This window comes from Acidovorax sp. M2(2025) (assembly GCF_049330835.1).
Taxonomy (GTDB): Bacteria; Pseudomonadota; Gammaproteobacteria; order Burkholderiales; family Burkholderiaceae_C; genus Acidovorax.
This window is the reverse complement of the sequence record NZ_CP186262.1, coordinates 2,126,238-2,182,600: the sequence shown is the minus strand read 5'-3', so window position 1 is coordinate 2,182,600 and position 56,363 is coordinate 2,126,238. Positions and strand designations below refer to the sequence as shown.

Genomic DNA, 56,363 nt, shown 5'->3' with positions numbered 1-56,363 from the left:
CCACGCCCACGAGCATCTTCATCAGCAGGATGCGGGCCCATCCGCCGAGCACCCTGCCGAACCGCTGGCCGCTGCCCACGGGTGCACGGACCAAGGCGGTGCCAGCAGCTGCCCCGTGCACGACCACCAGTCCAGCACCTGCTCGGCCTGCGAGATCTGCCACGCGGCCATGCTGGGCACCGTGGCGGCGACGGTGGGAGCGCAAAGCCTGCCGTCCTGCGAGCTGCCCGCGGCACGTGCGCGGTTTGACAGCGCCCCCTCCGCCCAGGCCATCAAACCTCCCATCGGCTGATTCCGCAGCCCGTCCCCGGTCCCTGGCGGACCGCCTGGGCACGGTGCGGCCACCTGCGGGCGTTGCAAGACGCCCCTGGGCCAACCGCCCACGCCCCGCGCATTCCCTGGACCGATCGGGTAACGGGCCGCTGAGCGCCTGCGCCCCGCAGGCCCAGCACCGGATCTGGCGCGCACTGCGCCGGCAACGGTGCCCCTTGATGCCACGCCGCGCTGCGCCGTGCCCCGCGACCCGCGGAGCCGGCCCGGCACCCGCCCTCCATCCGATCCCTGGAGATTCACACCATGCGCACCCGCGCCCCCCAAAATCCGTCGGCCGTCCGCGCCGCAGCCCTGCTGTGGAGCGGATGGCTGGCCTGGGCCGCCCCGCTGCCGGCCGCGGCCCAGCCGAGCGAACCTCCGTCGCACGGCCTGGCCGCCCCTGCCGCCGTGGCCAGCGCGCCCACCGCCCCGCTGGCGTATGCCGCGCCAGCGGCCCTTCTTCCGACGCCCACCACGCCCGGCACGCCCGGCACGCCGAGCGCTCCGCAAGCCTGGCGCGCGGCCAACAGCGCAGTGGCCGAGTTCCCCCGCGGCCATGCCGACATCCTGGCCTGGGAGCAATCGCACACCGGCAACCCGGACGCCCCCGCCCCCAAAGCCGCGGCGCCCGGCCACGCAGGGCACCGTGCTGGTCACCACCCTCCAGCCCACCCGCCCGGCGGCGCACACCGCCCCATGGCGCCAGGAGCACGGCCATGAGCGGCGCTTTGCGATACCGCGCGGCCGGCCTGGCCGCTGCCGCAAGCCTGCTGGCCGGCTGCGCCAGCGTGGCGCCGGACGGGCTGCGCGGCGATGTGGCCCACCTTGCCGCCGGGCGCACCGGCGGCGTGACGGCGGTGCTGCCCGGCACCGGCGCGGCGGCGGCCGCTGCGGAGCAGGAATCCCTGCAGCGCTGGCTGGCCGAGCCCCTGACGCAAGACTCGGCCGTGCGCATTGCGCTCCTGAACAACCCGGGCCTGCGCGCCCGGCTGGCGGCCCTGGGCATTGCAGACGCCGACCGCGTGCAGGCCCTGACCCTGCCCAACCCCCACCTGACCCTGGGCCGCTTTGCCAGCGCGCACGAGCGGGAAATCGAACGCAGCCTGGCTTTCGGCCTGCTCGACCTGATCACCCTGCCGTGGCGCACCGACCGCGAGGCCGAGCGCCTGCAGGTTGCCACCCTGCAGGCCGCGCAGGACGTGGTAGCGCTTGCCGCCGAGGCACGCCGCGCCTGGCTGCGCGCCGTGGCGGCCGAGCAGGTGGCGGCCGCGAACGACCGCATGGTGGAGGCCGCGCAAGCCGGCGCCGAACTCGCCCGCCGCATGGTCGGCGTGGGCAACTGGAGCCGCCTGCAGTGGGCCCGGGAACAGACGGTGCTGCAGGACGCCCGCGCCCAGCAGGCGCGCGCCCGGCTGGCTGCCGCCACCGCACGCGAGGCGCTGTACCGCCAACTGGGCCTGTGGGGCACGCAGACACAGGTCCGCTTGGCGCTGCAACTGCCGCCGTTGCCGGGCGAGCCGCTGCCGGCCGACGGCCTGGAAGCCACCGCCTTGCGCGAACGGCTGGACGTGCAGGCAGCCCGCCGCCAGCTCGACACCCAGGCGGCCCGCCAGGGCTGGAGCGGCGCCGGCGCCGTGTTCGGCGACATCGGCCTGGCGTACAGCCGCAACACCACCACCGACCGGGACAGCGGCCAGCGCGACATCCGGCGCGGCTGGGAACTGGAGCTGCCCCTGCCCCTGTTCGACTGGGGCGGCGCGGCGCGCACCCGCGCCCAGGCCCAGGTGGAGCAGGCCGCAGCCCAACTGCAGGACACCGCCGTGCGGGCCCGCAGCGAAGTGCGTGCCGCCTGGTTCACCTACCGCACGGCGCTGGACCTGGCGCGCCAGCAGCAGGCCGAGGTGGTGCCGTTGCGCCGCCTCATCAGCGAGGAAACCACCTGGCGCTACAACGGCATGCTTGCCAGCGTGTGGGAGCTGCTGGCCGAAGCACGCAACAGCACCCAGGCCGTAGCCGGCGCCATCGAGGCGCAGCGCGACTTCTGGCTGGCCGAGACCGACCTGCAGCTCGCGCTCACCGGCACCTCGCCCGGCAGCCTGCAAGGCATCGCCCCCCGCACCTCCGCCGCCACCCCTGAGCAAGGCCACTGACATGAACCGCCGCAATTTCTTCTCTGGCGCCGCCACGGCCGTGGCCGCCGCATCCGTCGGCCGCGCAGCCCTGGCCGCGCTCCCCGAACCGGCCTCCCACGCCAGCGCCGACACCGCGCCGCCGCTGCACCCGCCCACCGGGCGCCCCTACACGCCGGTGGTCACCCTGAATGGCTGGACCACCCCCTGGCGCATGAACGCCGGAGTGAAGGAGTTCCACCTGGTGGCCGAGCCCGTGGTGCGGGAGGTGGCCCCCGGGTTTTTCGTCAACCTGTGGGGCTACAACGGCCAAAGCCCCGGCCCGACCATCGAGGTGGTGGAAGGTGACCGCGTGCGCATCTTCGTCACCAACCGGCTGCCCGAGCACACCACCATCCACTGGCACGGCCAGCGCCTGCCCAACGGCATGGACGGCGTCGGCGGCCTCACCCAGCCCGCCATCCAGCCGGGCAAGACCTATGTGTACGAGTTCGTGGCGCGCCGGCCGGGCACCTTCATGTACCACCCGCATGCGGACGAAATGGTGCAGATGGCCATGGGCATGATGGGCCTGTGGATCACCCACCCCAAGGGCCAGCATCCGCACATCGCCAAGGTGCAGCGCGACTATGCCTTCCTCATCAATGCCTTTGACGTGGAGCCCGGCAGCATGACGCCCAAGGTCAACACCATGCTGGACCACAACATCTGGTGCTGGAACAGCCGCGTCTTTCCCGCCATCAGCCCGCTGGTGGCACGGCGCGGCGAGCGCGTGCGCATCCGCATGGGCAACCTCACCATGACCAACCACCCCATCCACATCCACGGGCACGAATTTCAGGTGACCGGCACCGACGGCGGCCCCGTGCCCCCGAGCGCCCGCTGGCCCGAGGTGACCACCGACGTGGCCGTGGGCCAGATGCGGCAGATCGAGTTCGTTGCCGACGAGCTGGGCGACTGGGCGCTGCACTGCCACAAGAGCCACCACACCATGGGCGCCATGGGCCACAACGTGCCCACCATGATCGGCGTGGACCACCGGGGCCTGGTGGGCAAGATCCAGAAGATCGTGCCCGACTACATGGTGATGGGCGAGCGGGGCATGGCCGACATGGGCGCCATGGAAATGCCCCTGCCCGAGAACACCTTCCCCATGATGACGGGCACGGGGCCGTTCGGCCCGCTGGAGATGGGTGGCATGTTCACCACGCTCAAGGTGCGCGCAGACCTGGCCGCCGGGGACTACCGCGATCCCGGCGACTTCCGCCACCCACCGGGCACCCTGGCCTACGAATGGGAAGGCCCTGCAGCCAGCACACCCCGCCCCGCGCGCACCGACACGCCCGGCACCGCCCCGGCAGCGCCCAGCGCGCGCAAGCCGGCCGACGGCGGCGGCCACCAGCATTGACAAGGAGAGGTTCTTGAAAACTATCAAATTGATAGCTGCTTGCGCTTTATTGATAAGCGCTGGAGGCACTTTTGGCCATGAAAATGCACCGTATTCCGGCCACCACGCCGCCGCCGTGAAGGAGCAAAAGGCCTGGGGCATTGCGGGCGACGCCCCCGCTGTAACCCGCACCATCACCGTCCGCATGACCGACGACATGCGCTTTGCCCCCCGCCACATCGAGGTGCGGGAAGGCGAAACGGTGCGCCTGCGGGCAGAAAACCGGGGCCAGATGCTGCACGAGATCGTCATCGGCACCCCGGACGAGCTGGACCAGCATGCCGAGATGATGCTAAAGCACCCCGGCATGGAGCACGACGAGCCCTACATGGCCCATGTCCCGCCCGGCCAGCGCGGCGAGATCGTTTGGCAATTCAACCGCCCTGGCACCTTCCGCTTTGCGTGCCTGGTGGCCGGCCACTACCAGGCGGGCATGTCCGGCACCCTCACCGTGCACCCCCGCAAGCCGTAACCCCCCATTCAGGAGCAACACCATGACAGCAACCCACTCCCCCCTGCGCCGCCGCCAATGGCTGGCCACCACCCTGCCCCTGCTGGGCGCCGGCCTTGCCGCCGCGCTGGCCCCGCGCCTGCCTCGGGCCGCCACGCCCACCGCCGCGCCGGTGGAGGTCTGGAAAGACCCCAGCTGCGGCTGCTGCAAGGACTGGGTGGACCACATGGAGGCCCACGGCTTCCAGGTGACCGTTCACGCCACGGGCAACAACGCCGTACGGACCCGCCTGGGCCTGCCCCAGAAGCTCGGGTCCTGCCACACCGCGCTGGTGGGCGGCTACGTGGTGGAAGGCCACGTCCCCGCCAGCGACGTGCGCGCCCTGCTGCAGCAAAAGCCCAAGGCCCTGGGCCTGGCAGTGCCCGGCATGCCGGTGGGCTCCCCCGGCATGGACGGCCCCGTGTACGGCGGCCGCCGCGACCCGTACGACGTACTGCTCGTCGCGCACGACGGCAGCACCCGCGTGTTCAAGCGCTACAACCACACCAAGGCCTCCGCATGAAAAATCCCCTGCACCCCCTCGTTGCCGCCTGCCTGCTTGCCGGCGTGCTCCCCGCCTTTGCCCAGGCCCCCGCCACGGCCGCCGACACCCATGCCGACCACCACACCGCCGCCCCGGGCGAGGCCGCGTCCGAGCTGAGCGAGGGCGAGATCACCCGCCTCGACGCCAAAGCACTCAAGCTGACCCTGCGCCATGGCGAGCTGAAGAACCTGAACATGCCCCCCATGACCATGGTGTTCCGCGTGCAGGACGCCGCGCTGCTGGCCGCGTTCAACGTGGGCGACCGGGTGCGCTTTCGGGCCGAGCAGATCCAGGGCGGGTACTACGTGACCCGGATCGAGAAAGCTCCCTGAGCCGCCCCGGGCCGTGCGGGCAGCCGCCGATAATGGGCGCCCATGAACGTCCCCCATTCCTCCCTTGCCGCCGACGCCGGCAGCATCACCCGCGTGGCCGGCATTGAAGTGGGCCACTTCACCGACACGCGCCGGCCCACCGGCTGCACCGTGGTCCTGGTCCGCGACGGCGCCGTGGCCGGCGTGGACGTGCGCGGCGCGGCGCCCGGCACCCGCGAGACCGACCTGCTGCACCCCTCCAACCTGGTGGAGCAGGTGCACGCCGTGATGCTGGCCGGCGGCAGCGCCTGGGGCCTGGAGGCGGCCACCGGCGCGGTTCGCTGGCTGGAGGAGCGGGACGTCGGATTCGACGTGGCCGTGGGCCGCCTGCCCATCGTGCCGGCGGCCGTCCTGTTCGACCTGCTGGTGGGGGATATGCGCATCCGCCCCGACGCAGCCGCCGGCTATGCGGCCTGCGAGGCCGCCTCCACCGCCGACCCGGCCGAGGGCAACGTGGGCGCGGGCACGGGCGCGGCGCTGGGCAAGATCTTCGGCATCCAGCGCGCGATGAAGGGCGGCATCGGCACCGCCTCCGTCACGGTGGCCGGCGTCACCGTGGGCGCGCTGATTGCCTGCAACGCCCTGGGCGACGTCATCGACCCCGACACCGCCCAGGTGATTGCCGGCGCCCGCACGGACGACGGCCTGCACCTGCGCGACACCCGCCGCGCCCTGCTGCGCGGCGACGCGCCCCAGCCCCTGCTCGCCGGAACCAACACCACCATCGGCGTGGTGGCGACGGACGCCACCATCACCAAGGCGCAGGCCCACCGCCTGGCCATCGCGGCGCACGACGGGCTGGCGCGCAGCATCAACCCGGTCCACACCCAGTCCGACGGCGACACCCTGTTCAGCCTGGGCACCGGCCGTGCCGGCCACAACCCCGGCATGATGGTGCTGGCCACCATGGCCGCCGAGGCCGTGGCCCGGGCCACGGCACGCGCTGCGCTGGCCGCACGCGCCCTCACCACGGCGGAGGGCCTTTACCTGCCGGGCGCACTGGATCTGCGGGCCGGCGCCGTCCGCGCGGGCTGACCCGCCCTCCCGCAGGCGACCCAGCCCAGCCGGGCCCAGCCGCGCCGCGCCCCGGCCTGCCCCTGGCGCCGGAGCCTCTTCTGTGACAGCTACCATCCCCCCATGCCCCAGGCTTTTCGCAACACCCTGCTCACCCTGCGCGACCTGATCGTTTCGGCCGGCCCCCTCGCCTTTCTGGGCGTGGGCCTGCTGCTGCTCGCCTACTGGTGGCTGAACCCGACCCCGCCTGCCACCGTCACGCTGGCCACGGGCCCCGCGCAAAGCGCCTACGAGGAATTCGGCAAGCGCTACCAGAGCGCCCTGGCCGTGGACGGCATCCAGGTGCGGCTGCTGCCCAGCGAAGGCTCGTCCCACAACCTGCAGCTGCTGCGCGACGGCCAGGCCGACGTGGCCTTTGTTCAGGGCGGCACGGCCGAGCTGCAACCCGACGACGCGGACACGCTCGTGTCCCTGGGCAGCCTGTTTGTCGAACCCGTGTGGCTGTTCTACCGCACAGAGACGGCCCAGCGCCTGGCCAAAGCCCCGCGCATCGACAGCCTGCGCCAGCTGCGGGGCTGGCGGGTCAACGTGGGCTCGGACGGCAGCGGCGTGCCCAAGCTCATGGAACGCCTGCTCGACGCCAACAAGGTGCCGCCGGGCGCAGTCAAGATGTCCCGCCTGGAGCAGACACCCGCCACCGTGGAGTTCCTGGCGGGCCGGCTGGACGCGCTGGTGTTCGCCTCGGCCCCCGAGTCGCTGATGGTGCAGATGCTGCTGCAGACGCCGGGCGTTCAGCTGCTGGACTTTGCCCAGCACGAAGCCTATGCGCGGCGCTTCCCCTTCCTGAGCCCGGTGACGCTGCCGCGTGGCGTGGTGGACCTGGCCAGCAACGTGCCCCAGCGCGATGTGCGCCTGGTCGCGTCGACCACGTCCCTGCTGGCCCGCGACGGCACCCACCCCGCCTTGCTCACGCTGTTTGCGCAGAACGCGCAAAAGATGCACGGCGGCGCGGGCTGGTTCAACCGCGCCCGGGAGTTTCCCAACTCGCGCAACAGCGAACTGCCCATTGCCAAGGAAGGCGACCGCGCCATGAACGAGCCGGTGCCCATGCTGCAGCGCTACCTGCCGTTCTGGCTGGCCAACCTGATCGAACGCATGTGGCTGGTGCTGGGCATCTTGCTGGCGGTCATGCTGCCGCTGTCGCGCGTGGTCCCGCCGCTCTACCAGTTCCGCGTGCGCTCGCGGGTCTTCCGCTGGTACGGGCGCCTGCGCGAGATCGAGAACGCGGTGGAAGCCGGCAAGGCCGACACGGACGCAACGGTCCAGGCGCTCAACGCGCTGGAAGCCCAGGTGGAAAAGGTGAGCGTGCCCCTGTCCTACGCCGACGAGCTCTACGCGCTGCGCAACCACATCCACCTGGTGCGCAAGAAGCTGCTGCGCACCTGACCGCCCGGGCCCATCGCTGCCCGGATCGCTCCGGCGCGCGAAGGCGGCGCCAACCGCTCAGCGGGCCTTGGAGGAACGGGCGGTGGACGCCGGTTTCCGGGCGGATGACCGGCGCGAGGGGTCCGCTGCCGACGCACTCCCGGCGCCGGAGGCCAGGGCTTCGGGCGGAACCACGCGCAGGGAGCCTTCTGCCGCCAGCTTGTCGCGCATGCGCCGGGTCATGGACTGCGTGCTCGCATCGGCGGCCGTGAAGAGAAACAGCGTGCCGTGCGGGCTGGCCCAGGTCAGCTGCGTGCGCACCACCCGGCCATTGGTGACGAGCTCCACCCACGCACCGATGACGAAATCCGCAAACGGGTCGGGGACCTCTTCCACCGCCCCGGCCACCGACGGGCCCGCGTCCACAGGCACCAGCTCCGACGAGGCCGCAGGCGCCTCATCAGGCTCCGCGCTCGGTACGGGCGCGGCTTCGGCCTCCACCACCGGCTCAGGCTTTGGCGCCGCCGCGGGGGCCGGCTTCTCGAAGGCCGCCTGGTGCAAGCCCACCAGCCGCTGCAGGAAGGCGCTGGTCTGCACCGGGGGGTAGTCAATCGTCTTGAGCCCCTTGCGCAATTTGGCCAGCAGGCCGGGAATGGCTTCGTTCAGGCGGTCGGGTTCCTGCCGCGTGAGTTCAGGCTGGGCACTCCACAGGAGCACGGGCACCAGCGCCAGGTAGCCGCCCGGGTCCTCGTTCTGGCCGTCGCCGCCCTTGAGCACCTGCGCCAGGGCGATCACATCCGACCACGGACCGGCTGCAAAATCCAGCACGTCGGCCGGCACGTTCTCCACGTCCGGCAGCCGCCGGATGTCTGCCGCGGTCTTCTCCGCCAGCATCAGCCGCTGCTCTGCCTGCAACGCGGCCTGCTGCTGCGCCTGCTGGTGGGCCTTGATTTTTTGCTCCTGGGTTTCCCAGGCGGCCATCAGGGCCTTGAGGACCATGTTGAACGGCGCGGCGTCCTTGATCTCGTGGGTGGTCAGGTGCTCGACGGCGCCCTGCACCAGCCGCATGAAGCTGCCAAACCCCGGCGCGGACTCTTCGGTGAAGACCAGCGCACGCTGGGTCAGCTCGTCCAGCAGCCGGCGCGCGGGGTGGTTGGCGTCGGTAAAGAACCGCCCATCGTTCACCACCAGCTGCTTGAGCGGCGGCTCCAGGCGCCGCAGGGCCTGCTGCACCGGCGGCAGCAGACGGGTGTCCTGGGCAATGTTGTCCATCATGCGGCCGACCACCTCGACCGCCATCGCCGTCGACTGCGCGGCCGCCTCCATGGGCATGGCGGCATACACCACGGGCGTCACGCCCGGGCCGCGCCAGCCCGACAGCGGCGCCTGCAGCGAAGCCGTGGTGGACACGCTGCCCGCAAGGCGCCCCACCAGGCGCTCCAGCTGCGCCATGTCTTCCAGCGCCTCCGCGGCCGCACCGGCGGGATAGTAGGTGCCCGCGGGCACCGCCGCCGGCACGGCGCCCACGGCTGCGGCAGCGCCCGGCTGTCCGCCGCTCCACCCCGGCGGCAGCGCCACGGGTTGCGACGGCACGGCGCCATACGGCCGGGGGTCGAAGGGATCCCCGCCCGCCAGCATCTGGCGCAGGATGCCCACCGTCAGCAGCGCCTCTTCGGCATCGGGTGCGATGCCGGGCTGCAGGGATTCGCCGCTCCACCCCGTGGCGGGGCCGGTGGGGCGGCCGTAGCCCGCGGGGCCGTAGTCGCTTCCCATCGGGGCGCTCAGGGAGTGTCCGTAGCCGGAATATCCGCCGCCGTAACCCGTGCCCATGCCCATGCCCATGCCCGTGTGCGGGCCCGCGCCGCCATAGCCGCCCGTGCCGCGCCCGGAATTTCCGGAAGGCGTTCCCAACACCGCATAGCCGACCGGCTGCACCCCGTGCTCGCGCAGGCTGTCCGCCGCCTTCTTGTATTCGGCCACCAGCAGCTTGCCCAGCAGGTCGCGCATGTGCTGCATCCACAGCTGCCGCACCTCGGCCGGCACGCCGGTATCTGCCACCACCTGCTGGAGCGCTCGGATGTAGCTCTCCGGCCGCAGGGGGTTGCGCTCGGGCTGCACGCTGCGCAGCCCCTGGGCGGAACTGACCAGGGTGTTGAGCTCCGCCAGGACGGCATCGGTGGCATGCAGTGCCGACTGCTGGGCCTTGGACAGCTCCACCTGCGCCTGCATCTCGTTGTCGTCCATGAGCGAGAGCTCGCCAAAGTCCATGCCGGTTTCCTCGGCGGGACTGCGGCCGCGGGCGGCGGACGGACCCTCGGCAAAGATCTCCAGCAGGGCCATGGAATAGCCCTTGACGAGCGCGGCCTCGTGCTGGTTGAGCAGCCGCAGGCCGTCGCTGACCAGATTGCGCTGCTGGATGTTGCGCACGACCGACTCCTCCTCCGTCAAGGCCGACTGCGTGACCTTGACGAGTTCCTGCATCAGCGCTTCGCCGCCACGCACCGCATTGACGACGCAGGCGCGAAAAACTGTTCGCGAACGGGACGCGGGCGAATGCATGGTGGGGAGGAGACGGTCGAGCGAATTACTTCCGGTTGCAATCGTACTGGACTCGGCCCCTTATTTGAGGGCCTTGTAGCGCATGCGCTTGGGCTTGGCACCCTCTTCGCCCAGGCGCTTTTTCTTGTCGGCTTCGTATTCCTGGTAATTGCCGTCAAAAAACGTCCATTGGCTATCACCTTCGGCCGCAAGGATGTGCGTGGCGATCCGGTCGAGGAACCAGCGGTCGTGGCTGATAACCAACACCGTGCCCGCATATTCCAGCAGCGCGTCTTCCAGGGCACGCAGGGTTTCCACGTCCAGGTCGTTGGAAGGCTCGTCCAGCAGCAGCACGTTGCCGCCCTGGATCAGTGTCTTGGCCAGGTGCAGGCGGCCGCGTTCACCGCCCGAGAGCATGCCCACCTTTTTCTGCTGGTCGCCGCCGTTGAAGTTGAAGCGCCCCGCGTAGGCCCGGCTGGCCATGGTGAACTTGCCGATGTTGATCATGTCCAGGCCGCCCGAGATGTCTTCCCACACGGTCTTTTCGTCGGACAGGGCATCGCGGTGCTGGTCCACGAAGGCCATCTTCACGGTGGAGCCGATCACCACCTCGCCGCTGTCGGGCTGCTCGCGGCCCGCAATCAGCTTGAACAGCGTGGACTTGCCGGCGCCGTTGGGGCCGATGATCCCCACGATGGCGCCCGCGGGCACGTTGAAGCTCAGGTTGTCGATCAGCACGCGGTCGCCAAACGACTTGGTGACGTTCTTGAACTCGATGACCTGGGTGCCCAGACGCTCGGCCACAGGGATGAAGATTTCCTGCGTTTCGTTGCGGCGCTGGTATTCGTAGTCGCTCAGTTCCTCGAATCGGGCAATACGCGCCTTGCTCTTGGCCTGGCGGCCCTTGGCGTTCTGGCGCACCCACTCCAGTTCCTTCTTCAGGGCCTTGGCACGGGCTTCCTCGCCCTTTTGCTCGGCCTCCAGGCGGTTTTGCTTTTGCAGCAGCCACTCGGAATAGTTGCCCTTGTACGGAATGCCGTGGCCGCGGTCCAGTTCCAGAATCCACTCGGCCGCGTTGTCCAGGAAGTAGCGGTCGTGGGTGATGGCCACCACGGTGCCAGGGAAGCGGTGCAGGAACTGCTCCAGCCAATCCACGGACTCGGCGTCCAGGTGGTTGGTCGGCTCGTCCAGCAACAGCATGTCGGGCTTGGACAGCAGCAGGCGGCACAGCGCAATACGGCGCTTCTCACCGCCGGAGAGCACGCCGATCTTGGCGTCCCAGGGGGGCAGGCGCAGTGCGTCGGCGGCGATCTCCAGCTGGTGCTCGGAATCGGTGCCCGCGGTGGCGATGATGGCTTCCAGCCGCGCCTGTTCGGCGGCCAGGGCGTCAAAGTCGGCATCGGGCTCGGCATAGGCGGCATACACCTCTTCGAGCTTGGCCTTGGCGGCAAACACCTCGCCCATGGCCTCCTCGACGCTCTCGCGCACGGTGTGCTCGGGGTTGAGCTGCGGCTCCTGCGGCAGGTAGCCGATCTTGATGCCCGGCATGGGGATGGCTTCGCCCTCGATCTCCTTGTCCACCCCGGCCATGATCTTGAGCAAGGTGGACTTGCCCGAGCCGTTCAGGCCCAGCACGCCGATCTTGGCGCCGGGGAAGAAACTCAGGGAGATGTCCTTCAAGATCTGCCGCTTGGGCGGCACGGTCTTGGAGACACGGTTCATCGAATAAACGTATTGGGCCATTGGTGTCGTTTCTAGGAAAAAGAAGCGCGGAATTTCCGCCAGCAAACCGCAATTATCGGGGCATGCGACAATAATCGGCGCTGCGGACTCCAGTTGCCCGCCGCATCAGCACTCTGCTGGGGACGACGGAAGCCACGCTTCCAGGCTCCCAATCCTGAACCTCATCAGCCTGAGAGACTGGCTCGACAACCTCCGGGTTGCACGACAGGCCGATACCCAGCGCCCCGGACGGGCGCATCCGACGACATGACATTTGATGAACTGAACCTGGCTCCTGCCATTCTGAAGGCCGTGCACGAAACGGGCTACGAAACCCCCACGCCCATCCAGGCGCAGGCCATTCCCGCCGTGCTGGAAGGCCACGACCTGCTGGCCGGCGCACAGACCGGCACCGGCAAGACCGCCGCGTTCACCCTGCCCATGCTGCACCGCCTTGCCCAGGGCACCGCACCCAAGAGCAAGTTCGGCGGCAAGGGCGTGCGCGCCCTGGTGCTGACCCCGACCCGCGAACTGGCCGCGCAGGTGGAAGAATCGGTCCGCGAGTACGGCAAGTACCTCGACCTTACTTCCACCGTGGTCTTTGGCGGCGTGGGCATGAACCCGCAGATCGACCGCATCAAGCGCGGCGTGGACGTGCTGGTGGCCACCCCGGGCCGGCTGCTGGACCTGCAGCAGCAGGGCTTCCTGGACCTCTCCACCGTGCAGGTGCTGGTGCTGGACGAGGCCGACCGCATGCTGGACATGGGCTTCATCCACGACGTGAAGAAGGTGCTGGCCCTGGTGCCCAAGGACAAGCAGAGCCTGCTGTTCTCGGCCACGTTCAGCGACGAGATCCGCGAACTGGCCGGCACGCTGCTCAAGAACCCCCAGAGCATCCAGGTCACCCCCCGCAACACCACCGTCCAGCGCATCACGCAGGTCATCCACCCCGTGGGGCGCGGCAAGAAGAAACAGGTGCTGCTGCACATCATCCAGCAGCACAACTGGAGCCAGGTGCTGGTGTTCACCCGCACCAAGTTCGGCGCCAACAACGTGGCCGAATTCCTGACCAAGAATGGCGTGTCCGCCATGGCCCTGCACGGCAACAAGAGCCAGAGCGCCCGCACGCAGGCACTGGCCGGCTTCAAGAGCGGCGATATCCGCGCCCTGGTGGCCACCGACATCGCTGCCCGGGGCATCGACATTGACGACCTGCCGCACGTCGTCAACTATGAAATCCCCAACGTCCCCGAAGACTATGTGCACCGCATCGGCCGCACGGGCCGCGCCGGCGCCACGGGCGAGGCCGTGAGCCTGGTCTGCATGGACGAGGAAGGCTTCATGATGGAGATCGAGCGCTTTACCAAGCAGCAGATCCCCGTGCAGGTCATCGACGGCTTCGGGCCCGAGCCCGGCGAGAAGGCCGAGCCCATTGCCATGGGCCGCCAAACCATCTGGGGCGGTGCCGGCAAGCCCCCCAGCCGCGAGGTGATGCAGGCCGCTGCCAAGGCGGCCCGCAGCGAAATGATGGAGCGCATCCGCACCAACAAGGCCACGCAGGGCGAGCGCTCCGGACGCCAGGGCGGCGGCAGCAACGCAGGCGGCGGTGGCGGGCGCTCCTCCGGGGGCGCGTCCCGCGGCAATTCCCAAGGCCAGGGCAACGGCGGGCGCGGCGGACGCGGTGCCCCTCAGCCGCAAGCCGCGGCGCGCCAGCGCCCAGCCCGCCAGGACGGCGGAGGCTACCGCAACGATGACGCCCAGCCGCCCCGTGCCAACGCCCACCTGGGCACGCACCTGGGGCACAGCACGCCCGTTCACCGCAATGCCGGCCACAGCGGCGGCGGCCAGCCCGATCCGATGCGCACCAGCGTGGACAGCATGGCCGACCGTGGCCGCCGTGGCGGCGGCGGGGGTTACCGCAGCGGTGGCGGCGGTGGTGGTGGCACCGGCGGCTACGGTGGCGGGCGGGGCAACGGATCCCGCGGCAACGGCGGCTCGCGCGGCGGCTCCTTCAACCGCTGAGCCGGCCACGGGCAGGCGCAGCAGGCGCCGCGGCCCGTTGTGCGATGCTTGGGGCCATGCGCCCCAACGACCCGCCCCTCCCGTTGGCCACCCTCATGGTGGCCACCTGCAACGTGCTCAACCTGGCCAATGCCGGGCGCATGTTCTATCCCAACCAGGACGCTTACACAGCCACGGAGTTTGAGCGCAAGCTCAGCTGGCTGGGTGAGCGCTTCCGGGTGCTGAATGCGGACGTGCTCGCCGTGCAGGAGGTGTGGGACGAAGCGGCGCTCAAGGGCGCGCTGGCACGCAGCGGCCTGCGCTACGGCTTCGTGGCCGCGCCCGGTGCGGAAAACAGCGCCACGCAGCACGGCGCCCAAGGCACGCCGCGGGTCGGCCTTGCCACCCGCCTCAAGGTGGAAGCCTTGCAGTCGTTTGCCGACTTCCCCCCCGGCTTTCAGGTGGAGGTGCCCGGCCTCGGCCGCCACACCCGGTTTGAGCGCCCGCCCCTGGTGGCAACGCTGCGCATGAAGCACGGCCAGCGCCTGAACGTGCTGACGGCCCACCTCAAATCCAAGCGCCCAAAGTTCCTGCAGGACGCGCTGGGCAATCCGCTGGAAGACCGCGACGATCACAAGATCATGGCGCTGGCATCGCTGCGCGCACTGATCATGCGCGGGGCCGAGGCCATGGCCCTGCGGTGGCTGGTGATCGACCTGCTGCACCGCACCAGCGTGCCGCTGGTGGTGCTGGGCGACTTCAACGACACGCCCGACAGCGTGACCACCCAATTGCTGTGCGCCACCAACGAGGTGGCCTACGACCGCTCGGCACGCGACGTGGCGCTGTTCAACGCCTACGAGCTGCAAGGGGACTTGGCGCTGAAGAAGGACGTGGCCTTCTCCCACATCCACCAGGGCACCCCCAGCGTGCTGGACCAGATCCTCGTGAGCGAAGAGTTCGTGCGCAACGGCCGCAAAAGCATCGGGGACGTGCGGCGCGTGGATTATTTCAACGACCACCTGCATGAAGGCCGCGACCGCACCCGCTCGGACCACGGTTTTGTGCGCGCCCTGCTGCGCTTGGCCATGGAGCCGCAACAGGCATGGGGAGGAGAGCTGGCGCAGCCCGCGGAGCCCGCACCGCCCCGGGCGTGATGCCCCCGCGCCATACGGGTGTGCCCGCGCCGCAGACGTTTGCAACCGAATGTACGGCGTGGCGGCCTCGCGGAAACGGGCAGGTAACATCGCCGTCGCAACGCGCCCCCTTCAAGGCCTTCAAGGGTACAACCACGATGAACAACCAATCCCTTTCGCACCAGCCGCCGGCCGCAGCCGCCGCAGGACTGCCGCTTTCCGCCGCAGGGCGCGCTCCCTGGAAAGCCGCAGCATTGCTGGCTGCAGCGCTGCTCGCGGCCTGCTCCAGCACGCCGCTGCCCCCTTGGCCCTCTTCGTCGTCAGCCACGCGCACTGCGGGCGCGCCGGCACCGCTGCCACGGTCGCAACCCGGCACGGTGGTCCCGGCACCGCTGGGCCAGACGCCCCAGCAGCCCCGCACCGGGGCCGTCACCCGTCCGCTGGCGCCCCCCACGCCGCTGGTGGTGCAAGACGAAGCGCCGATGGCGCCGCCGTACTCCGCCGCCGTGGCGGCGCGGTTTCCCGATCCACCGGTGGCGTACAGCACCCCCGGCCTGGGCGCGGATCGCCGCGCCTTCACCACCAATGCCGAGCTTGGGCAATGGCTGCGGTCATTGACCGACCCCGCCCCCAAGGGCCCCACCCGCACCAAGCTGCTCAATCTGGGCATGTCGCAACGGGGCGAGCCGATCCTCGGCCTGCTTGCCACCCGTGCCGGCGGCACGGAGCCTGCACAACTGGACACAAGCGGCCGGCCCACGGTGGTGCTCATCGGCCAGCAGCACGGCAACGAACCAGCGGGCAGCGAAGCCTTGCTGGTGATCAGCCGTGAACTGGTCCAGGGCCTGCTGGAGCCCCTGCTGGACCGCATCAACGTCGTGATAGTGCCCCGCGCCAACCCGGACGGCGCCTCTGCCGGCACCCGGGTCACGGCCAACGGCGTGGACATGAACCGCGACCATCTGCTGCTGCACACGCCCGAAGCCCGTGCACTGGCCCAGGTGGTGAACGACTACCGCCCCATCCTGGTGGTGGACGCCCATGAATACACCGTGGTGGGGCGCTACCTCCAGAAATTCAACGCCATCCAGCGCTATGACGCGCTGCTGCAATACGCCACCACCGCCAACTACCCCGAGTTCCTGACCAAAGCCTCCCAGGAGTGGTACCACCCGCCCATGGTGGCCGCGCTCAAGGCCCAGGGGCTGACCAGCGACTGGTACTACACCACTTCGACCAACCTGGAGGACAAGCGCATCTCCATGGGCGGCACGCAGCCCGACACCGGGCGGAACGTGAACGGGCTGAAAAACACCGTCAGCCTGCTGATCGAGACCCGCGGTGTGGGCATCGGGCGCATGCACATCCAGCGCCGCGTGCATGCGCAGGTCACGGCCATCGCCAGTGCCCTGCGCAGCACGGCCGAGCGCGCCAGCAGCCTGGAGCAGGTTCGCTCGTTCGTGGCGCGCGACATCAGCGCGCAGGCCTGCCGGGACCAGGTAGTGGTCGAAGCCGAGGCCACGCCGACGCAACGGGAACTGGACTTCCTCGATCCCCAGACCGGCGCCGACCGACCGCTTCGCGTGGAGTGGAACTCCTCGCTGGCCCTGCGCCCGACCAAGACCCGTGCACGGCCTTGTGGCTACTGGCTCTCGGCGCAATCGACCGCCGCAGTCGAGCGCCTGCGGCTGCTGGGGTTGCAGGTCATGCGTGTGGCCGAGCCCGGCTCGGCCCTGGCCGATATCTACCGCGAGACCGCCCGGGAAACCGGCAGCCGCCAGGATGTGATTGGCACCATCGCGGGAGGATCCGGCATCGTGCGCGTGGAGGTATCGCCCGTGCGCAGCGCCATCGACGTCCCGGCGGGCAGCTTCTATGTGCCGCTGAACCAGCCCCGGGCCAACCTGGCCGTGGCAGCGCTGGAACCCGACACCCAAAACAGCTACTTCGCAAACCACCTGCTGGACGCCCTGGGAGACACCGCACGCATCATGGCCCCGCCATCGCTGGTGTTTGAAGAAACCGACTGAGGCCCACGGCCGGCACGCACGCGCGGGCAACCGCCGTGCGCTTGCCGGGCGTTGGAGCACACTGCGAAGGCGTGATGGTGTGAAGGGGGAAGGCGTGCAGGGGTGGCGGCATGGCCTGCCCGGAGGGACTCGAACCCCCGACCTATAGCTTAGAAGGCTATTGCTCTATCCAGTTGAGCTACGGGCAGTGAACAGACGTCGGGCGGCAGGCGCCGGTCTGCGGGTGGCATGCATTGCGCTCGGCAAGTGCAGACCGCGAATCATAACCTGCGCTGCGGGGGTGCCGAGGCGGCGCCCTCTCGCCCATGCGGGCCTTGCCGGGCGGCAGGCCGTGGCGGTTATAACGGCAACAGAAGTCCACGGACTGCGCCGCGCGCAGTTCGCTTCTGCCGCATTCGCCCCGCCCTTCCCTCACGGAGTTGCCCATGCCGCACAGTGTGATGCTCATCAACACCATCGCTGCGGCGTTCGGACTGGCGCTTGTGCTGGGCTTTGCGGCCGCACGCTTGCGCTTGCCGCCGCTGGTGGGCTATCTGATCGCCGGCGTGCTGATCGGCCCGTTCACCCCCGGCTTCATTGCCGACGCCGAACTGGCCAGCCAGCTCGCGGAAATTGGGGTGATGCTGCTGATGTTCGGGGTGGGCCTGCACTTCTCGTGGGACGACCTTTTGGCGGTGCGCAAGATCGCGGTCCCGGGCGCCGCGGTGCAGATGATGGTGGCGACCGCGCTGGGCACAGGTCTGGCGTTGTGGTGGGGGTGGCCGCTGGGCGGTGCGCTGGTGTTTGGCCTGTCGCTCTCGGTGGCCAGCACGGTGGTGCTGCTGCGGGCGCTGGAGGCGCAGGGCATTCTCGAGAGCCATACCGGCCGCATTGCGGTCGGCTGGCTGGTGGTGGAGGACCTGCTCATGGTGCTTGTGCTGGTGCTGCTGCCGCCCCTGGCGGGCTGGCTGGGCGGCACGGCCCAGCACCCTCCCGCCCCGCCGGTGCACGGCGCGGCCCTGGGCTGGGCCGTGGCGTGGAAACTGGTGCAGGTGGGGGCCTTCGTCGCGCTCATGCTCCTGGTCGGGCGGCGGCTGTTCCCCTGGCTGCTCTGGCAGGTGGCGCGCACCGGCTCGCGCGAACTGTTCACGCTGTGCGTCGTGGCCACGGCCATCGGCATCGCGTTTGGATCCGCGGCGCTGTTTGGCGTGTCCTTCGCGCTGGGGGCTTTTTTCGCGGGCATGGTGATGCGGGAGTCCACCCTCAGCCACCGGGCCGCGCAGGAATCCCTGCCGCTGCGGGACGCGTTCGCCGTGCTGTTCTTCGTGTCGGTCGGGATGCTCTTCAACCCTGCCGTGCTGTGGGACCGCCCCTTGCAGGTCGCAGCGGTGGTCGCGATCATCCTGGTGGGCAAGACCCTCGCGGCCGCGGCCCTGGTGCTGGCGTTTCGCTACCCGCTCAACACGGCGCTCACGGTGTCGGCCAGCCTGGCGCAGATCGGCGAGTTCTCGTTCATCCTGGTCGCGCTGGGCACTTCGCTCCAGATGCTGCCCCCTGAAGGCGCCAGTCTGGTGCTGGCGGGCTCGCTGATCTCCATGGCCCTGAATCCGCTGCTTTTCCTGGCGCTGGCGCCGCTGCGGGAATGGCTGCGCGCCCATTCGGCGTGGGCGCGCCGTCTGGAACAGCGGGACGACCCACTGGCCGAACTGCCCATGAGCACCGATGCCCGGTACCTGGCGCGGCAGGTGGTGCTGGTGGGGTACGGCCGGGTGGGCCGCCGCGTGGCGAACCTGCTGGCCACGCACGATGTGCCGTTGGTCATTGCCGAGCACAACCGCGAACTGGTGGAGTCGCTGCGCAGAGGCGGCAAAGCCGCCGTGTTCGGGAACGCTGCGGACCCTGCCGTTCTCATCCAGGCCCACATCGCGCGCGCCGCCCTGCTGGTGATCGCCCTGCCGGACACCTTGAACGTGCACCAGATCATCACCACGGCACGCACCCTGAATCCGCAGATCGAAGTGGCCGTGCGCAGCCCCAGCGCCGAAGAAGGACGCCGGATCGCACAAGAAGCCGAGTGCACGGTGTTCGTGGCCGAGGACGCTCTGGCCCAGGCCATTGCGCAGCACATACTGCAGCGCAACGCGGACCGCCGGGCCCACCCCAGCCGCCCCGCGCCCCTGCAAAGCCGCATCTGATTTTTGGAGAAACGGGCTCCAGCGCTTATGCAGCAAGCGCAAGCAGCTATTGTTTCAGGAGCGATTTATTCCCGCCGACGCGGCCGCCGGTAGATTGGGCAAGGGCTTCGGGAGGACTGTGTGCGCAGCGCCATGCCCTGCGCCGTGCCGGATTCCCACGGAGGGAATAAAAGACAAAAGCCGCTGCAACTTTGACAGTTGCCGCGGCTTTTCTGATCTGGGGTGGCTGATGGGACTCGAACCCACGACGACAGGAATCACAATCCTGGACTCTACCAACTGAGCTACAGCCACCGTAGCTTTGTATTATAGCCTGGGATTGACCCCTTCCCAGGCTTCACGATCAATTTTCTGCCAGCGCCTGGAGGCTGTTGGAAGGCCGGGGCACCTTGATTTCGGCCTTGTACCGCTTCTTGAGCATTTCGTAGTAGGCCAGGCCTTCGGCCGCCGACCACCACTGCTGGTACTGCTGGCGCTCCTGCTGGGCACGCTTCGCGTCCGGCGCCGTGCGGGGCACCACGCGGGCCAGCTTGACCACCGCATAGCCGTCCGCCCCCAGGTCCACGCCCACCCACCCGGGCAACGTGTCCACTGGCGCGTGCAGGGCTGCGTCGATCAAGGCGCGGGGCAGGTTCTGCGTTTGTTCGCGCGACACCTGGACAGGCGCAGCCAGGCCGGAGGCGCTGGCGGGCGTGGCCTTCCAGGTGGCCAGTTTGGCCTCGCCATCCTTGCGGGCCAGTCCGGAGGCCTTCTCGCCAACGTAGAGCTCGCGCACGCGGGCGCGCACCTCTTCCAGCGGCAAGGTCTTGGCAGGGGTGTACTGCACGACGCGGCCTGCGGCCACCTGGCTGGGGCCGACTTCGACGGCTTCGGTGTTGCGCTTGTTCTGCAGCGAGTCCGTCGAGAACAGCGCTTCCAGGAACTTGGGGCTGGCCAGGGGGCCGCTGGCGCCGGCGGCCGGCGTGCGGGTCACGCCCGTGGCGGTGTGCACCTTGAGCTTGAGCTTGTCGGCCACGGGCTTGAGGCTGTCCGCCTGCTCGTACACGCTGTTCGTGAAGGCTTCTGCCACCTCGGCAAACTTGCGCTGCGCCTGCTGCTGCTTGAGTTCGGCCTCCAGGGTCGGGCGCAGCTCTTCAAACGAGGGCTGGCGCGGGGCCTTGATGTCGGTCAGCTGAATGATGTGGTAGCCGAAGTCGGTTTCCACCAGGTCGCTGATCTCGCCCTTCTTGAGTGCGAAAGCAGCCTCTTCAAAGGGCTTGACCATGGCGCCACGGCCGAAGAAGTTCAGGTCGCCGCCGGCGGCCGCCGAGCCCTTGTCGTCCGAGGACTTCTTGGCCACATCAGCGAATGAGGCAGGCGCCTTGCGCACCTGGGCCAGAAGTTCCTGGGCGCGGGCCTTGGCCTTCTCGCGGTCAGCGGCGGAAGCTTCCTTGGGCGCGTTCACCAGAATGTGGCTGGCACGGCGTTCTTCCTTGCCAGCCATGCGCGCCACGTTCTCCTGGTAGTAGGTGCGCAGATCGTCTTCGTTCAGGACGATGCCGGCGCGCACGCTGTCCAGGTCGAGCACCACGTATTCGATGCTGGCCTGCTCGAGCTGCTGGAACTGGGCAGGATGTGCCTGGTAGTACGCCTGCAGCTCAGCGTCGGTGGGGGTGACCTTGGACACATAGTCCGAGGACTTGAAGCGCGCGACCTGGATCTCCCGCTGCTGGTACAGCGGGTCCAGCGCCAGACGCACCTGGGCGTTGGTGCTGAAGGTGCTGCCCATCACGCCGCCGATCACCTGGTTGATCGACAGGTCACGGCGCATGTTGGCCTCGAAACCGGCGGGCGTCAGCCCCTGGGAACCCACCAGTGCACGGTAGGCCTCGGCGTCCAGCGTGCCATCCGCGCGGCGCAGGCCGGCGATCGCAGGGATTTCCTGCAGGGCCCGGGCCAGGCGGGTGTCGCTCGTCACCAGGTGCATGTCCTTGGCGGCCGCGGCCAGCACACGGTCGCGCACCAGGCGCTCCAGCGTTGCATAGCGCGCCTGGGGCGAGTCCAGCAGCTTGGGGTCCACCGAGGGAGACTGCGCGCGCACCCGGTCCGACTCCATGCGGTGGGCGTTGTCCCAATCGGTCTGATTGATCTTTTCACCATCGACGCGCGCCACCACAGGACTCTTCTCGGAAAAGTAATTGCGGTCGATGCCTACCAGCACAAACGATGGAATGACCAGCAAGAACAATAAGATCATGACGATCTTGGAGTGCTTGCGGATGGATTCAAACATGGTCGATCTTTCAGAAGACAAAAAACAAAAGGCGAACTTGCGTTCGCCTTTGTTCGGTGATGGTGGGTCCTGACGGTCTCGAACCGCCGACCTACTCCGTGTAAAGGAGCCGCTCTACCAACTGAGCTAAGGACCCCACCTAAACTGATCCTCAGTTCAAGGCGTCTTTCAATGCCTTGCCAGGACGGAACTTCGGAACTTTAGCAGCTTTGATTTTAATCGTAGCGCCGGTGCGGGGATTGCGGCCCGTGCGGGCGGCACGCTTGCCCACCGCAAAGGTACCGAAACCGACGAGCGACACGGTTCCGCCCTTCTTCAGGGTCTTCTTGACGGCCTCGATCGTGGATTCCAGGGCACGAGCAGCGGCAGCCTTGGAGATGTCGGCGTTGGTAGCAATGTGCTCAATCAGTTCGGTTTTGTTCACAAGAAGCCTCTCGGAAAAGAGTTGAAGGAATGTCTCGCGGAGATCTGGTCTTCACACGTCCGAAAACCCAGCCCAGGGGCCGGGTTGCAAAACAGACGGGGGAAGGACTGGCATACACAGCAGCGGCTGCTGCATCAGATTAAAGCGATCGAGTTTCCGGGTGTCAATACAACACGCTGTTTTGGCGCAGCGTTGCATCGAATTCTAGTCGTATTTCACGCTGCGACAGGGCTTGCGAGGCGTTTTGTCTCAAACACGCCGTATGGGCAGCACTCCGTATTGACACCCGTCTGCGCGCCTCTACGGCCCGCTGCCAGCCTCTGTGCAGCACCCCACGCGTGCCGCCCATGCAGGGGCTGGGGCGCGCTTATTTCTTCACGCGCGCGCGGATCTCCGGCAAGGCCTTGCGCAGGTAGTAGACCATCGACCAGACGGTCAGCACCGCCGACGCCCAGATGAGCCACCGGCCCCATACGCCGGTATCGACCACGCCGAAGAGCTGGCCGTCGTACAGCAGGAAGGGAATGGCCAGCATCTGCACGGTGGTCTTCACCTTGCCGATCATGTGCACGGCCACGCTCTTGCTCGCGCCGATCTGCGCCATCCATTCGCGCAGCGCCGAGATGGCGATCTCGCGCCCGATGATGATGAGCGCCACGAAGACATCGGCGCGCTGCAGGTCCACCAGCACGAGCAGCGCCGCGCACACAAGGAACTTGTCGGCCACAGGGTCCAGAAAGGCCCCGAACGACGAGGTCTGGTTGAGCTTGCGGGCCAGGAAGCCGTCCAGCCAGTCGGTCGCGGCGAACACCACGAACATCGCCGTGGCGATGAGGTTGCGCGTGGCCGGCTCCAGCGGCGCGTAGAAGACCCCCACAAGCAGAGGTATCGCGACGATGCGCGTCCAGGTCATCAGGGTGGGGATCGTCCAGAACATGGCGGCGATTGTGTCACGGGATAGCCCCCACGGTCGCTCGTTGCACGGAGCTTCCCGCGCCCCGAGGGGGCCAAAACCCTTGCTCAGCGCAGCGCGCGGTAGATTTCTTCCGCCAGCTCGCGCGAGATGCCTTCCACGTTGGCCAGGTCCTCCACGCTGGCCGCGGCCACGCCGCGCACGCCGCCAAAGCGCTGCAGCAGCCGCGCGCGCTTCTTGGGGCCCACGCCAGGAATTTCCTCCAGCTGTCCGCCGCCCACCCGCACCTTGGCGCGGGCCGCGCGCATGCCGGTGATGGCAAAGCGGTGCGCCTCGTCGCGGATCTGCGCCACCAGCATCAGCGCGGCCGAGTCCTTGCCCAGGTAGACCTTCTCGCGGCCGTCGGCAAACACCAGCTCTTCCAGGCCCACCTTGCGGCCCTCGCCTTTTTCCACGCCCACGATGCGGGTGAGGTCCAGGCCCAGCGCGGTGAACACCTCGCGTGCAATGCCGACCTGACCCTTGCCGCCGTCGATCAGCACCAGGTCGGGCAGGCGCGCCACACCCTTGGGCTTGACGGCGCCCTCGGCCTGCGTGGCGTCGGGCGGTGGCGGCGCGGCAAAGTCGATGCCGCCAGCCTCGCGCGCGGCCTCGGCCACCTTGCTGTAGCGGCGCGTGAGCACCTGGCGCATGGCGGCGTAGTCGTCGCCGCCGGTGATGCCCTCGATCTTGTAGCGGCGGTATTCGCTGCTTTGCATCTTGTGGTGGTGGAACACCACGCACGACGCCTGCGTGGATTCGCCCGCGGTGTGCGAGATGTCGAAGCACTCGATGGTGAGCTGGTCCAGGTCGTCCGGCGGCAGGTCCAGCGCCTCGGCCAGCGCGCGGGTGCGCGCCTGCTGCGAGCCTTCTTCCGCCAGCAGGCGGGCCAGCTGCAGGTCGGCATTCTTTTGCGCCATGTCCAGCCAGGCGCGGCGCTGTTCGCGCGGCTGGTGGATGGCGGTCACGCGCAGGCCGGCCTGGTCGGACAGGGCTTCCATCAGCGCCTTGTCCACCGGCACGCTGGTCACCAACACGGGCGGCACGGGCACGCCCAGGTAGTGCTGGGCAATGAAGGCTTCCAGCACCTGCGCCTCCACCGGCCGGGCGGGGCTGCCGTCGCCCGGGGCTTCCTCGCCCTCCTCCTCGAACACGGCCGCAGCGTCCTCCACATGCACCGGAAAGTACGGCCGGTCGCCCAGGTGCCGGCCGCCGCGCACCATGGCCAGGTTCACGCAGGCGCGGCCGCCCTGCACCCGCACGGCGAGGATGTCCACGTCCTTGTCATCGGCCGTCTCGATGGATTGCTGGTGCAGCACGCGCGACAGCGCCTGGATCTGGTTGCGCACGTCGGCGGCCTGCTCAAACTCCAGCTTCTCGGAGTGCGCCATCATGCGCTGCTCCAGCGCCTGCAGCAGCTCCTGCGTCTCGCCGCGCAGCATGGCTTCGGCGTTCTGCACGTCCACCGCATAGGCCTCGGGAGAGATCAGGTCCACGCACGGGCCGGTGCAGCGCTTGATCTGGTACAGCAGGCAGGGCCGCGTGCGGTTGGCAAACACCGTGTCTTCACACGTGCGCAGGCGGAACACCTTTTGCAGCAACTGGATGGACTCCTTCACGGCCCAGGCGCTGGGGTACGGGCCGAAGTAGCGGTGCTTCTTGTCCACAGACCCGCGGTAGTACGCCATGCGCGGGAAGACCTGCCCCGGTGCCTCGCCGCGCACGTGAGCGCCCGGCGTGCCGGTGATCTTGAGGTAAGGGTAGCTCTTGTCGTCGCGGAACAGGATGTTGAACTTGGGGTTCAACGTCTTGATGAGGTTGTTCTCCAGCAGCAGCGCCTCGGCCTCCGAGCGCACCACCGTGGTCTCCAGCCGCGCGATCTTGCTGACCATGTGGCCGATGCGCGTGCCGCCATGGTTCTTGGTGAAGTAGCTGGACACGCGGCGCTTGAGGTGCCGCGCCTTGCCCACATAGAGCAGCGCGCCCTGCGCGTCGAAATAGCGGTAGACGCCGGGCAGCGCGGGCAGCGCAGCCACTTGCGCCAGAAGTTCGTCGGGATGGGACATGGCGCGTATTGTGGCGGCAGGCGCCGCAGGCCGACGAAACTCCTAAAACAATAGCTGCCAGCGCTTACCTATCAAGCGCTGGAGGCCATTTTGATTCTTATTCTGCTTCGATCTTCGAGGTCTTCACCACTGCCGCCCAGTTGGCCAGGTCGGCCTTCACCTTGTCGCCCAGCTGCGCGGGGCCCTGGTAGTCGGCCGTGGCGCCCTGCTCCTGCGCTTTCTGCTTGAACGCCGCGCTCTGCACCACGGTGCGGATGTCGGCCGTGAGCTTGTCCACCACCGGCTTGGGCACGGCGGCGGGCGCGAACACGGCAAACCACGAGGTGGCATCGACCTTGGGGTAGCCCGCCTCGGCCGTGGTGGGCACGTCGGGCAGGCTGGCCAGGCGCTCCTTGCCCGTCACGGCCAGCACGCGCAGCTTGCCGCTGGCGATGTGGGGCATGAAGGGCGGCGCGGTGCCGAAGGTCAGGTCCACCTGGCCGCCCAGCAGGTCCTGCAGCGCGGGGCCGGTGCCCTTGTAGGGCACGTGCACCATCTTGATGCCGCCCTGCTGCTCCAGCATGGAGCCGGTCACATGCTGCAGCGAGCCGTTGCCCGACGAGGCATAGTTGAGCTTGCCGGGGTTGGCCTTGGCGTAGGCGATCAGCTCGGGCAGCGTCTTCACCGGCAGGTCGGCCCGCACCACGATGATCTGCGGGGCCGAGATGACGTTGGCCACGGGCTGGAAGTCGCCCTGCTCCCACTGCTTTTGCTTGGTGATGTGGGGCGAGATGACGTGGTAGCCCGAGTACTGCATGAGCACGGTGTGGCCGTCCGCCTCGGCACGCTTGACGATGCTGGCGGCAATGTTGCCGTTGCCGCCGCCCTTGTTGTCCACCACCACCGTCTGGCCCAGCACCGGGCCCAGGGCCTGCGCCAGCATGCGGGCCGACAGGTCGGTGGTGCCGCCGGCCGCGGTGGGCACCACCATGGTCACGGTCTTGCTGGGGTAGGCGGCCTGGGCGGCGGCCGGGCCGGCAAAGGCGGCGGCCAGGCTGGCGAGCATCAGGGTGCTGAAGTGTTTGCGGTTCAGGTTCACGCGGTGTCTCCGGTTTGTTGTGTCGTTGAATGGAATGGGACGAAAAGGAAAGGAGGAATGGGGAGAAAGAGCGCAGATCAATCCACCGTGGCGCCGGTCTCCTTGACCACGCGGCTCCACTTGGGCAGGTCTGCCTGCACCAGCGCGCCCAGTTGCGCGGCCGTGCCCTTGAAGGGCTCGCAGCCCACCGTTGCCAGCTTGTCCACCACATCCTTGTGCTCCAGCGCGCGGGCCACCTCGGCCTGCAGCTGCGCAACGATGGGCGCGGGCGTGCCGGCCGGGGCGAACAGCGCATACCAGGGCGCCTGGCCAAAGCCTGTCAGGGTCTCGCCGATCGTGGGCGCATCGGGCAGCGCGGCCACGCGCTTTTCGTTGACCACACCCAGCACCTTGAGCTTGCCCGCCTTGATGAACGCAATGACCGACGGCAGGCTCTGCACCGACAGCGGCACCTGCCCGCCCACCACGTCGGTGGCGGCTGCCGCAGAGCCCTTGTAGGGAATGTGCTGCAGCTGAATGCTCGCCGCCTTTTGCAGCATCTCGCCGATGAGGTGATTCAGCGTGCCGTTGCCGGCCGACGCGATCGCGTATTGGCCGGGATGGAGCTTGGCCAGCTTGACCAGCTCGGCCACGTTGTTCGCAGGAAAGGACGGGTGCGCCACCAGCACATAGCCCGCCGTGGCGACGGGCGCCACGGGCACGAAATCCTTCACGGGATCGAAGCCGGGGTTCTTGTACAGCGCCGGGCCGATCACGTGCGCGCTGTCGGCCGTGAGCAGCAGCGTGTAGCCATCGTTGCGCGCACGGGCCGTGGCGGCGGTGGCCAGCGTGCCACCCGCGCCGGGGCGGTTGTCCACGATCACGCTCTGGCCCAGTTGCTCACCCAGCTTTTGCGCCACCACGCGCGCAATGGCGTCGTTGGCGCCGCCTGCGGCCTGGGGCACGACCAGGGTGATCGGCTTGGACGGGTACTTGTCCTGCGCGAGCGCCGCCACCGCGGCAGAGCACAGCACGGCCGCGGTGAAGACGCGGCGGGACAGCGGGGTGGAAAAGGCCATGGTGTTGTCTCCGTTTGTTGTGGGTGAGGGATCAGGTCTTGTGCAGCTTCAGCGGGCCAGCGCCCGCGCGCGGACGGCGTCGAAATCCGCCGGCACCGGGTGCAGCGCCAGGCGGGGGCCGGCCTTGGCGATCTGGCTGGGGATGTCGTGCCCGATGAGCGCGGGCAGCTGCCGCGCGGCGGCCAGCAGCCCGTCCAGATCGACCCCGGTGGCATAGCCCATCAGCGCCAGGGCATGCGCAATCTCTTCGCTGCACACGTTGCCGCTGGCGCCCGGCGCATAGGGGCAGCCGCCCAGCCCGCCCAGCGAGGCGTCGAACCGGTCCGCCCCCGCGTCGATGGCGGCCAGCACGTTGGCCAGCCCCATGCCGCGCGTGTTGTGGAAGTGCAGCGTGAACGCCACGCCCGGCCAGCGCACGCGCGCCGCCGCGGTGAGCTGGTGCACCTGCGTGGGATAGGCCATACCCGTGGTGTCGCACAGCGTGATGCCGCACACGCCCAGGTCCACAAAGCGCTGCACCCAGTCGAAGACCTGGGCCTCAGGAACGTCGCCCTCCATGGGGCAGCCGAACACGCACGAGAGCGACACGTTCACCGCCACCTGCGCCGACTGCGCCCGCGCCACCACCTGGGCCAGCGCATCGAAGGACTGCGCCTGCGTCATGCGCAGGTTGGCCAGGTTGTGGGTGGCACTGACCGACATGACCAGGTTCAGCTCGTCGGTGCGCGACTCGATGGCGCGCTCCGCACCGCGCAGGTTGGGCACCAGCGCGGTGTACACGGTGCCGGGGCGGCGCGTGATCTCGCGCATCACGATCTCGGCATCGCGCAGCGCGGGAATGGCCGTGGGCGAGGTGAACGAGGTCACCTCGATCTTGGCCACGCCCGTGGCCGAGAGCGCATTGCACAGCGCGATCTTGTCGGCCGTGGGCACAAGGGCCTTTTCCATCTGCAGGCCATCGCGCAGGCCCACCTCCTGTAAGTGGATGCGGCGGCCCGCGCCCTGCCAGACGTTGCCGGGTGCGTTCATTGCACGACTCCTTTGCTGCGCAGCAGCGCAATCTGTTCGGCAGTGAGCCCCATCTCAGCCAGCACCGCATCGGTGTCATCGCCCAGGTGCGGCGCGCTGCTGCGGATGGTGCCCGGCGTTGCCGAGAGCTTGGGCACGATGCCCGGCACTTCTACGCTGTAGCCGTCGCGCGTCTCTTGCGTCAACAGCATGTCGCGGGCGCGGTAATGGGGGTCTTCGGCAATGTCCTTGGCGGTGTAGACCTTGCCGGCGGGCACGCGCGCGGCGCCCAGCGCGTCCAGCACCTGCTGCACGGTGCGCTGCGCGCTCCAGGCGCCGATGGCGGCGTCGATCTCGTCCACGCGGGCGACGCGGCCGGTGTTGTTGGCCAGGTCCGGCGCGGCGCCCAGGTCGGGCCGGCCGATGGCGTCCATCAGCCGCTTGAAGATGCTGTCGCCATTGCCCGCCACCAGCACCCAGCCGTCCGTGCAGGGGTAGGCGTTGCTGGGGGCAATGCCCGGCAGCGCACTGCCCGCCGCCTCGCGCACCGCGCCGAAGGCGCTGTATTCGGGGATTAGGCTTTCCATCACGTTGAACACGGCTTCGTGCAGCGCCACGTCAATCACCTGGCCTTTGCCACCGTTGACCTTGCGGTGGTAGAGCGCCGTGAGCACGCCGATGGTGCCGTGCAGCGCCGCCAGCGTGTCGCCAATCGACACCCCCACCCGCACCGGCACCCGGCCGGGCTCGCCCGTCAGGTGGCGCAGGCCGCCCATGGCCTCGCCAATGGCGCCAAAGCCCGGCAGGTCGCGGTAGGGGCCGGTCTGGCCGTAGCCGGAGATGCGCAGCATCACCAGGCCGGGGTTGAGCGCGTGCAGCTCCTCGGGCGACATGCCCCAGCCTTCGATCGTGCCGGGGCGGAAGTTCTCGACCAGCACATCGGCCTCGGCAATCAGCTGGCGGGCGATGTCCTGGCCTTCCTTCTGGCGCAGGTCCAGCGCCACCGAGCGCTTGTTACGCGACTGCACCTGCCACCAGACGGAGGTGCCTTCCTTGATCAGGCGCCAGTTGCGCAGCGGGTCACCCGTCTCGGGGGCTTCGATCTTGATCACGTCGGCGCCAAACTCGCCCAGCGTCTTGCCGCAGAACGGCCCGGCGATGAGCTGGCCCATTTCGATGACGCGCACGCCTTGCAAGGCGGCGGGGGAAGCAATGGAATCCATGGGAATGTGTGTCTCCTTCAGGGCGGGCGCCAAGGGTCTGCGTGCACCACCCCACCCGATCACGCTGAGCTTGTCGAAGCGCTGCGCAAGGCTTCGACAAGCTCAGCCCGAACGGTGGTGGCGGTGCAGGTCGGTAACCTTAGGCTGCCACCCCGATCATGCGCAGCGCCCGCGGGGCCGTAAATCGCTCAAGCAACAAGATGCCATCGCAAACCGGCATGGCAGCTGCGGCGGCTTGCTACCATCGGCACCCCATGAAACTCGACCCCGTCTCCCTGCGCCTGTTCGTGGCCGTGATGGAGGAAAGCACCATCGCCGCCGCCGCCGCGCGCGAGCACCTTGCCGCATCGGCCGTGAGCCGCCGCCTGGCCGACCTGGAAGACGCCCTGCACGTGGCGCTGTTCACCCGCAGCAACAAGGGCACCGAGCCCACGGCCGCCGCCTACGCGCTGCTGAACCTGGCGCGCGGCGTGCTCAACGACCTGGACGGCATTGCCAGCCAGATGCGCGAGTACGGCGCCGGCGTGCGCGGCCATGTGCGCGTGGTGGCCAACATCTCGGCCATCACGCAGTTCTTGCCCGCGCAGCTGCAGAGCTTCATGGCGCTGCACCCGCAGGTGGACGTGCGGCTGCAGGAGCAGATCAGCACGGCCATCGCCCAGTCCGTGGCCGAGAACGCGGCCGACGTGGGCATCCTCAACCAGGGCCACTACGGCGAGCGCGTGGTGCAGCTGCCCTACCGCACCGACGAGCTGGTGCTGGTGGTGCCCACGGGCCATGCGCTGGCGCGGCGCAAGGCCGCCCGGCTGGCCGACGCCCTGCCCTACGACTTTGTGGGCGCGCACCCAGGCAGCGCCATCAACAACCAGCTGACCCGCGCCGCGGCCGAAGCCGGCCTGCCGCTGCGCCTGCGCATGCAGGTCACCAGCTACGACGCGCTGTGCCTGATGGTGGCCGCCGGCCTGGGCGTGGGCGTGATGCCGCGAGGCAGCGCCGCGCTGTACAAGGGCTCGCAACCCATCCGCGTGGTCACGCTGAACGAACCCTGGGCGCACCGGCAACTGGTGCTGTGCGTGCGCTCGGAAGAATCCCTCTCCAGCGTGGCGCGCCTGCTGGTGGACCACTTGCGGGCAAAGCCCTCCATCCCATGACCGCCAAGCTCCCCGCCCTGCCCCTGCAATGGGACGTGTTCTGCCGCGTGATCGACAACTTTGGCGACATCGGCGTGTGCTGGCGCCTGGTGGCGCAGCTGGCCGCGCGGGGCCAGCGCGTGCGGCTGTGGGTGGACGACGCCTCGGCCCTGCAGTGGATGGCGCCGCAGGGCTGCGCAGGTGTGGAGGTCCGCCCCTGGTATGCGCCGCCGCCGGGCGCGGACGAGCCGCGGCCCGATGTGATGGTGGAGGCCTTCGGCTGCGAAATTGCTCCTGAATTCATAGCTTATAGCGCTAGCCAGGCAAGTGCCAGAGGCCCACAACAACCCAGACCCGTGTGGATCAACCTGGAGTACCTGTCGGCCGAGGGCTATGTGGAGCGCACCCATGGCCTGCCCTCGCCCATCCTGTCGGGCCCGGCTGCGGGCTGGACGCGCTGGTTCTTCTACCCCGGCTTCACCCCGGCCACGGGCGGCCTGCTGCGCGAGAGCGACCTGATGGCCCGGCGCGAGGCTTTCGACCGCGAGGCCTGGCGCGCAGACCACCGCACGGCCTTTGGCCTGGGCGAAGACACGCCGGGCACCCGCTGGGTCTCGCTGTTCTGCTACGAACCGGCGGCGCTGCCCGATCTGCTCCAGCGCTGCGAGGCCACGCCGACCCGGCTGCTCGTCGCGCCCGGCCGCCCGGCCGCCGCCGTGCGGGCGGCCTTGCCGGGCCGGGAAGAAGACTGTGGTCAAAATGCCCCGCAGCGCTTGCCCATGCAGCACGGGCAGCTATCCATTTCATACCTGCCGCACCGCCCGCAGCCTGCGTTTGATGAAATGCTGTGGGCCTGCGACTTCAACGCCGTGCGCGGCGAGGATTCGCTGGTGCGGGCCCTGTGGGCGGGCCAGGCCCTGGTGTGGCACATCTACCCGCAGCACGACAACGCCCACCACGACAAGCTGCACGCGTTTCTGGACTGGCTGCAGGCGCCCGCCTCGCTGCGCCAGTTCCACGCCACCTGGAACGGCCTGGACACCGCCCCGCTGCAATGGCCCGGCGACGCCACCCTGGCGGAATGGACGCGTTGCATCCAGCACGCACGCAGCCGCCTGTTGATGCAAGACAGCCTCGCCACACAACTTTTGGGCTTCGTCGCCGAAAAACGGTAAAATCCAGGGCTTTGCGCAAAACAGGCGCGGCACCCCCGTGCCCTCGCCCAGCGCACTTCCGCCGCGGTACATGCAGCGGCGCGCGACCCGCCGATTCCTTCAGCAGGTTTGCCCGCCCGCACGTTGAGCGGCCCCAACCCAAAGCAACTTGCTATGAAAATCGCTCAAGAAATCCGCGCCGGCAACGTCATCATGCACGGCAAGGACCCCATGGTGGTCCTGAAGACCGAATACGCCCGCGGCGGCCGCGGTGCAGCCACCGTGCGCATGAAGCTCAAGAGCCTGATCGCCAACTTCGGCACCGAAGTCGTGTTCAAGGCCGACGACAAGATCGACAACGTGATCCTGGACAAGAAGGATTGCACCTACTCCTACTTTGCCGACCCCATGTACGTGTGCATGGACGCCGACTACAACCAGTACGAAGTCGAAGCCGAAAACATGGGCGACGCGCTGAACTACCTGGAAGACGGCATGGCGCTGGAAGTGGTGTTCTACGACGGCAAGGCCATCTCCGTGGAACTGCCCACCAGCATCGAACGCGAAATCACCTGGACGGAACCCGCCGTCAAGGGCGACACGTCCGGCAAGGTGCTCAAGCCCGCCAAGATCGCCACCGGCTTTGAAGTGGCTGTGCCCCTGTTCGTGAACCAGGGCGACAAGATCGAAATCGACACCCGCACCGGCGAATACCGCAAGCGCGTGTAAGCCGCGCACGGCACCCTGCGGTGCCTGTGCAGCAAGACAAAAGGCTTCCCACGGGAAGCCTTTTTTGTGCGCCACCGCCGCAGCGGTTGCTATCGAAACGTGAGCTGCCTGTGCTTTCCTGGCCTCAAATTTTCAAACAAAAGTAGCTGAAAACAAGGCGCAGCAAGCGCAAGGCGCTCACATTTTTGATTCCCTTCAGATCGGCTGTGCAATCAGGTCGTGCCCCTGCACCCCCACGATGCGCGCCTTGGTGAATTCGCCCACCTTCATGGTCTTGCTGATCTTCTCGGGCGGCAGCAGCTGCACCGTGCCGTCGATCTCCGGCGCATCGGCGTAGGTACGGCCCACGCCGCCCTTGCGGCCCAGGGCCGGCGCGTGGTCCACCAGCACCTGCATAGTGGCGCCCACGCGGCGCTGCAGCTTGGCAATGGACACCTCCTCGGCCACGGCCATGAAGCGCGCACGGCGCTCCTCGCGCACTTCCATCGGCAGCATGCCCGGCAGCTCGTTGGCGGCGGCACCCGTCACATCGCTGTAGGCAAAGCAGCCGGCGCGGTCGATCTGCGCCTCGCGCACAAAGTCCAGCAGGTGCTGGAACTCTTCTTCCGTCTCGCCCGGAAAACCCGCAATGAAGGTGCTGCGGATCACGATCTCGGGGCAGGCCTCGCGCCAGCGCTGGATGCGCTCCAGGTTGCGCTCGCCGCTGGCCGGGCGCTTCATACGCTTGAGCACGTCCGGATGGCTGTGCTGAAAGGGCACGTCCAGGTACGGCAGCACGCGGCCCGTGGCCATCAGCGGGATCACCTCGTCCACGCTGGGGTACGGGTACACGTAGTGCAGGCGCACCCAGGCGCCGTAGGGCTCGGCAATCTCGCCCAGCGTCTGCACCAGCTCCAGCATGCGGGTCTTGACGGGCTTGCCGTCCCAGAAGCCGGTGCGGTACTTCACGTCCACGCCATAGGCCGAGGTGTCCTGGCTGATGACGAGGAGCTCCTTCACGCCGCCTTCGAACAAGGCCTTGGCCTCCTTGAGCACGTCGCCAATGGGGCGCGACACCAGGTCGCCGCGCATCGACGGGATGATGCAGAAGGTGCAGCGGTGGTTGCAGCCCTCGCTGATCTTCAGGTAGGCATAGTGGCGCGGCGTGAGCTTGATGCCCGCCTCGCCAAACGCGCCCGGCACCAGGTCCAGGAAGGGGTCGTGCGGCTTGGGCAGGTGCGTGTGCACGGCCTCCATCACCTCTTGCGTGGCATGCGGGCCGGTCACGGCCAGCACGCTGGGGTGCACGTCCTTGACCAGGTTGCCCCCCGCCTCGCCCGCGCGCGCGCCCAGGCAGCCCGTGACGATGACCTTGCCGTTCTCGGCCAGGGCTTCGCCGATGGTGTCCAGGCTTTCCTTGACCGCATCGTCAATGAAGCCGCAGGTGTTGACAATGACCAGGTCTGCGCCCTGGAAGGTCTTGGAGGTCTCGTAGCCCTCGGCGCTCAGTTGCGTGAGGATGAGTTCGGAGTCGGTGAGTGCCTTCGGGCATCCGAGGGACACGAACCCGACCTTGGGGGTTTTTGTGGGGGCAATTGCTTCGCTCATAACCCCGTATTGTCCCAGGTCCGGCTCTGGAGGGGGTTTCCTCGCCGACTCATCCCCAGATCAGCGTTGCCCGAAGGCTTGTGATACTGGCACGACCAAAGCCAGCAGCCGCCGCGCAAGGGCCGCCCCGCCGCGCTGGCGGCGTCCCCCTGGGGGAAGCGGCAAAGCCGCTCAGGGGGCTTACCTCTTGATTCCGAACGCGCCGAGCATCTGCTCGGTCTGCTTTTGCATCTGCTCCTGCATCTGCGTCAGCATCGATTGCGATTGCTCCATATAGTTGCCCATCATGCCCTTGAGCAAGGGCGACTGCAGGTTCATGAACTGGGACCACATCTCGGGCGTGACGTTCTGCGACTGCTCGGCCATCTTGGACTGGAAGTCGGTGAAGGCCTGCACGTTCTTCTCGAGGTAGGCCCCCATGAAACCCTGCATGGCGTGCCCGTAGAAGCGGATGATGTTGGCCAGCACGGCCTCGGAGAACATGGGCGCGCCGCCCGCCTCCTCTTCCAGGATGATCTGCAGCAGGATGCTGCGCGTGAGGTCCTCGCCCGTCTTGGCGTCGCGCACCACCACGTTCTGGTGCTCCATCACCAGCTGGCGCACTTCGGCCAGGGTGATGTAGGTGGAGGTGTCCGTGTCGTACAGACGGCGGTTGGGGTACTTCTTGATGACGCGCTGCGCCGGCTTGGATGCGGCACTTTTCTGTTCGGACACAACGACTCCTCGGGCTTGGGCCCATGTATTGCGGTGCAGCACATTCTAGGGAGGCTCCAGCGCCCCGTCGGCAAAGGAATACCCTGATGGCCTTCGCGTTCAGCGCGGGCCGGCAACGCGCGGGAACACGCGGGATAAAAAATGGGTTGCGGCCCGCCGGTCGGGATGTTGGCTGGCAGACCGGCGCGGAAGTGCGCGTTACGGTGGGCTTGTAGTTTCACCCTTGATGACCAGAAAGGACCCGCGCCATGTTGCCTGCACCAGCGCCCTCTCCCGTGCCGCCCTTCCCGCCCGTGGAAAACCCGCCAGCCTGGGTCCCGCAGCCGCCGCAGGGCGACCCGCCGCCCCAACCCGGCGAGCCGCCCGTGCAGGATCCGCCACCGCATTTCTGACCGAAAGCAGCCTCCCGCGCACTCGTGCGGCGCGCCGGGGGGTGCGGGGTGTGAAGAGATCTGCGGGAATGTCCGCAAGGGAGCAAGAAAGTGCGCCACGGCGCCAGCGCACCGGTACAGCTCGCACTGAGCCGACGACCCTTGCCAGGGGCTTAGCCCAGGTACCCCATCTTGAAATAGGCCACCGCCAACACCGCCACCGTCGCAGCCAGGGCAGCGAGCCAGAAGACGCGGATATCGTACATGCCCAGTTCGGGATCCACGTCGACAAAGGCGGGAGCAGCAGGGGTGGGGTGTTGCGGCGATGTTTTCATGGTGGAACTCCGTATGAGGTAACGCAACAGTACCGACGGACGGGGCCCCACCTTGTCAGACAAAAACGCTTTGTTTCATACGAACGGCTGCCACCCCGCGGCGTCCCTGAGCAGCCCTGTGGCTGCCGGGCGTGATAGCTGCCCCGCAGCCACCGAGCGCAGCCCTTGCGCGACCGTCCCGCTGCGCTACCGGGACGCAGGCGCGCGTTCCGGCGGGACGGGCATTGCACCCGCCGGCCCGGATGACAGCGGCCCGGATGGGCCGCGTTCAGGATCGGGACGGCTTGCCCAGCGGATCAGCATCGCCCAGATCCACCTCGGCCGACTTCCGGCCGGGAAAGGACACCTCGGGCTGGCGCTCGTTGGACAGGGGTGGCGGCAGCTCCGTCGGAAATTCGCCAGGCTCGCGGGGCACATCGCTGGGGACTTCGAGGGGGCGGTCTTGGCTAGGGACGGGCATGGTGCGCTCCTGGTGCAAAGAAGCCAGTGAGCGCCCAGCCACGCCTGCGCGCCGTAGGAAAAAGCCGTGACAGCTGCGCGCCCGTTCACCACGGCGCATGCCGTCACCCGACGCCTGCACGAAAGGGCCGACCAAAAGAAAAAAGGAGCGGACATTGCTGTCAGCTCCTTGATTCATTACCAAATTTGGTAGGCGCGATTGGACTCGAACCAACGACCCCCACCATGTCAAGGTGGTGCTCTAACCAGCTGAGCTACGCGCCTGTCGTTGTTAAGACCACGATTATAGCCACAAAATCAGCGCCTTCGCAAAAGAACGCCCAATTTGCGCGCCGGCCTTCAGCGACGGCGCGCTGAGCGCACGCCGGCAACGCCGGCCACGATGTCCAGCACCTTGTTCAAGCGGCCTGAATCGGAGACCTCCACGGTGAAGGTCATCCACGCCGTGCCCTTGATGGACTGGGTCTGCACGCCGATCACGTTGGTCTTTTCGCGGGCGAACACTTCGGAAATGTCGCGCAGCAGGCCCTGGCGGTCCGCGGCCTCCACGGCCACATCCACGGGGTACACGGCGCCGGTGGCGGCCGCCTTGGACGTGCCCCAGGCCACGTCGATGACGCGCTCCATGTTGCGTGCGGCCATTTCGCGGAAGTTGCTGCAGTCCGCGCGGTGCACGCTCACGCCTTTGCCCCGGGTGACAAAGCCGCGGATCGGATCGGGCGGCGCCGGTTTGCAGCATTTGGCCAGCTGGGTCATCAGCGAGTCGATGCCCACGACCAGCACCCCGCCCTTGGGCGACGCTTCGCTGGTGCGCGTCTTCTTGAGCAGCAGGTATTCGTCGGGCGCGATGACGGGCTCCGGCGGGCGCAGCACCGTCTCGATGTTGCGCAGCGAGAACTCATCCTTGCCCACGACTTCGAACAGCGCATCCGCCGACTTGAAGCCCAGTTGGGCCGCCAGGTCGTCCAGCTTGACGGCCGTCTTGCCCTCGCGCTGCAGCAGCTTCTCCACCGCTTCCCGCCCTTTGGCCACGGTTTCGTGGGTGGCCTGGGCGTTGAACCAGGCGCGCACCTTGGCCTTGGCCCGGTGGCTGGTGAGGTAGCCCAGCTCGGCGTTGAGCCAGTCGCGCGAAGGGCGCCCCTCCTTGACGGTGGTGATCTCCACCGTCTGGCCGTTTTGCAGCGGCGTGTTGAGCGGGACCATGGCGCCGTCCACCCGGGCGCCGCGGCAGCGGTGCCCCACGCTCGTGTGCACGGCATAGGCAAAGTCCACCGGCGTCGCGCCCTGGGGCAGCTCCACCACGGCTGCATCGGGCGTCAGCACGTAGATGCGGTCTTCAAACAGCCCCTTGTTGTGCACGGCGCCGGAAAGGTCGCGCTCCCACGCCAGCAATTGGCGCAGCACCGCGATCTTGGCGTCGTATTCCCCGCTGGCCGACACGCCGGCGTACCCCTTGCTGCCGGCCTCTTTGTAGGCCCAGTGCGCCGCCACGCCATGCTCGGCGTGTTCGTGCATGGCCTGGGTGCGGATCTGGATCTCGATGGGCTTGCCGTTGTCGTCGCGCACGATGGTGTGCAGCGACTGGTAGCCGTTGGGCTTGGGCTTGGCGATGTAGTCGTCGAACTCTTCGACGATGGGCTTGAACTGCTCATGCACCCAGCTCAGGGCCGCGTAGCAGTCCTTCACCGTGGGGACCACCACGCGCAGCGCACGGATGTCGAACACCTGGTCGAAGTTGAGCGACTTGCCGCGCATCTTCTTGACGATGCTGTAGATGTGCTTGGGCCGCCCCGCCACCGTGGCGCTGATGCTGCGCGCGCGCAGCTCGCTCTCCAGCCGGCCGCGCAACTGCTCCATGTAGACCTCACGCTCGCCGCGCTTCTCGTCCAGCAGGCGGGCCACCTCTTTGTAGGTCTCGGGCTCCAGGAAACGGAAGGACAGGTCTTCCAGCTCCCACTTCACCTGCCAGATGCCCAGCCGGTTGGCCAGCGGCGCAAACACCTGCAGCGATTCGCGCGCCAGGCTGGGGGACACGGGCCGCTTGGACGCAGCGTGGAAGCGCAGGGTCTGCAGGCGCGAGGCCAGGCGCAGCATCACCACCCGCAGGTCGCGCGAGAACGCCAGCAGCATCTTGCGCACGTTCTCGGTCTGCACGGCCGGGTCGTCCAGCGGCTCGGCGCCGCGGGCCTGGCGCTGCACGCGCATCAGCTTGGTGGTCTCCACCGCCAGGGCGGCAAAGTTATCGCCGAAGGCCTTGGCAATGACCTCCTCGGGCTTGTTGAGGTGCACGCAGGCATGCACCAGGTAGCTCGCCGCCTGCATGGCCTCCGAGCCGCCGATGTTCTTCAGGATAGCGGCCACGGCATCCGCATGCGCCAGCGTGTTCTCGCCGGAATCCAGGGCTTCGCCGGCGATGAGCGGTTCGGCAAACGCGCGGGCGCGCGCCAGGGCGTTCACCTGCTCCGGCAGCGTGTGCGCCGTGGCGGTGATGAGCTGGGGGACGGCGTCGCCCTGGGGCGCCACCGTGGCCAAGGCCGCAGGGTTGGTCTTCATGCGCGCAAAGCACCTTCCGCGGCCAGCAGGAAATCGGCCACCACCGCAACCTGGTCCGCAGCCACCAGCGTGGGCGCATGCCCCACGCCCTCGAACTCGACCACGCGTGCGCGGGGCCCGCGCTGCGCCATGGACTGCGCCGTGGGGCGCGACAGCAGGTCCGACTGAGCGCCCCGCAGCAGCAGCGTCTGCGCCGGGATGTGGTCGTACAACTGCCACAGCGCCGCTTCGCCGGCCGCTGCGGCTTCCTGCGTCAGGGCGCGGAAGGGCACGGCAATGGCCGGGTCGTAATGCAGGGTGACCCCGCCGTCCGGCAGCGTGCGCACCATGGGACGCGACAGGGCCAGCCATTGCTCCGGCGTGTGCGGACCGAAGCTGGTGGAAATGGCCCACATGGCGTCGGCCGCTTCCTGCAGGGACGCAAACCGCACCGGCTGCCCCAGGTACTGGCCGATGCGCTGCAGCGCCTGCCATTCGATGGCGGGCCCCACATCATTGAGCACCAGGCGGCGCACGGGCGCCGGCAGCGGCAGGCCCGGCTGGCCGGCGATGCCCATGCCGATGAGCCCGCCCATGCTGGTGCCCACCCAGTCCAGCGTGCCAATGGGCGCCTGCTGGTGCAGGTGCGCCAGCAGCGCCAGCATGTCGGCCGCGTACTGCGGGATCTGGTAGCCCATGGGGTCCGCCAGCCAGTCGCTCTGCCCGCGCCCGACCACGTCGGGGCACACCACGCGTGCCTGCCTGCTCAGCGCGCGCGCCAGTGTGTCGAAATCCCGCCCCTGGCGGGACAGGCCATGCACGCACACCACCACATGCGGATGCTGCGGGTTGCCGGTGGCGTTCCACTCCCAGTAAGCCATGCGGTGGTGGGTGGCGCCAGTGGCCGGCCCAGGGCCGTTGGAGGCCGCCGGGGCCCCCGCTCCGGGGCACGGTACGTAGTTCAGCGTAGGTTCAATCATGGAGGGCGAATTGCGGAGGCAGCGCTTGATAATGCAGGGCGAACTCGGCTGCATTGCCACGCCCTGCGCGCCGATCTGTGTTTGCGTGGCATCGTAATTCATTCGGAGAGACTCTCATGCTCAAAGGCAAAACTGCCCTCGTTACCGGTTCCACCAGCGGCATCGGCCTTGGCATCGCCAAGGCCCTGGCCCGCCAGGGGGCCAATGTGGTGCTCAACGGCTTCGGCGATGCCGACGGGCCGCGCGCGGAAGTGCTGGCCGCAGGCCAGGCCGCGGGCGTGCAGGTCGACTACCACGGCGCAGATATGAGCCGCGCGGCCGACATCGAAGACATGATGAAGTTCAGCGCCCAACGGTTCGGGCGCGTGGACATCCTGGTGAACAACGCTGGCATCCAGCATGTGGCCAACGTGGAGGATTTCCCGGTGGAACGCTGGGACGCGATCCTCGCCATCAACCTCACCAGCGCCTTCCACACCTCGCGCCTGGCGCTGCCCGCCATGAAGGCCGCAAATTGGGGCCGCATCATCAACGTGGCCTCGGTGCACGGCCTGGTCGGCTCGGCACAGAAGTCTGCCTACGTGGCGGCCAAGCACGGCATCGTCGGCCTGACGAAGGTGACGGCCCTGGAAAACGCCACCACCGGCGTGACCTGCAACGCGATCTGCCCCGGCTGGGTCCTGACGCCGCTGGTGCAAAAGCAGGTGGACGCCAAGGCGGCGGAGCACGGCTTGTCGAATGAGGACGCCAAGAAGCTGCTGCTGGGCGAGAAGGAGCCGTCGATGCAGTTCACCACGCCCGAAGAACTGGGCGAGCTGGCCGTGTTCTTCTGCTCGCCGGCCGCCAACAACGTGCGCGGCGTGGCGTGGAACATGGACGGCGGCTGGGCCGCGCAGTAAAAGCACGCCACCCTGACGCACCTTCGGTGCCTTCCCCTTCCCTCTTCCGTCTTCTCTCGCGTCGCCGCGCGATGGGGGAAAGGGACGCCGCCAGCGCGGCGGGGCGGCCCTTTCGCAGCGGCTGCCGGTGTCGGCCGCGCCAACGCCGTGCGCTGCGCCGATTGCTATAAAAATTATAGCTACTAGCGCTTATTCAGCAATCGCTAGCAGCCATTTTTATCTAAATCGCTGCGTGATGCGCCTCAGCGCATCTGCACCGACCCCGACACGTTGACCACCACCTGTGCCTTGCCCGCTTCCACCGGGACCGGCGCGTCGGCAAAGGAGCTCATCTTCGCTTCGGCGGCCATCATGCGCGGACGCGGGCCGGGCACTGCCTCGTTGCTGTTCACCGCCACCTCGCGCAGGCTGTAGGCGCTGAAGCCGAAGCCCTTGGCCAGCTCGGCGGCGCGGGCCTTGAACTGCTCGATGGCCAGGGTCTGGGCTTCGCCTTCCACCTTGGCGCGCGCCTCGCGCGACAGGTCGAACCCGACCTGGCTGATGGCCAGCGTCTGGATCCTGCCCGCCGTGGCCGTGATGCGGGCGAAATCGCGCCCTTCCAGCACCAGTTCGGCCCGGCCTTGCCAGCCGTTGATCTTGCCGTCCTTGCCGTACCGGGGGTACAGCCCGAAGGGCCCGGTGCGCACGTCCATCTGACCCGGCTGGGCATTGCGCTTGGCCTCGGCCAGGGCCGCATCCAGCGCCTGCTTGAGCTGGGACTGCACCGTGGCCGCATCGGTGGCTTCCTTGCTGGTCGCAAGGTTGAGCACCAGCAGGTCCTGCTGCACCTCCACCGAGCCGGTGGCCGACAGCTGCACCACATTGCGCGGCTCCGGCGCCGTGCTGTTCTGGGCAGAAACGGCGCCAGCGCTGAAAATGAAAGCGCTGGCAGCTATCAGTTTTATAGTAATCCTCAGCATATGAAAGTCCTCTTCTTCGGGGATGAAGCACCGGCGTATGCGGTGCCAGACAGCACCTTAACCGCACCCACTTGTCTGCACGATGAAGCCCCTTCCCAGCGGCTGCGAACCCGGGCAAAACTTGTAACAGTTGGTCAAACCCGGCCGGAAAACCCGAACTTCGGCGTTCCATGTGGTCAGAATCGGCTCTGTTACAAATTGGACTTGGGAACAAGATGGCCACAACAACCAATCGCACTGACAAAGTTCTGGTGGTGGATGACGATGCACGCATCCGCGATCTGCTGCGCCGCTACCTGACCCAGGAAGGCTTCGAAGTCATGGTTGCGGAGGATGGCAAGGCGCTCAACCGCCTGCTGTTGCGCGAGACCGTGGACATCATCGTGCTGGACCTGATGATGCCCGGCGAGGATGGCCTGTCCATCTGCCGCCGCCTGCGTGCCGCCAATGACCGCACCCCCATCATCATGCTCACCGCCAAGGGCGAGGACGTGGACCGCATCGTGGGCCTGGAAGTGGGCGCGGACGACTACCTGGGCAAACCGTTCAACCCGCGCGAGCTGCTCGCGCGCATCCACGCCGTGCTGCGGCGCCGCCCCGCCCAGGAAGCCCCGGGCGCACCGTCGGGCGACAACGAAGTGGTCACCTTCGGCCCCTTCACCTTCGACCTGGGCACGCGCGCCCTCCAGCGCAACGGCGAGGAGCTGCCGCTGACCACCGGCGAATTTGCGATGCTCAAGGCCCTGGTGCGCCATCCGCGCCAGCCGCTGTCGCGCGAGAAGCTGGCGCTTCTGGCCCGGGGCCGCGAATTCGAGCCGTTTGACCGCAGCCTGGACGTGCAGGTCTCGCGCCTTCGCAAGCTGGTGGAGGTGGACGCCGCCGCACCGCGCTACATCCAGACGGTGTGGGGTGTCGGCTATGTGTTCGTGCCGGACGGAACAAGCTGAGCCCTTCCTGTTCCCGTATGCCCAAATCCGGCGAACCCCTGTGGTCCAGATCGTCGTCTTTCCAGCCCTCCATGACGGCCCAGCCTGAAGCCACCAGCCCCGCCCCCCTGGAGTCGCTGCGGCAGGCGCGCGAGCAGCGGGCCCGCGTCGGGCTCAACCTGTTCTGGCGCACCTTCTTTCTGCTGGCGCTGCTGCTGGTGGGCAGCATTCTGGCGTGGCTGCAGACGCTGCGTGCCCTGGAGTTCGAGCCACGCACGCTGCAGACGGCGCAGCAGATTGCGTCCCTGGTCAACCTGAGCCGCGCCGCGCTGGTGCACTCGGATGCCATTGCCCGCGTGTCGCTCATCAAGACCATGGCCGACCAGGAAGGCGTGCGCATCCTGCCGCGCGAGCCCACCGACAAGTTCGAACTGCTCGAAGGCTCGGCCCTGGGCAACCGGCTCACCGACGAGCTCACCCAGCGGCTCGGGCCGGACACCATCGTCGCGCAGAACGTGAATGGCGAGACCGGCCTGTGGGTGGGCTTCAACATCAACGGGGACCCCAACTGGCTGCTGATGGACCGCTCGCGTTTCAGTCCGGCCGGCGGCCGCACCTGGCTGATCTGGCTGATCACGGCCGCCGCGCTGTCCCTGGCCGGGGCGGCCGCCATTGCGCGGCTCATCAACCGGCCGCTCAAGCAGCTTTCCTATGCCGCCAACCGCGTCAAGGACGGCGATTTCGCCGCCAGCCATCTGGATGAAGAGGTGGTGACCAGCGAGATCCGTGAGGTGAACATCGGGTTCAACCGCATGGCGCAAAAGCTCGCCAAGCTGGAGCAGGACCGTGCGGTGATGCTGGCCGGCATCTCGCACGACCTGCGCACCCCGCTGGCGCGCCTGCGGCTGGAAACCGAGATGAGCGTGACCGACGAGGTCGCGCGCGAGCACATGGTGGCGGACATCGTGCAGCTCGACGCCACCATCGACAAGTTCCTGGACTACGCCCGGCCCGACCACGTGACGCTCACGCCGGTGAACCTGCATGCGGTGGTGTCCTCGTGCGTGTATGCCGTGCAGGACCACCGCGAACTGCAGATCACCATGGCGGTGCCCGAGGATCTGAACGTGCTGGCCGACGAAGTGGAGCTGGCGCGCGTGATCTCCAACCTGCTGGAAAACGCGCGGCGCTACGGCAAGAACGAGGACACCGGCATCACCACCGTCGAAATTGCGGCCAAAGGCCGCGAGAACTGGGTGCTGGTCAAGCTGCGCGACCACGGCCCGGGCGTTCCGCCGGAGCAGCTGTCCAACCTGACCAAGCCCTTCTTCCGCGGCGACTCCGCCCGCACCGCGGCCGCCGGCGCGGGGCTGGGCCTGTCCATCGTGGACAAGACGGTCCAGCGCATGGGGGGCATCTTTGCCCTGGCCAACTCCAGCAGTGGCGGCCTGGTGGCCCACTTGCAGCTGCAGCGCGCACCCGGCCTGCCCGATGGCGCAGACCCCAAGCAGCGGCTCCAGCGGCCTTCCATCAAACGCCAGCTGCCGCGCCGCCGCACCGAGGACCGGATGGCCTGATCCCCTGCCCTGCTCCAAGCACAAGGCCCTCCCTCTGGAGGGCTTTGTCTTTTTTGCCCGCCTTAGCGCACCATGCAAGGCGACTTGTTGTTGAACTTCCAGCCTGGGATCAGGTACTGCATGGCCATCGCATCGTCGCGTGCGCCCAGGCCGTGCTGCAGGTACAGGCGGTGGGCGCGCTCCACCTGCTCCATGTCCAGCTCCACGCCCAGGCCGGGCTTTGGGGGCAGGTCGATGAAACCATTCCTGATCTGGAACGGCTGCTTGGTCAGGCGTTCGCCGTCCTGCCAGATCCAGTGCGTGTCGATGGCGGTGACGCGCCCGGGCGCGGCAGCGCCCACATGGGTGAACATGGCGAGCGATACATCGAAGTGGTTGTTGGAGTGCGAGCCCCAGGTCAGGCCAAAGGCCTGGCACATCTGGGCCACACGCACCGAGCCGGCCAGGGTCCAGAAGTGCGGGTCGGCCAGTGGAATGTCCACCGACTGCAAGGCCAGGCTGTGCGCCATTTCGCGCCAGTCAGTGGCCACCATGTTCGTGGCCGTCGGCAAGCCCGTGGCGCGGCGGAACTCGGCCATCACCTCGCGGCCCGAGAACACGCCTTCTGCGCCGCAGGGATCTTCGGCATACGCCATCACGCCATGCAGGTCGCGCGTGAGGCGGATGGCATCCTTGAGCAGCCATCCGCCATTGGGGTCCAGCGTCACGCGCGCTTCAGGGAAGCGCTCGTGCAATGCACGGATGGCCTCAACCTCTTCCTCGCCGCGCAGCACACCGCCCTTGAGCTTGAAGTCGGCAAAGCCATAGCGCCGGCAAGCAGCCTCGGCCAGGCGCACGATGCCCTCGGCCGTCATGGCCTTTTCGTTGCGCAGGCGGAACCAGTCGTTGTCAGCTTCGGGCTCGGTGCGGTAGGCCAGATCGGTCTTGCTGCGGTCGCCCACATAGAAGAGGTAGCCCAGCATCTGCACCGAGGTGCGCTGCACGCCCTCGCCCAGCAGAGCGGCCACGGGCACGTCCAGGTGCTGACCCAGCAAGTCCAGCAACGCCGACTCCACCGCTGTCACGGCGTGGATGGTGATGCGCAGGTCAAAGGTCTGCAGCCCGCGTCCGCCCGCATCGCGATCGGCAAACTGGGCGCGCATCGCGTTGAGCACGGCGTTGTGCTGGCCAATGGGCTGGCCCACGATCAGCGGACGCGCGTCCTCCAGCGTCAGGCGTATCTTCTCGCCGCCGGGCACCTCGCCCACGCCGGTGTTGCCCGCACTGTCGCGCAGGATGAGCAGATTGCGCGTGAAGAACGGGCCGTGTGCGCCGCTCAGGTTCATGAGCATGCTGTCGTGGCCCGCCACTGGCACCACGCGCAGTTCGGTGATGACGGGGGTGCTGGTGGCTGAAAGGATGAAGGAAGTGGTCATGGTGTTCGGGAAACAGCGGTGGGGCGCACGAAGACGCCCCCGGATGGAACTCAATCAGCGGTGATCTTTCGCGTCTCGATCACCGTTTTCCAGCGTGCGAATTCGCGTGCTTGATACGCTGTGAAGGCCTCCGGCGTGCTGGCCACAATCTCCAGGCCCTGGTCCAGCATGCGCTTCTTCACCGCCGGGTCGTTGATGGCGGCGATGGCCGCTTCCGAGAGCTTCTTCTTGATCGCAGGTGGCAGGCCCCTGGGCGCAGCCATACCCTGCCAGGAATACACCTCGGCGCCGGACACCCCGGCCTCGGCCAGCGTGGGCACATCGGGCAACACGGGGCTGCGCTTGTCACCGGTGATGGCAATCGCGTGCAGCTTGCCTGCACGGACGTGCTGCAGCACGGCATTCACGTTCTGGAACGAGAACTCCACCTGCCCGCCCAGCAGGTCGTTGATGGCCGGGGCGCCGCCCTTGTAGGGAATGTGCAAGCCCTCCGTGCCGGTTTGCTGCCAGAACACCTCGGCCGAGAGGTGGTCCGACGAGCCGTTGCCCGAGCTGGCAAAGCTCACCTTCCCCGGGCTGGCTTTGAGCTGGGCAATCACCTCCTTTACGGTGCGCGCCTTCTGGCCGGGCGCGGCGACCAGCACGTTGGGCGCCTGGACCGGCACGGTGATGTAGTCAAAGTCCTTGAGGGCGTCGTACGGCACCGTCTTGAGCAAATGCGGCGCCACGACAAAGGCGCCCAGCGACGACACCAGCAGCGTGTACCCGTCGGCCGGTGCACGCTTGACCATGCCCGCACCCAGCGTGCCCGTGGCACCGGGGCGGTTGTCCACCACGAAGTTCTGGCCCAGCTTGTCGCCCATGTGCTGGGCCATGGCGCGAGCCACCATGTCGGTGGAGCCGCCGGCCGGGAACGGCACGACCATCGTCACGGGTTTATCGGGCCAGGTGGCGGAGGTTGGCGCGCCGGTTTGAGCGGACGCCGCAATGACTACGCCGCAGGCGGCAGCGACGAGCATTAGTTTCTTGGCAAGGAACATGAAGGTGTCTCCGAAAGTAGTGATGGCAGACCCTCTGCGGGGCCTCGGACGTGGGCGGGGAAAGGAACCAACAGGCCGCACCCGCTGCGGCCCGAGCTTTTGGATGAGTGCCTTGGGCTCCTCCATCTCCTGCGGCTTAAGGTCCCGAAGGTCATACAAGTCACTGAAATTCGCCTAAAAACGTGGAAATTTCTGCGACTTCACGAAATGTTAACGTTAACATTGTCAGACAACATAGTAAAAACCCTTAATTCACAGAATTTCGTAGGCGTGCCGCCGCACGGGGGCGCCTGCGGTGTCGGCTTCGAGTCACACGCCCTTAGACTCCACCCTCATGCAAGCTTCTGACGCGGCCCGCACTGCCCTCCCCTCTGGCCGCGACCGCCCGGCGGTCACGCTGCGCGAGGTGGCCGAACGGGCTGGCGTGTCGATGATTACGGTGTCGCGCGCCATCAACACGCCCCAGCAGGTGTCCGAGCGGACACGGGAACGGGTTCAGGAGGCCGTGTCGGCCCTGGGGTACGTGCCTAACCTGATGGCGGGCGGGTTGCGCTCGGCGCGCAGCCATGTGGTGACGGCACTCGTCCCCACGCTCACGGGCCCGCTGTTCGGGGAGATGGTGCAGGCCCTCACTGATGCGCTGGAATTGCGCGGCTTTCAGGTCATGGTCGGCCAGGTGGGCTATGCCCGCTCACGCGAAGACGCGCTGCTGCGCGCCATCGTGGGGCGGCGGCCCGACGGGATCGTGCTCACAGGGGTCATGCATTCGCCCGAGGGGCGGCGGTTACTAAGGGCCTCCGGCATTCCGGTGGTGGAAACCTGGGACTTCACCGACACCCCCATCGACATGCTCATCGGCCTGCGCCACGAAGCGCTGGGCGCCGCCGTGTGCGAGCACCTGGTCGCCAGGGGACGGCAGCGGCTGGCGCTGCTGAGCGGCGGGGACGAGCGCGCCGCGCGGCGGGCTCAGGGCTTTGCCGACGCCGCCGCTCGCCTGGGTCTGCGCCCGCCCACCATGCGACTGGGCAAATCGCCCACCACCCATGCAGATGGTCGCGCGGGACTCGCGGCCCTGCTGGCCGATGCGCCCGACATCGACGCAGTGTTTTGCAGCTCAGACATGCTGGCCCTGGGCGTGCTGACCGAGGCCAGGGACCGCGCAATCGCGGTACCGCGGCAACTCGCCGTGATGGGATTTGGCGACATCGACTTTGCCGAGACTGTCAGCCCCGCCCTTTCCACGGTGCGCATCGATGGCGCGCGCATGGGGCAGACAGCAGCCCAGTGGATCGCCGACCGGGCCGAAGGCAAAGCAGTCGCTCAGCCGGTGGTGGATATCGGCTTTGCTATCGTGGAGCGCAGCAGCTGCTGCTGAATGCTGGAGTGCCCCGGCCGGGCCGCGCCCCGACCGCTCAGGATCGGTAAACCAGCGCGATGGCGCGGGCCTCCATGGCCAGGCCCTGCCCCACCGGCCCCAGGCGCTCGGCCGTCTTGGCCTTGACGTTGACCTGGTCCTCGGCAATTTCCACTGCGCGCGCAATGGCGGTGCGCATGCCCGGGATGTGCGATGCCAGGCGCGGCGCCTGCGCCACCACCGTGCTGTCGATGTTCCCGATCTCGAAGCCGGCCGCCCGCACCCGCCGCGCCGCCTCGGCCAGCAGCACCGCGGAGTCGGCGCCCCGGAACTGCGCATCGGTGTCCGGAAAGTGGCGCCCGATGTCGCCCAGCCCGGCCGCCCCCAGCAGGGCATCCGTGATGGCGTGCAGCAGCACGTCCGCATCCGAATGGCCGAGCAGCCCCATGGTGTGGGGAATGCTGACGCCGCCGATCACCAGCGCCCGGCCAGGCACCAGCGCATGCACATCCCAGCCCTCGCCAATCCTGAACTTCATCCGCTTGTCTGCCTTTCGCCCGCACGGGCATGGTGAGGTGGCACGGCGCCCCGGCCGTGCTCAGAAAATCGTCTTGCGCCCCGTTGGCGCGGCGCCCTGCCCGCGGTCGCCGCCAAAGCGGGCCAGCGTGGTGCCAAAGCCGCGCTGGGCCAGCACGGCCTCGGCCAGCGCGAAATCGTCCGGGTAGGTCACCTTGAAGTTCTGCGCCCCGCCCGGCACCAGGCGAGGGTGCAGGCCCATGGCTTCCATGGCGCTGGCCTCATCGGTCACGTTGCTGCCCACCTTGTCCAGCGCGTCCAGCAGCGGCCCGATGCGGAACATCTGCGGCGTCTGCGCCAGCCACTTGTTGCTGCGGTCCACCGTAGATGCCACGCGCACGCCGCCAGGTCCGTCGGTGGAGGTCTTGAGCGTGTCGGCCAGCTGGTGGGCCAGCAGCCCGCCCACCGTGTCGTGCGCGCACACGTCGATAAGGCGCTCGATCTGCGCCGAGGTCACCAGGCACCGCGCGGCGTCGTGCACCAGCACCCAATCGTCGCGGAGCGCCCCCCGGGCCAGCAGCGCCAGCAGCCCGCCCTGCACGGTGGCAGCGCGTGTCGGACCGCCGCAGCCGACGACGAAAAACGAAGGGTGGGCGTGGGCTTCCAGAAACCGGTCCCCCGGCGCCACCGCCACCAGGGTGCCCGCCAGCCGGTCCACGCCGGCAAAGGCTGCCAGGGTGTGCATGACCATGGGGTGGCCTGCCACCAGGTGGTATTGCTTGGGCAGGGGCGCAGGCGCGGGCGCCTCTGCGGGAGCCCCGGCCGCGGGCGGCCCGGCCACCGCGCGCGAACCCGTGCCCGCGCAGGGCACCAGCGCCCAGAAACGCCCCGGCGGGGGGCTGGCGAGGTGCGGGGTGGCGTGTGCCGGCTGCAGCAGCGGATCGATGGTCATGAGGGCGCCATTTTAGGGAGTCGGCATTCACCCACCCGCCACCGTCCGCGCGCCGACCGGCAACGGCATGCGCCGGGATGTTGGCAGCGCCGGCGTGCCGCGTGCACCGGAACAGGCCGAGCCCTCGGGGCCACCGCTGCAGGGCCCGGCAACGACCGCGGCCGGGCCTAAAATGGTCCGTTGCCCCGACCAGCCCGCGCCCGCGCCGCCGTGGCGCTGCGGGGCCCACCGACGACACACCCGTCCGCATGGAACTGCCCAAACTCTCCCCCGGAAAACGCTTTGCCCTGCCCCGCCCCGTGGGCAGCGCCGACTCCCTGCTGCTGGCCCGCCTGGCCGAGCGCGACAAGGCCGCCGGCCGCACCACCGCCATCGTCACGGCCGATGCGACCGATGCGCAGCGCCTCATCGACGAGATGGCATTCTTTGCGCCCGGCCTGCGCTGCGCACTGTTCCCCGACTGGGAGACGCTGCCGTACGACACCTTCAGCCCGCACCAGGACCTGATCAGCGAGCGGCTGGCCACGCTGTGGCGCATCAGCCAGAAGGACAAGGACACCGGTGCGGACGTGGTGCTGGTGCCGGCCACCACGGCGCTGTACCGGCTGGCGCCGCCGTCCTTCCTGGCGGGCTACACCTTCCACTTCAAGGTGAAGCAAAAGCTGGACGAAGCCAAGTTCAAGACCCAGCTCACGCTGGCCGGCTACTCCCACGTCTCGCAGGTGGTCAGCCCCGGCGAATACGCGGTGCGCGGCGGACTGATCGACCTGTTCCCCATGGGCTCGCTGGTGCCCTACCGGGTGGACCTGTTCGACGACGAGATCGACAGCATCCGCACGTTCGATCCCGACAGCCAGCGCAGCCTGTACCCCGTGCCCGAGGTGCGCCTGCTGCCCGGCCGCGAGTTCCCCATGGACGACGACGCGCGCGCCAAATTCCGCAGCCGCTGGCGCGAAATGCTGGAGGGCGACCCGACCAAGAGCCGCATCTACAAGGACATGGGAGCGGGCGTGGCCACGGCCGGCATCGAGTACTATCTGCCGCTGTTCTTCGACGACACGGCCACCGTGTTCGACTACCTGGGCGAACAAGCCACCGTGGTGCTGCACGGCGACCTGGAGCCCGCCTTCCAGCGCTTCTGGCAGGACACGCGCGACCGTTTCCGCCTGGTGCAGGGCGACCCGGAGCGGCCGGTGCTGCCACCCGAGACGCTGTTCCTTTCGGCCGACCAGTTCTACACACGCGCCAAGGAGCATGCCCAGCTGGCCATCCGCCCCGGCGTGGAGGACGTGGAGGACAACCCGCACTTTCAGAAGCTCGGCGACCTGTCGGTGGTGCGCGGGGCAGAAGACCCGCTGGCCCGCCTGCATGCGCACATCCGCAACACGCAGCACCGCGTGCTGCTGCTGGCCGAGAGCGATGGCCGGCGCGAGAGCCTGCTGGACTTTCTGCGTGCGTCGCAGCTGAACCCGCCGGCCTTCGACTCGCTGGCCGAGTTCCAGGGCTCGACCGCGGAGAAGGTCGGGATCGCGACGGCGGCCATCACCCAGGGCTTCAGCTGGATCGAGGACAGCATCGACTTCGTCACCGAGACCGAGCTGTTTGCCGCCGGCCCCACCACGCGCCGGCGCAAGAAGCAGGAGCAGGTGAGCGACGTCGAGGCGCTGATCAAGGACCTGTCGGAACTCAACGTGGGCGACCCCGTGGTGCACAGCCAGCACGGCATCGGCCGCTACCGCGGCCTGGTGAACATGGACGTGGGCAACAAGAACGCCGACGGCACGCCCGCGCTGCAGGAGTTTCTGCACCTGGAATACGCCGACAAGGCCTTGCTCTATGTGCCGGTGAGCCAGCTGCAGCTCATCAGCCGCTATACGGGCGTGAGTGCCGACGAGGCACCACTGCACAAGCTGGGCAGCGGCCAGTGGGAAAAGGCCAAGCGCAAGGCCGCCGAGCAGGTGCGCGACTCGGCCGCCGAGCTGCTCAACATCTACGCCCGCCGGGCCGCGCGCGAAGGCCACGCCTTCCGCTACAGCCCGCAGGATTACGAGCAGTTCGCCAACGACTTCGGCTTCGAGGAAACGGCCGACCAGAACGCCGCCATCCATGCCGTCATCCAGGACATGATCTCGCCCCGCCCAATGGACCGGCTGGTCTGCGGCGACGTGGGCTTCGGCAAGACCGAGGTGGCCCTGCGGGCGGCCTTCGTGGCCGTGACGGGCGGCAAGCAGGTGGCGTTACTCGCGCCCACCACGCTGCTGGCCGAGCAGCACTACCAGACCCTGGTGGACCGCTTCAGCAAGTGGCCGGTGAAGATTGCAGAGGTGTCGCGCTTTCGCTCGGGCAAGGAAATCACCGCGGCGATCAAGGGCATTGCCGACGGCACGGTGGACATCGTGGTGGGCACGCACAAGCTGCTGTCCGAATCCACCAAGTTCCACAACCTGGGCCTGCTCATCATCGACGAGGAGCACCGCTTCGGCGTGCGCCACAAGGAACAGATGAAGCAGCTGCGCGCCGAAGTGGACGTGCTCACCCTCACCGCCACCCCCATCCCGCGCACGCTGGGCATGGCGCTGGAGGGGCTGCGCGACCTGTCGGTCATCGCCACCGCGCCGCAGCGCCGCCTGGCCATCAAGACCTTTGTGCGCAACGAGGGCACGGGCGTGATCCGCGAAGCGGTGCTGCGCGAACTGAAGCGCGGCGGCCAGTGCTACTTTCTGCACAACGAGGTGGAGACCATCGAGAACCGGCGCCAGAAGCTGGAGGAAATCCTGCCCGAGGCCCGCATCGCCGTGGCCCACGGCCAGATGCCCGAGCGCGAGCTGGAGAAGGTGATGCGCGACTTCGTGGCGCAGCGCTACAACATCCTGCTGTGCTCGACCATCATCGAGACCGGCATCGACGTGCCCACCGCCAACACCATCATCATCAGCCGCGCCGACAAGTTCGGCCTGGCGCAGCTGCACCAGCTGCGCGGCCGCGTGGGCCGCAGCCACCACCAAGCGTACGCCTATCTGATGGTGCCCGACACCGAGGGCCTGACCAAGCAGGCCGCGCAGCGGCTCGACGCCATCCAGCAGATGGAAGAGCTGGGCAGCGGCTTCTACCTGGCCATGCACGACCTGGAGATCCGCGGCGCCGGCGAGGTGCTGGGCGAGAACCAGAGCGGCAACATGCTGGAGGTGGGCTTCCAGCTTTACAACGAAATGCTGAGCGAGGCCGTCAGGGCGCTCAAGGCGGGCAAGGAGCCCGACCTGCTGGCGCCCCTCTCCGCCGCCACCGACATCAACCTGCACGCCCCCGCCCTGCTGCCCGACGACTACTGCGGCGACGTGCACCTGCGCCTGTCGTTCTACAAGAAGCTGGCCACGGCCAAGAATCCCGACCAGATCGACGGCCTGCTCGAAGAGATCGTGGACCGCTTCGGCAAGCTGCCGCCGCAGGCCCAGACCCTGATCGACGTGCACCGCCTGCGCGTGCTGAGCCAGCCCTATGGCGTGGTGAAGGTGGATGCCGCCCCGGGCGTCATCAACATCACCTTCAAGCCCCAGCCGCCCATCGACCCGATGCGCATCATCGAGCTGATCCAGAAGAACAAGCACATCAAGCTGGCGGGTAACGAGAAGCTGCGCATCGAGCGCGAGCTGAAGGAGCCCAAGGACCGCGCGCAGATGGTGCGGGACGTGCTGCGCAGCCTGGGCCAGCCGCAGGTGGCCGCATGACGTTTTGCATGAAATTGGCCTCCAGCGCTTTACCAGCAAGCGCAAACAGCTATCATAAATATAGCAATTTTCGCCATGTGGCTTGAAGCTGCGCTCACGCTCATCGCCCTGGCGGCCGCCCTGGCCGCGCGCCCCTGGCGCATGCTGGCCAGCCGCCCGCCGCTGGCGCATGAGCGCTACGGCGCCCCGTCCGCACTGTGGACGCCACTGCTCGCCGCGCTCGTCCTGCTGCCCTGGATGTGGGCCCTGCCCACGCTGCACGCCATGCCGCTGCAGCTGCAGTGGTCCGGCGCGTGCCTGGTGGTGCTGATGCTGGGCTGGCCGCTGGCCATTCCCGTGCTGATGGCCGTGGGCATCAGCGCCGGGCTGCTGTCCCCCAGCCTGGCGTGGGCCGATGCCCTCGGTGCAATCACCTGGCTGGGCGTGGTGCCCGCCACGCTGGCGCTCGCGCTGGGCGCGGCGCTGCGGCGCTTCACGGGCACCAAGCCGTTCGTCTACGTGCTGGGCCGCGCGTTCCTGGGCACGGTGGTGTGCGTGTTCTCGGCGGGGGTGCTGTCGCAATGGAGCGGCCACGCCCTGCCGGGCGTGGGGGGCGAGCTGTCGCTCGTGGCCCGCTGGCTGATGGCCTGGGGCGATGGCTTTGTCACCGGCATGCTGGCCGCCATCTTTGTGGCCTTCAAGCCGGAATGGCTAGCCACCTGGTCAGACCGGCTGTACCTGCACCAGCCAAAATGACCGCAGCGCAGGCGGCTCCGGTATTGTTGACACAGCGCAATGGATAAAGGCGCCGACAGCGCGATAGTGGTGCATCACCACTAGGAGGGTTCCATGAAGCTGTTGAACGATCTTCTGTCCACCGACTACGGCCTGATGAGCATCATCGGCATTGTGTTCATGATCTGCATGGCAGTTTTCTTTGTCCGCATGTTCTTGAGCAAGATGAAGGAGCCGCCGCAGCCCAACCCCGCAGCCGGGTTGCTGGCCGAAGTGGCCAAGCGCCACTGACGCGCCCCGCGGCGCGCTCTCCCGGCACCACCGCCGGACCGGCGCCCGATCATCGCGGGATACCATAGCGGGTGGCGGCCAGGGAAAGACCCTGGCGTCCGCCCCGCCCGGTTTCCTTTTTTGCTTTTGTCAACGCGCATGATCCACGCCACCGAATTCGCCCCGGGCCTCGTCGTCCAGGGCATCGAGCCTCCCCTGTCCCTGTCGCACTACAAGCTCATCGCTTTCGACATGGACTCCACCCTCATCAACATCGAGTGCGTGGATGAAATCGCCGACGCCGCCGGCCGCAAGGCCGAGGTGGCCGCCATCACCGAGGCGGCCATGCAGGGCGTGATCACCGACTACAAGGAAAGCCTGCGCCAGCGCGTCGCCCTGCTCAAGGGCGTGGCCGTGCAGCACATGGAACAGGTCTTTGCCGAACGCCTGCGCTTCAACCCCGGCGCCAAGGAACTGGTGGCTGCCGCCAAGGCCGCGGGGCTGACCACGCTGCTGGTCTCGGGCGGCTTCACGTTTTTTGCCGACCGCGTGAAAGCCGGGCTGGGCATTGACCTGGCCCGCTCCAACGTGCTGGAGGTGCAGGACGGTGTCCTCACCGGCCGCATGGTGGACCAGGCCTGGGGCGACATTTGCGACGGCGCCGAGAAACGCCGCACCCTGCTGGAAGTGGCCTCGCTCCTGGGCATTTCGCCCGCGCAGGCCATTGCCGTCGGGGATGGCGCCAACGACCTGCCCATGATGGGCGCCGCCGGCCTTTCGGTGGCCTACCACGCCAAGCCGGCCGTGCGCAGCCAGGCCAAGATCGCCATCAACGAAGGCGGCCTCAACCGCCTGCTGGAAGTCCTGCGCTGAGCCTGGTGCCCTGGCCCGGCGCCAGAAGGCGCGGGCGCCGGCTCTGCGGATGGAGGCGCTCACGCGCCCGCCAGCGAACCTAGGGATCCTGCGCCGCGTGCCCTAGCCGGCGTCCAGCGCCTCGTCCTGGGTCCCTGGCACCGCCAGCTGCGGGCGGCGTGCCCCAGCGTTGCGGGGCAGCGCGACAGGCACCGGCACCAGATCCTGCGCGAGCGTCTGCGCGCCGCTGGCTTCACGGCGCGCGGGCGGTCCCATCAGGTCCGCCAGCGTCACCCCATCCAGCACGGCCAGATACGCCTGCATGGCGCGCCACAGCGCCCCCTTCAGGCGGCAGTGGTTGCTCAGGCGGCACTGGTCGGTGGCGGGGTCAAAGCACTCGACCAGATTGAAGTCGGTCTCGGTCGCCCGCACCACGGCACCGATGTTGATGGTCGATGCCGGCTTCATCAGGCGGATGCCGCCGCCCCGGCCCCGCGTGGTTTCCAGCAGGCCGCGCGCAGACAGCTCCTGCACGATTTTCATCAGATGGCTGCGGGAGATTCCGTAGCCCTCGGCCACCTCGGTGATCGTGACGGGCTGCTCCCGGCCCTCCGTCGCAGCACAGTACATCAGCACGCGCAGCGTGTAGTCGGTCCATTGGGTCAGCCGCATGGAATTTGCCCTGGGTCAATTGGTAGGGATGTGCAAGCCCGATTTTATTCCCTAAAATATTCACACTATATGAATCTTTAAAGGACCACCATGAACGCCCGCCTCGACCCCCTGCCCGTCGCATCCCCGCCCCCCGCTGCGCTGACCGCCCAGCAGCCCATCGGGCAGATTGCCGTGCAACTCCCCGGAGCCACCGCGGTGTTCCGGCGCCTGAAGCTCGACTTCTGCTGCGGCGGCCAGATCAGCCTGGCCCAGGCCGCGGCCGACAAGGGACTGGATGCGCAAGCCATCCTGGCGGAGCTGGCGGCCCTTCAGCGCAGCGATGCCGTGCCCGAGGCCGCGTCCGCCAGCGCACTCATCGACCACATCCTGGTGCGCTACCACGAAGTGCACCGCGCCCAGCTGCCCGAGCTGATCCGCATGGCCCGCCGCGTGGAGGCCGTGCACCGCGACAATCCCCAGGTGCCCGCCGGCCTGGCCGACCACCTGGAGGCCATGCACGAAGAGCTGCTGTCGCACATGCTCAAGGAAGAGCAGGTGCTGTTTCCCATGCTCCAGCGGGGCGACAACCCGTTCGTGGGCCAGCCCATCAGCATGATGCGGGCCGAGCACGTGGACCATGGCGAAGCGCTCGACGTGCTGAACGCGCTGACGAACGACGCCACGCCGCCCCTGGGGGCCTGCAATACATGGCGCGCGCTGTATGCCGGCATTGCCCAGCTGGGCGACGACCTGATCAACCACATCCACCTCGAAAACAACGTGCTGTTTCCTCCGTTCGAGGCCCACGCCGAGCAAAGCGCACAAGGTTGCGGCCCGTCAGGTTGCGCCTGCAGCGGAGCTGGCACACTGCAGGCATGACCGACGCCCTGGCGGCCCCCACCTCCGCCGCACCTGCCCCGACTGCACCATACACCCAGCCCAGCGTGGAGAGCATCACGCGGCTGGTGCATGGCTTCTATGGCGATGTGCGAAAGGACCCCTTGCTGGGCCCGGTGTTCGAAAAAGCCCTGCACGGCCGCTGGGACGCGCACCTGCAGCGGCTGGTGGATTTCTGGAGCACCGTGGCGCTGGGCACCCGCAGCTT

At 68.2% G+C, this 56,363-nt stretch carries 50 protein-coding genes and 4 tRNA genes (2 of these 54 cut by a window edge); 27 read left to right on the top strand and 27 right to left on the bottom strand.

What is annotated here, in order from left to right; all coding sequences use genetic code 11:
- Positions 1–94, bottom strand: partial view of a hypothetical protein gene (locus ACOYR3_RS10145; protein WP_422846302.1) — the 5' end (the start) only. Its footprint begins 149 nt before the window's first position; 94 of the gene's 243 nt are visible here — the first part of the coding sequence; it begins with the start codon at positions 92–94; the stop codon falls past the left edge of the window.
- Between the two features lie 21 nt (positions 95–115).
- Between ACOYR3_RS10145 and ACOYR3_RS10140 the strand changes: the two genes are divergently transcribed.
- The 9 genes from ACOYR3_RS10140 (at position 116) to ACOYR3_RS10100 (ending at position 7,753) form a co-directional block, all read left to right on the top strand.
- A complete protein-coding gene (locus ACOYR3_RS10140; protein ID WP_422846301.1) occupies positions 116–292 on the top strand; it encodes a hypothetical protein in 177 nt (58 codons plus the stop codon).
- A gap of 284 nt (positions 293–576) precedes the next feature.
- Positions 577–1,032: a hypothetical protein gene (locus tag ACOYR3_RS10135; protein ID WP_422846300.1), complete on the top strand. Its 456-nt coding sequence runs from the start codon at positions 577–579 to the stop codon at positions 1,030–1,032.
- Positions 1,029–2,462, top strand: coding sequence for a TolC family protein (locus ACOYR3_RS10130; protein ID WP_422846299.1), 1,434 nt, complete (start codon positions 1,029–1,031; stop codon positions 2,460–2,462). The genes ACOYR3_RS10135 and ACOYR3_RS10130 overlap by 4 nt, the downstream gene beginning before the upstream one ends.
- Position 2,463: 1 nt before the next feature.
- A complete protein-coding gene (locus ACOYR3_RS10125; RefSeq protein ID WP_422846298.1) occupies positions 2,464–3,849 on the top strand; it encodes a multicopper oxidase family protein in 1,386 nt (461 codons plus the stop codon).
- A 13-nt stretch (positions 3,850–3,862) separates the two neighbouring features.
- Complete coding sequence (locus ACOYR3_RS10120; protein ID WP_422846297.1) at positions 3,863–4,360, top strand: cupredoxin domain-containing protein; 498 nt, start codon at positions 3,863–3,865, stop codon at positions 4,358–4,360.
- A 22-nt stretch (positions 4,361–4,382) separates the two neighbouring features.
- Positions 4,383–4,901 (top strand): DUF411 domain-containing protein, encoded by a 519-nt coding sequence (locus ACOYR3_RS10115; RefSeq protein WP_422846296.1) that lies wholly within the window; start codon positions 4,383–4,385, stop codon positions 4,899–4,901.
- Positions 4,898–5,254 (top strand): copper-binding protein, encoded by a 357-nt coding sequence (locus ACOYR3_RS10110; protein ID WP_422846295.1) that lies wholly within the window; start codon positions 4,898–4,900, stop codon positions 5,252–5,254. Before ACOYR3_RS10115 ends, ACOYR3_RS10110 begins: the two co-directional genes overlap by 4 nt.
- 42 nt (positions 5,255–5,296) lie before the next feature.
- On the top strand, positions 5,297–6,328 hold the full coding sequence (locus ACOYR3_RS10105; protein WP_422846294.1) for a P1 family peptidase: 1,032 nt from the start codon (positions 5,297–5,299) through the stop codon (positions 6,326–6,328).
- A gap of 102 nt (positions 6,329–6,430) precedes the next feature.
- On the top strand, positions 6,431–7,753 hold the full coding sequence (locus ACOYR3_RS10100) for a TAXI family TRAP transporter solute-binding subunit (RefSeq protein ID WP_422846293.1): 1,323 nt from the start codon (positions 6,431–6,433) through the stop codon (positions 7,751–7,753).
- Positions 7,754–7,810: 57 nt separating this feature from the next.
- Here the strand turns inward: ACOYR3_RS10100 and ACOYR3_RS10095 are convergent, their stop codons facing one another.
- Both ACOYR3_RS10095 and ettA read right to left on the bottom strand, forming a co-directional pair.
- Positions 7,811–10,291 (bottom strand): DUF1631 family protein, encoded by a 2,481-nt coding sequence (locus ACOYR3_RS10095; RefSeq protein ID WP_422846292.1) that lies wholly within the window; start codon positions 10,289–10,291, stop codon positions 7,811–7,813.
- Between the two features lie 60 nt (positions 10,292–10,351).
- Positions 10,352–12,013 carry an energy-dependent translational throttle protein EttA gene (gene ettA / locus ACOYR3_RS10090; RefSeq protein ID WP_422846291.1) on the bottom strand — a complete coding sequence of 554 codons (1,662 nt, stop codon included), beginning with the start codon at positions 12,011–12,013 and terminating at the stop codon, positions 10,352–10,354.
- A gap of 246 nt (positions 12,014–12,259) precedes the next feature.
- Between ettA and ACOYR3_RS10085 the strand changes: the two genes are divergently transcribed.
- The 3 genes from ACOYR3_RS10085 (at position 12,260) to ACOYR3_RS10075 (ending at position 17,159) form a co-directional block, all read left to right on the top strand.
- The gene (locus ACOYR3_RS10085; RefSeq protein WP_422846290.1) at positions 12,260–14,014 is read left to right on the top strand and encodes a DEAD/DEAH box helicase; all 1,755 of its coding nucleotides are present in this window, start codon (positions 12,260–12,262) and stop codon (positions 14,012–14,014) included.
- A gap of 56 nt (positions 14,015–14,070) precedes the next feature.
- Complete coding sequence (locus tag ACOYR3_RS10080) at positions 14,071–15,150, top strand: endonuclease/exonuclease/phosphatase family protein (protein ID WP_422846289.1); 1,080 nt, start codon at positions 14,071–14,073, stop codon at positions 15,148–15,150.
- 137 nt (positions 15,151–15,287) lie between these two features.
- Positions 15,288–17,159, top strand: coding sequence for a M14 family zinc carboxypeptidase (locus tag ACOYR3_RS10075; RefSeq protein WP_422846288.1), 1,872 nt, complete (start codon positions 15,288–15,290; stop codon positions 17,157–17,159).
- A 111-nt stretch (positions 17,160–17,270) separates the two neighbouring features.
- On the opposite strand, the gene ACOYR3_RS10070 is transcribed toward ACOYR3_RS10075, so the two are convergent.
- A tRNA-Arg gene (locus ACOYR3_RS10070) sits at positions 17,271–17,347 on the bottom strand.
- 237 nt (positions 17,348–17,584) lie between these two features.
- Between ACOYR3_RS10070 and ACOYR3_RS10065 the strand changes: the two genes are divergently transcribed.
- Positions 17,585–19,333, top strand: coding sequence for a cation:proton antiporter (locus ACOYR3_RS10065; RefSeq protein WP_422846287.1), 1,749 nt, complete (start codon positions 17,585–17,587; stop codon positions 19,331–19,333).
- 218 nt (positions 19,334–19,551) lie between these two features.
- On the opposite strand, the gene ACOYR3_RS10060 is transcribed toward ACOYR3_RS10065, so the two are convergent.
- The 10 genes from ACOYR3_RS10060 to ACOYR3_RS10015 form a co-directional block, all read right to left on the bottom strand.
- Positions 19,552–19,627: transfer RNA gene (locus ACOYR3_RS10060), tRNA-His, on the bottom strand.
- A 49-nt stretch (positions 19,628–19,676) separates the two neighbouring features.
- Positions 19,677–21,605: a SurA N-terminal domain-containing protein gene (locus ACOYR3_RS10055; protein WP_422846286.1), complete on the bottom strand. Its 1,929-nt coding sequence runs from the start codon at positions 21,603–21,605 to the stop codon at positions 19,677–19,679.
- 60 nt (positions 21,606–21,665) lie between these two features.
- Positions 21,666–21,741: transfer RNA gene (locus ACOYR3_RS10050), tRNA-Val, on the bottom strand.
- A gap of 15 nt (positions 21,742–21,756) precedes the next feature.
- Positions 21,757–22,029 (bottom strand): HU family DNA-binding protein, encoded by a 273-nt coding sequence (locus ACOYR3_RS10045; RefSeq protein WP_008906675.1) that lies wholly within the window; start codon positions 22,027–22,029, stop codon positions 21,757–21,759.
- A 367-nt stretch (positions 22,030–22,396) separates the two neighbouring features.
- Complete coding sequence (gene pgsA / locus ACOYR3_RS10040) at positions 22,397–22,966, bottom strand: CDP-diacylglycerol--glycerol-3-phosphate 3-phosphatidyltransferase (protein WP_422846285.1); 570 nt, start codon at positions 22,964–22,966, stop codon at positions 22,397–22,399.
- A gap of 83 nt (positions 22,967–23,049) precedes the next feature.
- Positions 23,050–25,047, bottom strand: coding sequence for an excinuclease ABC subunit UvrC (gene uvrC, locus ACOYR3_RS10035; protein WP_422846284.1), 1,998 nt, complete (start codon positions 25,045–25,047; stop codon positions 23,050–23,052).
- Between the two features lie 97 nt (positions 25,048–25,144).
- Entirely contained in the window at positions 25,145–26,092 is a 948-nt protein-coding gene (locus ACOYR3_RS10030; RefSeq protein WP_422846564.1) for a Bug family tripartite tricarboxylate transporter substrate binding protein, read from the bottom strand.
- Positions 26,093–26,202: 110 nt separating this feature from the next.
- On the bottom strand, positions 26,203–27,183 hold the full coding sequence (locus ACOYR3_RS10025) for a Bug family tripartite tricarboxylate transporter substrate binding protein (RefSeq protein WP_422846283.1): 981 nt from the start codon (positions 27,181–27,183) through the stop codon (positions 26,203–26,205).
- Positions 27,184–27,231: 48 nt separating this feature from the next.
- Entirely contained in the window at positions 27,232–28,212 is a 981-nt protein-coding gene (locus ACOYR3_RS10020; protein ID WP_422846282.1) for a hydroxymethylglutaryl-CoA lyase, read from the bottom strand.
- Entirely contained in the window at positions 28,209–29,414 is a 1,206-nt protein-coding gene (locus ACOYR3_RS10015) for a CaiB/BaiF CoA transferase family protein (RefSeq protein WP_422846281.1), read from the bottom strand. The genes ACOYR3_RS10020 and ACOYR3_RS10015 overlap by 4 nt, the downstream gene beginning before the upstream one ends.
- A 254-nt stretch (positions 29,415–29,668) precedes the next feature.
- Between ACOYR3_RS10015 and ACOYR3_RS10010 the strand changes: the two genes are divergently transcribed.
- The 3 genes from ACOYR3_RS10010 (at position 29,669) to efp (ending at position 32,427) form a co-directional block, all read left to right on the top strand.
- A complete protein-coding gene (locus ACOYR3_RS10010) occupies positions 29,669–30,565 on the top strand; it encodes a LysR family transcriptional regulator (RefSeq protein WP_422846280.1) in 897 nt (298 codons plus the stop codon).
- Entirely contained in the window at positions 30,562–31,719 is a 1,158-nt protein-coding gene (earP, locus tag ACOYR3_RS10005) for an elongation factor P maturation arginine rhamnosyltransferase EarP (protein ID WP_422846279.1), read from the top strand. Before ACOYR3_RS10010 ends, earP begins: the two co-directional genes overlap by 4 nt.
- Before the next feature lie 153 nt (positions 31,720–31,872).
- Positions 31,873–32,427, top strand: a complete 555-nt coding sequence (gene efp / locus ACOYR3_RS10000) for an elongation factor P (protein WP_291489391.1) — start codon at positions 31,873–31,875, stop codon at positions 32,425–32,427.
- A gap of 195 nt (positions 32,428–32,622) precedes the next feature.
- Here the strand turns inward: efp and rimO are convergent, their stop codons facing one another.
- Together rimO and phaR are read right to left on the bottom strand one after the other, a co-directional pair.
- Positions 32,623–34,014 carry a 30S ribosomal protein S12 methylthiotransferase RimO gene (gene rimO / locus ACOYR3_RS09995; protein WP_422846278.1) on the bottom strand — a complete coding sequence of 464 codons (1,392 nt, stop codon included), beginning with the start codon at positions 34,012–34,014 and terminating at the stop codon, positions 32,623–32,625.
- A gap of 180 nt (positions 34,015–34,194) precedes the next feature.
- On the bottom strand, positions 34,195–34,728 hold the full coding sequence (phaR, locus tag ACOYR3_RS09990; RefSeq protein ID WP_422846277.1) for a polyhydroxyalkanoate synthesis repressor PhaR: 534 nt from the start codon (positions 34,726–34,728) through the stop codon (positions 34,195–34,197).
- A 248-nt stretch (positions 34,729–34,976) separates the two neighbouring features.
- On the opposite strand from phaR, the gene ACOYR3_RS09985 reads away from it, so the two are divergent.
- Positions 34,977–35,120 carry a hypothetical protein gene (locus tag ACOYR3_RS09985; protein ID WP_422846276.1) on the top strand — a complete coding sequence of 48 codons (144 nt, stop codon included), beginning with the start codon at positions 34,977–34,979 and terminating at the stop codon, positions 35,118–35,120.
- A 152-nt stretch (positions 35,121–35,272) separates the two neighbouring features.
- Here ACOYR3_RS09985 and ACOYR3_RS09980 read toward each other — a convergent pair whose 3' ends face one another.
- The 5 genes from ACOYR3_RS09980 to ACOYR3_RS09960 all read right to left on the bottom strand — a co-directional run bounded on the left by ACOYR3_RS09980 (position 35,273) and on the right by ACOYR3_RS09960 (position 39,405).
- On the bottom strand, positions 35,273–35,434 hold the full coding sequence (locus ACOYR3_RS09980; protein WP_422846275.1) for a hypothetical protein: 162 nt from the start codon (positions 35,432–35,434) through the stop codon (positions 35,273–35,275).
- Between the two features lie 268 nt (positions 35,435–35,702).
- Positions 35,703–35,894 (bottom strand): hypothetical protein, encoded by a 192-nt coding sequence (locus ACOYR3_RS09975; RefSeq protein WP_422846274.1) that lies wholly within the window; start codon positions 35,892–35,894, stop codon positions 35,703–35,705.
- A gap of 186 nt (positions 35,895–36,080) precedes the next feature.
- Positions 36,081–36,157 (bottom strand) — tRNA-Val (locus ACOYR3_RS09970).
- A 75-nt stretch (positions 36,158–36,232) separates the two neighbouring features.
- Complete coding sequence (locus ACOYR3_RS09965) at positions 36,233–38,446, bottom strand: RelA/SpoT family protein (protein WP_422846273.1); 2,214 nt, start codon at positions 38,444–38,446, stop codon at positions 36,233–36,235.
- The gene (locus tag ACOYR3_RS09960; protein ID WP_422846272.1) at positions 38,443–39,405 is read right to left on the bottom strand and encodes an alpha/beta fold hydrolase; all 963 of its coding nucleotides are present in this window, start codon (positions 39,403–39,405) and stop codon (positions 38,443–38,445) included. Before ACOYR3_RS09960 ends, ACOYR3_RS09965 begins: the two co-directional genes overlap by 4 nt.
- 116 nt (positions 39,406–39,521) lie before the next feature.
- On the opposite strand from ACOYR3_RS09960, the gene ACOYR3_RS09955 reads away from it, so the two are divergent.
- Positions 39,522–40,304, top strand: coding sequence for a 3-hydroxybutyrate dehydrogenase (locus tag ACOYR3_RS09955; protein ID WP_422846271.1), 783 nt, complete (start codon positions 39,522–39,524; stop codon positions 40,302–40,304).
- A 242-nt stretch (positions 40,305–40,546) separates the two neighbouring features.
- Here the strand turns inward: ACOYR3_RS09955 and ACOYR3_RS09950 are convergent, their stop codons facing one another.
- A complete protein-coding gene (locus tag ACOYR3_RS09950; protein WP_422846270.1) occupies positions 40,547–41,263 on the bottom strand; it encodes an SIMPL domain-containing protein in 717 nt (238 codons plus the stop codon).
- 215 nt (positions 41,264–41,478) lie between these two features.
- Here ACOYR3_RS09950 and ompR point away from each other — a divergent pair, with 215 nt between their 5' ends.
- Both ompR and ACOYR3_RS09940 read left to right on the top strand, forming a co-directional pair.
- Entirely contained in the window at positions 41,479–42,210 is a 732-nt protein-coding gene (gene ompR / locus ACOYR3_RS09945; protein ID WP_010460834.1) for a two-component system response regulator OmpR, read from the top strand.
- Positions 42,211–42,281: 71 nt separating this feature from the next.
- Entirely contained in the window at positions 42,282–43,766 is a 1,485-nt protein-coding gene (locus tag ACOYR3_RS09940; protein ID WP_422846269.1) for an ATP-binding protein, read from the top strand.
- A gap of 62 nt (positions 43,767–43,828) precedes the next feature.
- Here ACOYR3_RS09940 and gudD read toward each other — a convergent pair whose 3' ends face one another.
- The gene (gene gudD / locus ACOYR3_RS09935; protein WP_422846268.1) at positions 43,829–45,181 is read right to left on the bottom strand and encodes a glucarate dehydratase; all 1,353 of its coding nucleotides are present in this window, start codon (positions 45,179–45,181) and stop codon (positions 43,829–43,831) included.
- Between the two features lie 50 nt (positions 45,182–45,231).
- Positions 45,232–46,221: a Bug family tripartite tricarboxylate transporter substrate binding protein gene (locus ACOYR3_RS09930; RefSeq protein ID WP_422846267.1), complete on the bottom strand. Its 990-nt coding sequence runs from the start codon at positions 46,219–46,221 to the stop codon at positions 45,232–45,234.
- A 334-nt stretch (positions 46,222–46,555) separates the two neighbouring features.
- On the opposite strand from ACOYR3_RS09930, the gene ACOYR3_RS09925 reads away from it, so the two are divergent.
- Positions 46,556–47,596, top strand: coding sequence for a LacI family DNA-binding transcriptional regulator (locus tag ACOYR3_RS09925; protein WP_422846266.1), 1,041 nt, complete (start codon positions 46,556–46,558; stop codon positions 47,594–47,596).
- 37 nt (positions 47,597–47,633) lie between these two features.
- Here ACOYR3_RS09925 and ispF read toward each other — a convergent pair whose 3' ends face one another.
- Positions 47,634–48,113, bottom strand: a complete 480-nt coding sequence (gene ispF, locus ACOYR3_RS09920) for a 2-C-methyl-D-erythritol 2,4-cyclodiphosphate synthase (RefSeq protein ID WP_422846265.1) — start codon at positions 48,111–48,113, stop codon at positions 47,634–47,636.
- A gap of 60 nt (positions 48,114–48,173) precedes the next feature.
- A complete protein-coding gene (locus ACOYR3_RS09915) occupies positions 48,174–49,043 on the bottom strand; it encodes an IspD/TarI family cytidylyltransferase (RefSeq protein ID WP_422846264.1) in 870 nt (289 codons plus the stop codon).
- A 248-nt stretch (positions 49,044–49,291) separates the two neighbouring features.
- Between ACOYR3_RS09915 and mfd the strand changes: the two genes are divergently transcribed.
- The 4 genes from mfd to serB all read left to right on the top strand — a co-directional run bounded on the left by mfd (position 49,292) and on the right by serB (position 54,625).
- Complete coding sequence (mfd, locus tag ACOYR3_RS09910) at positions 49,292–52,768, top strand: transcription-repair coupling factor (RefSeq protein WP_422846263.1); 3,477 nt, start codon at positions 49,292–49,294, stop codon at positions 52,766–52,768.
- 75 nt (positions 52,769–52,843) lie between these two features.
- Entirely contained in the window at positions 52,844–53,503 is a 660-nt protein-coding gene (locus tag ACOYR3_RS09905) for a hypothetical protein (protein WP_422846262.1), read from the top strand.
- A gap of 93 nt (positions 53,504–53,596) precedes the next feature.
- Positions 53,597–53,773, top strand: coding sequence for a DUF3149 domain-containing protein (locus ACOYR3_RS09900; RefSeq protein WP_422846261.1), 177 nt, complete (start codon positions 53,597–53,599; stop codon positions 53,771–53,773).
- Between the two features lie 138 nt (positions 53,774–53,911).
- On the top strand, positions 53,912–54,625 hold the full coding sequence (gene serB / locus ACOYR3_RS09895; protein WP_422846260.1) for a phosphoserine phosphatase SerB: 714 nt from the start codon (positions 53,912–53,914) through the stop codon (positions 54,623–54,625).
- A gap of 102 nt (positions 54,626–54,727) precedes the next feature.
- On the opposite strand, the gene ACOYR3_RS09890 is transcribed toward serB, so the two are convergent.
- Positions 54,728–55,276, bottom strand: a complete 549-nt coding sequence (locus ACOYR3_RS09890) for an RrF2 family transcriptional regulator (RefSeq protein WP_422846259.1) — start codon at positions 55,274–55,276, stop codon at positions 54,728–54,730.
- Positions 55,277–55,366: 90 nt separating this feature from the next.
- Here ACOYR3_RS09890 and ytfE point away from each other — a divergent pair, with 90 nt between their 5' ends.
- The gene (gene ytfE, locus ACOYR3_RS09885) at positions 55,367–56,137 is read left to right on the top strand and encodes an iron-sulfur cluster repair protein YtfE (RefSeq protein ID WP_422846258.1); all 771 of its coding nucleotides are present in this window, start codon (positions 55,367–55,369) and stop codon (positions 56,135–56,137) included.
- Positions 56,134–56,363: the beginning of a group III truncated hemoglobin gene (locus tag ACOYR3_RS09880; RefSeq protein ID WP_422846257.1), read on the top strand. Its footprint extends 235 nt past the window's final position; 230 of the gene's 465 nt are visible here — the first part of the coding sequence; the start codon lies at positions 56,134–56,136; the stop codon falls past the right edge of the window. The genes ytfE and ACOYR3_RS09880 overlap by 4 nt, the downstream gene beginning before the upstream one ends.

Coding starts and splice junctions, on each gene's coding strand:
- ACOYR3_RS10135 (WP_422846300.1), top strand. CDS start 577: ATGCGCACCCGCGCCCCCCAAAATCCGTCGGCCGTCCGCGCCGCAGCC.
- ACOYR3_RS10130 (WP_422846299.1), top strand. CDS start 1,029: ATGAGCGGCGCTTTGCGATACCGCGCGGCCGGCCTGGCCGCTGCCGCA.
- ACOYR3_RS10125 (WP_422846298.1), top strand. CDS start 2,464: ATGAACCGCCGCAATTTCTTCTCTGGCGCCGCCACGGCCGTGGCCGCC.
- ACOYR3_RS10115 (WP_422846296.1), top strand. CDS start 4,383: ATGACAGCAACCCACTCCCCCCTGCGCCGCCGCCAATGGCTGGCCACC.
- ACOYR3_RS10110 (WP_422846295.1), top strand. CDS start 4,898: ATGAAAAATCCCCTGCACCCCCTCGTTGCCGCCTGCCTGCTTGCCGGC.
- ACOYR3_RS10105 (WP_422846294.1), top strand. CDS start 5,297: ATGAACGTCCCCCATTCCTCCCTTGCCGCCGACGCCGGCAGCATCACC.
- ACOYR3_RS10100 (WP_422846293.1), top strand. CDS start 6,431: ATGCCCCAGGCTTTTCGCAACACCCTGCTCACCCTGCGCGACCTGATC.
- ACOYR3_RS10095 (WP_422846292.1), bottom strand. CDS start 10,291: ATGCATTCGCCCGCGTCCCGTTCGCGAACAGTTTTTCGCGCCTGCGTC.
- ettA (WP_422846291.1), bottom strand. CDS start 12,013: ATGGCCCAATACGTTTATTCGATGAACCGTGTCTCCAAGACCGTGCCG.
- ACOYR3_RS10085 (WP_422846290.1), top strand. CDS start 12,260: ATGACATTTGATGAACTGAACCTGGCTCCTGCCATTCTGAAGGCCGTG.
- ACOYR3_RS10080 (WP_422846289.1), top strand. CDS start 14,071: ATGCGCCCCAACGACCCGCCCCTCCCGTTGGCCACCCTCATGGTGGCC.
- ACOYR3_RS10075 (WP_422846288.1), top strand. CDS start 15,288: ATGAACAACCAATCCCTTTCGCACCAGCCGCCGGCCGCAGCCGCCGCA.
- ACOYR3_RS10065 (WP_422846287.1), top strand. CDS start 17,585: ATGCCGCACAGTGTGATGCTCATCAACACCATCGCTGCGGCGTTCGGA.
- ACOYR3_RS10055 (WP_422846286.1), bottom strand. CDS start 21,605: ATGTTTGAATCCATCCGCAAGCACTCCAAGATCGTCATGATCTTATTG.
- pgsA (WP_422846285.1), bottom strand. CDS start 22,966: ATGTTCTGGACGATCCCCACCCTGATGACCTGGACGCGCATCGTCGCG.
- uvrC (WP_422846284.1), bottom strand. CDS start 25,047: ATGTCCCATCCCGACGAACTTCTGGCGCAAGTGGCTGCGCTGCCCGCG.
- ACOYR3_RS10030 (WP_422846564.1), bottom strand. CDS start 26,092: ATGCTCGCCAGCCTGGCCGCCGCCTTTGCCGGCCCGGCCGCCGCCCAG.
- ACOYR3_RS10025 (WP_422846283.1), bottom strand. CDS start 27,183: ATGGCCTTTTCCACCCCGCTGTCCCGCCGCGTCTTCACCGCGGCCGTG.
- ACOYR3_RS10020 (WP_422846282.1), bottom strand. CDS start 28,212: ATGAACGCACCCGGCAACGTCTGGCAGGGCGCGGGCCGCCGCATCCAC.
- ACOYR3_RS10015 (WP_422846281.1), bottom strand. CDS start 29,414: ATGGATTCCATTGCTTCCCCCGCCGCCTTGCAAGGCGTGCGCGTCATC.
- ACOYR3_RS10010 (WP_422846280.1), top strand. CDS start 29,669: ATGAAACTCGACCCCGTCTCCCTGCGCCTGTTCGTGGCCGTGATGGAG.
- earP (WP_422846279.1), top strand. CDS start 30,562: ATGACCGCCAAGCTCCCCGCCCTGCCCCTGCAATGGGACGTGTTCTGC.
- efp (WP_291489391.1), top strand. CDS start 31,873: ATGAAAATCGCTCAAGAAATCCGCGCCGGCAACGTCATCATGCACGGC.
- rimO (WP_422846278.1), bottom strand. CDS start 34,014: ATGAGCGAAGCAATTGCCCCCACAAAAACCCCCAAGGTCGGGTTCGTG.
- ACOYR3_RS09985 (WP_422846276.1), top strand. CDS start 34,977: ATGTTGCCTGCACCAGCGCCCTCTCCCGTGCCGCCCTTCCCGCCCGTG.
- ACOYR3_RS09980 (WP_422846275.1), bottom strand. CDS start 35,434: ATGAAAACATCGCCGCAACACCCCACCCCTGCTGCTCCCGCCTTTGTC.
- ACOYR3_RS09975 (WP_422846274.1), bottom strand. CDS start 35,894: ATGCCCGTCCCTAGCCAAGACCGCCCCCTCGAAGTCCCCAGCGATGTG.
- ACOYR3_RS09965 (WP_422846273.1), bottom strand. CDS start 38,446: ATGAAGACCAACCCTGCGGCCTTGGCCACGGTGGCGCCCCAGGGCGAC.
- ACOYR3_RS09960 (WP_422846272.1), bottom strand. CDS start 39,405: ATGATTGAACCTACGCTGAACTACGTACCGTGCCCCGGAGCGGGGGCC.
- ACOYR3_RS09955 (WP_422846271.1), top strand. CDS start 39,522: ATGCTCAAAGGCAAAACTGCCCTCGTTACCGGTTCCACCAGCGGCATC.
- ACOYR3_RS09950 (WP_422846270.1), bottom strand. CDS start 41,263: ATGCTGAGGATTACTATAAAACTGATAGCTGCCAGCGCTTTCATTTTC.
- ompR (WP_010460834.1), top strand. CDS start 41,479: ATGGCCACAACAACCAATCGCACTGACAAAGTTCTGGTGGTGGATGAC.
- ACOYR3_RS09940 (WP_422846269.1), top strand. CDS start 42,282: ATGACGGCCCAGCCTGAAGCCACCAGCCCCGCCCCCCTGGAGTCGCTG.
- gudD (WP_422846268.1), bottom strand. CDS start 45,181: ATGACCACTTCCTTCATCCTTTCAGCCACCAGCACCCCCGTCATCACC.
- ACOYR3_RS09930 (WP_422846267.1), bottom strand. CDS start 46,221: ATGTTCCTTGCCAAGAAACTAATGCTCGTCGCTGCCGCCTGCGGCGTA.
- ACOYR3_RS09925 (WP_422846266.1), top strand. CDS start 46,556: ATGCAAGCTTCTGACGCGGCCCGCACTGCCCTCCCCTCTGGCCGCGAC.
- ispF (WP_422846265.1), bottom strand. CDS start 48,113: ATGAAGTTCAGGATTGGCGAGGGCTGGGATGTGCATGCGCTGGTGCCT.
- ACOYR3_RS09915 (WP_422846264.1), bottom strand. CDS start 49,043: ATGACCATCGATCCGCTGCTGCAGCCGGCACACGCCACCCCGCACCTC.
- mfd (WP_422846263.1), top strand. CDS start 49,292: ATGGAACTGCCCAAACTCTCCCCCGGAAAACGCTTTGCCCTGCCCCGC.
- ACOYR3_RS09905 (WP_422846262.1), top strand. CDS start 52,844: ATGTGGCTTGAAGCTGCGCTCACGCTCATCGCCCTGGCGGCCGCCCTG.
- ACOYR3_RS09900 (WP_422846261.1), top strand. CDS start 53,597: ATGAAGCTGTTGAACGATCTTCTGTCCACCGACTACGGCCTGATGAGC.
- serB (WP_422846260.1), top strand. CDS start 53,912: ATGATCCACGCCACCGAATTCGCCCCGGGCCTCGTCGTCCAGGGCATC.
- ACOYR3_RS09890 (WP_422846259.1), bottom strand. CDS start 55,276: ATGCGGCTGACCCAATGGACCGACTACACGCTGCGCGTGCTGATGTAC.
- ytfE (WP_422846258.1), top strand. CDS start 55,367: ATGAACGCCCGCCTCGACCCCCTGCCCGTCGCATCCCCGCCCCCCGCT.